Origin of the sequence: Mycobacterium arosiense ATCC BAA-1401 = DSM 45069 (assembly GCF_002086125.1) — a bacterium.
Lineage (GTDB): Bacteria > Actinomycetota > Actinomycetes > Mycobacteriales > Mycobacteriaceae > Mycobacterium > Mycobacterium arosiense.
Genome location: NZ_MVHG01000001.1, coordinates 172,352 through 222,723 on the forward strand (window position 1 = coordinate 172,352; position 50,372 = coordinate 222,723).

The following is a 50,372-nucleotide window of genomic DNA, read 5'->3' on the forward strand; positions in this document are numbered from 1 at the left end:
GCGGACTCCGGACTCCAGATTGGCCTGCAGCCCCTCGACCAGCCGGTAGTCCTCGTCGCGCACGGTGGCGTGCGCATACTCGAAGACGGCCTGGGCCCCGGCGGCCACCGCCTCGTCGGAGAGGTCCTGCGGAGTTGCGTTCTGATGGACGGTGATTGATCTGCCCGGCCGGTCGCCGGGGTAGACGCGGAACAGCTCACCGTTGGCGATGGTCACCGACAGCACGATGTTGGGGAACAGCGCATAGATCACCACCATGTTGTGGAACGGGTTCCACTGATCCTCGGGCATGTTGTCGAGATCCAGGATGGTGTTGAGCGGGAAGATAAGCCGGTGGTGCGGCCCATAGGAGTCGAACAGCGTGCAGTTGCTGCGCGCAATCGTGGCAAAGGTCTGCTGATGGACGGTGGCGAAATGGTAATTCTCGGCGAAGGTGTCGATCGCCAGCTTCCAGTTGATCGGGGCGTCCAGCACTTTCTCGCCCAGCGGCGACCAGCGGCCGATGCCCCAGGAGTCCAGTTCCTCGGCTAGCGGGCCCAGGTGTGCGCCCACATCCAGTGTCGCCCCGGGATCCAGGGCCACCCAAAGGAATCCAGCGAACTCGGTGGCCGGGAGTTCGGTCAGACCATCGAACTTGACCGTCACTTCCGGGAACCCCTCACGTCCCGGAAGTGCCACCAGGCGCCCGGTGTTGTCGTATGTCCAGGCGTGATAGGGGCAGGTGAACCGCTTGGCGATGCCGCATCCCGTCGCCACCTGTGACTGGCGGTGCAGACACACGTTGTCGAACGCCTTGACCGATCCGTCGGAAATTCTGGTGAGCAGGATGGACCGCCCCATCACCGTCTTGGTGCAATACGCCCCGGGGACAGGAAGTTCCGAGACATAGCCGACCAGTTGAGGACTGGCGAGCAGCATGGCGCGATCCCGGTTGTGTCGCTCGATACCCGTGTAGTCCCGTGCGTCGACGGTGTGCTGGCCGGGTGCGAGGTCGGTGGTCTTGTCCCGCGCCAACTTCAACGCGCGCCGCGTCAGGTCGATCAGCTGGCTGTGTTCCATCCGCCCAGTAAAGACCTTGTCACGGTTGTAAGGTCAAGGAGTGGCTGAGCAGCTACTGATCGGCGACGTCACGGCCTTGACCGGCATCGCTTCCGGCCGTATTCGCCATTACGAGAAAATCGGCCTGCTGCGCGCGCAGCACCTGGCCAACGGTTACCGCGTTTTCGGCGTCGAGCAGGTTCTCGACCTGCTGCGCATCGATCTGCTGCGAAGTCTTGGCGTCGGTATCAACGACATCCAGCGCCTGATGGAAGGCGGACACAGCACGCTGGCCGACCTGCTCGACGCGCACCGCACGCTGCTGGTCCAGGAACGTGAGCGGCTCGACCAACTGATCCGGGCCATCGACGAATCCTGCGCCGCCACCGAATATTCCGGCGCGGACCTCAACGAGCACATCCTGCACCGATTGGCGACGACGCACCGCGACAGCATCGGCGTGATCGGGCGGCTCAGCGCCCCGCTGTCGGCGCCCGTCGCCGCGATGTACGCGGACCTGTTCGGCGAGTGGGAGTTACCGGTTCCCCCCTTGTTCGGCCAAATGTTGCTGCCGAGCGCCGCCAGCACGTTGTTGTCGCGGCTGGCCGAGACGCCGGGCCGCGCGGTGCTGTTCGGTCGGTTGCGCAACCTCGCCGCCGACGTGATCGCGCTGGACGAAGACGCTTCGGCGGCGGGAGAGCTGGCCCGCCGTTGGATCGACCAGCAGCTGGCCGACCCGCTGCCCGACGACGTGGTCGGCGTGCTGCGGGGCGTGCAACCGCTGTTGGAGCACGACCCGGTGATGGTGCAGGGATTCCGCGCCTGGGCGGCATCGATCAGTCCGGCGGCCGCGCGCTTCATCCACGAGATCGCCGAGCAGACCGCTCGTCGCGGATTGGAGGCTGTCAGCGTCATCGTGCTGCCCGCGCCGCAACCCGATCAAACGAACGATGCGACACCGTGATGCAGATGTGATCTGTGTGACCAATGAGTCATATGGGGTTTGTGTCGTACCCTGTGGCTTGTGTCATCCGTTTCACGACGCGACCTGCTCAAATTCGCGGCCGCAACCCCGGCCCTACTGGGCCTGGGCGCCGCGGGCGCATCCCTGAGCGCCGCACCGGCGTCGGGCTCGCTCGGCACCCTGCTCGACTACGCGGCCGGCGTCATTCCGGCCAGCCAGATCAGGGCCGCGGGCGCCGTGGGGTCGATCCGGTATGTCTCGGACCGTCGCCCCGGCGGCAACTGGATGCTCGGCAAGCCGATCCAGGTTGCCGAGGCGCGCGACCTCAACAGCAACGGGCTCAAGATCGTGTCCTGCTATCAGTACGGCAAGGGCAGCACCGCGGACTGGCTGGGCGGTGCCAGCGCCGGCCTGCAGCACGCGCAGCGTGGGATGCAGCTGCACGCCGCGGCCGGCGGGCCCGCCGGCGCACCTATTTACGCCTCGATCGACGACGACCCCTCCTACGAGCAGTACAAGGGCCAGGTGGCGCCGTACCTGCGGTCGTGGGAGTCGGTGATCGGTCATCAGCGCACAGGCGTGTACGCCAATTCGAAAACCATCGACTGGGCGCTGCACGATGGATTGGGCTCTTACTTCTGGCAGCACAACTGGGGCTCGCCGAAGGGATACGCCCATCCGGCGGCCGACCTGCACCAGGTTGAAATCGACAAACGCAGCGTCGGGGGGGTCGGCGTGGACGTCAACGAGATCCTCAAGCCTCAATTCGGCCAGTGGGCGTAGGCCCCGATTCCATCGTGCGGCCCGGCCGGGACGCGGACTCTTAAAATTCCAGCAAACACTCGTTCGCTCGTTTTCGCGGCGGGTGCGGGCGGCGATCCGTCGTCCGACGCCGCCGAGGGCGCCGCGACGGCACTCCGCGGCCCAAAATTTTTATATAACGATTCGATAACAAAACTGCCTTGATCTGCGCAGTTATAGCTACTCGACCGTAACCACCTGCATGCAGCGGGTTTGTTGATCGGGTCCGCGCCGCCGGTGGAACCGCGTGTTACCCAGGACACGGTTACCCATGCGTAGAACTCACCAGTAACCGATCAGCACGCGAAACAAGGGCTGATCCTTATGACACTCTTAGTACAGCCGATGCAGCCCGTCGCGCCGCTTCGCACCATTCGGGCGGCCCCGCCGACAACGCACCGGCCAGCCGCTTCCAGGCCGTGATTCGACGCCGAACCACGCCGCATCGACAGAACCCCGCCAGGCGGTGGTGACCGCCGACGACGAGACTCAAAGACGCATACAGGGGAGACAGACAAGGTGACGATCCACGAGCACGACCGGGTGTCCGCTGACCGCGACGGCCGAGGCAAGGACCCACAACCCGGCGACACCCACGCCCTTGTCGACCGCCTGACGGCCGGCGAACCCTACGCCGTGGCATTCGGTGGCCAGGGCAGCGCCTGGCTGGAGACCCTCGAAGAGCTGGTGTCGTCGGCCGGCATCGAGTCCGACCTGGCAACGCTGGTCGGTGAGGTGAACCTGCTCCTCGAGCCGGTGGCCAAGGAACTCGTCGTGGTCCGCCCGATCGGTTTCGAGCCGCTGACCTGGGTGCGTGCGTTGGCGGCCGAGGACCCGGTCCCCTCGGACAAGCATCTGACCTCGGCCGCGGTGTCGATACCGGGCGTGCTGCTCACCCAGATCGCGGCCGTGCGTGCGCTGGCGCGGCAAGGCATGGACCTCAGGGCGACGCCTCCGGTGGCCGTGGCCGGACATTCGCAGGGTGTGCTCGCCGTCGAGGCGCTCAAGGCCGGGGGCGATCGTGACGTCGAACTGCTGGCGTTGGCCCAGCTGATCGGCGCGGCCGGGACGCTGGTGGCCCGTCGCCGCGGCATCTCGGTCCTTGGTGACCGGCCGCCGATGGTGTCGGTCACCAACGCCGATCCCGACCGCATCGGCCGGCTGCTCGACGAGTTCGCACAGGACGTGCGCACCGTGCTGCCGCCCGTCTTGTCCATCCGCAACGGCCGCCGTTCGGTCGTCATCACCGGCACCCCGGAACAGTTGTCCCGCTTCGAGCTCTACTGCCGGCAGATCTCGGAGAAGGAAGAAGCCGACCGGAAGAACAAGCTGCGCGGCGGCGACGTGTTCGCGCCGGTCTTCGACCCGGTGCAGGTCGAGGTGGGCTTTCACACGCCCCGGCTGGCCGACGGCATCGACATCGTCGGCGGCTGGGCCGAGAAGGTGGGCCTGGACGTCGAGCTGGCCCGCCAGCTCACCGAGTCGATCCTGGTGCGCTCGGTCGACTGGGTGGAGGAGATCACCCGGGTCAACGACGCCGGCGCTCGCTGGATTCTTGACCTGGGACCCGGCGACATCCTGACCCGGCTGACCGCGCCGGTGATCCGCGGCCTGGGGGTGGGTATCGTGCCGGCCGCGACCCGCGGCGGTCAGCGCAACCTGTTCACCGTCGGCGCCGTCCCCGAGGTGGCGCGGGCCTGGTCGAGCTACGCCCCGACGCTGGTTCGCCTGCCCGACGGCAGGGTCAAGCTCTCGACGAAATTCACCCGCCTGACCGGCCGTTCGCCGATCCTGCTGGCCGGCATGACCCCGACCACCGTGGACGCCAGGATCGTGGCCGCCGCGGCCAACGCCGGGCACTGGGCCGAGCTGGCCGGCGGCGGGCAGGTCACCGAGGAGATCTTCGCCGACCGCGTCGAGCAGCTGGCCGGGTTGCTCGAGGACGGTCGCACCTACCAGTTCAACGCGCTGTTTTTGGACCCGTACCTGTGGAAGTTGCAGGTCGGCGGCAAGCGGCTGGTGCAGAAGGCGCGTCAGTCGGGCGCGGCCATCGACGGCCTGGTGATCAGCGCCGGCATCCCGGATCTGGAGGAGGCCGTCGAGCTGATCGACGAGCTCGGCGAGGTCGGCATCAGCCACGTCGTCTTCAAGCCCGGCACCGTCGAGCAGATCCGCTCGGTGATCCGCATCGCCACCGAGGTGTCCACCAAGCCGGTGATCGCGCACATCGAGGGCGGGCGCGCCGGTGGCCACCACTCGTGGGAAGACCTCGACGACCTGCTGCTGGCGACTTACTCGGAATTGCGGTCCCGCTCCAACATCACCGTCTGCGTCGGCGGCGGCATCGGCACGCCCGAGCGGGCGGCCGAATACCTGTCTGGGCGCTGGGCGCAGGCGTACGGCTTCCCTCTGATGCCCATCGACGGCATCCTGGTCGGCACCGCGGCGATGGCCACCAAGGAAGCGACCACCTCACCGTCGGTCAAGCGGATGTTGGTCGAGACCCAGGGCACCGACCAGTGGATCGGCGCCGGAAAAGCCTCGGGCGGAATGGCTTCCAGCCGCAGCCAGCTCGGCGCGGACATCCACGAGATCGACAACAGCGCCTCGCGGTGCGGCCGCCTGCTCGACGAGGTCGCCGGTGACGCGGACGCCGTCGCGGAGCGTCGCGACGAGATTATCGCGGCGATGGCCAACACCGCCAAGCCGTACTTCGGCGATGTCGGTGAGATGACCTACCTGCAGTGGCTGCGGCGCTACGTCGAGCTGGCGATCGGCGACGGCGACTCCACCGCCGACACCGCGTCACCGGGCAGCCCGTGGTTGGCCGCCACCTGGCGCGACCGCTTCCAGCAGATGCTGCAGCGCGCCGAGGCGCGGTTAGACCCGCGAGAATTCGGCCCGATCGAGACTCTGTACAACGACGAAGCGCTGCTGGAGAACCCCGAGGCGGCGATCGATGCGCTGCTCGACCGCTACCCCGACGCCGAGACGGTCCAGCTGCACCCGGCCGACGTCCCGTTCTTCGTCACGCTGTGCAAGACGGCGGGCAAGCCGGTCAACTTCGTGCCGGTGATCGACAAGGACGTCCGGCGCTGGTGGCGCAGCGATTCGCTGTGGCAGGCGCACGACGCCCGCTACGACGCCGATCAGGTGTGCATCATCCCGGGCACCGCGGCCGTGGCCGGCATCACCCGGATGGACGAGCCCGTCGGTGAACTGCTGGACCGCTTCGAGCAGGCGGCCATCGACGAGGCGCTCGCCGCCGGAGTGCAGCCCATGGCCGTCGCGTCACGCCGGATGGGCCGCACCGACGTCTCCGGGCCGTTGGCGGTCGTGCTGGACGCCCCCGATGTCCAGTGGGCCGGCCGGACCGCGAGCAACCCGGTGCATCGAATCGCCGATCCCGCCGAGTGGCTGGTGTATGACGGACCCGAGAGCCGCCGCGCCACCCATTCGTCCACCGGGGCGCGGCTGCAGGTCGAAGGCGACCGCGTCGTCCTCAGTGTGCCGGTGTCGGGCACGTGGATCGACATCCCGTTCACGTTGCCGCCCAACACCGTTGACGGTGCCACCCCGGTGGTCTCCACCGAGGATGCCGCCACGGCCATGCGGGCGGTGCTGGCCATTGCGGCCGGGGTCGACGGGCCGGGCTTCTTGCCCGCGGTCACCGACGGCACGGCCACCGTCACGGTGGACTGGGACCCCGAGCGGGTCGCCGACCACACCGGTGTCACGGCCACCTTCGGAGAACCGTTGGCGCCAAGCCTGACTACCGTCCCCGACGCGCTCGTCGGGCCGTGCTGGCCGGCCGTCTTCTCGGCGATCGGCTCGGCCGTCACCGACGCCGGCGTTCCTGTCGTCGAGGGCCTGCTGAGCCTGGTGCACCTGGATCACGCCGCCCACATGGTCGGCAGCCTGCCGAAAATCCAGTTGCAATTGACAATCACCGCAACGGCTTCGGTGGCCATCGACACGGACATGGGGCGCGTCGTCCCCGTCTCGGTGACCATCGCCGACACCGACGGTCAGGCGATCGCCACCCTCGCTGAGCGTTTCGCCATCCTCGGCCGCACCGGCGCTGCCGAACTGACCGATCCGACGCGTGCCGGTGGTGCGGTCTCGCAGAACGCGACCGACACCCCGCGTCGGCGCCGCCGCGACGTCACCATCACCGCCCCGGTTGACATGCGTCCGTTCGCGGTGGTCTCCGGTGACCACAACCCCATCCACACCGACCGGGCCGCCGCGTTGCTGGCCGGCCTGGAATCGCCCATCGTGCACGGCATGTGGCTGTCGGCCGCGGCCCAGCACGCGGTGACCGCCACCGATGGCCAGGCCCGCCCGCCGGCGCGGCTGATCGGCTGGACCGCCCGCTTCCTGGGCATGGTGCGTCCCGGCGACGAGGTCGCGTTCCGCGTCGACCGTGTCGGAATCGACCAGGGCGCAGAGGTTTTGGAGGTCGCCGCCAAGGTCGGATCCGATCTGGTGATGTCGGCGACGGCCCGCCTGGCCGCCCCGCGCACCGTCTATGCGTTCCCCGGCCAGGGCATTCAGCACAAGGGCATGGGCATGGATGTCCGGGCCCGGTCCAAGGCCGCCCGCAAGGTGTGGGACAAGGCCGACAAGTTCACCCGCGACACCCTGGGCTTCTCGGTCCTGCACGTGGTCCGCGACAACCCGACCAGCATCATCGCCAGCGGTGTGCACTACAACCACCCCGAGGGCGTGCTGTACCTGACGCAATTCACCCAGGTCGCGATGGCCACGGTGGCGGCCGCGCAGGTCGCCGAGATGCGCGAGCAAGGCGCCTTCGTCGATGGCGCCATCGCCTGCGGCCATTCCGTCGGCGAGTACACCGCGCTGGCCTGCGTGACGGGCATCTACGAGCTGGAAGCCTTGCTGGAAACGGTGTTTCACCGCGGCTCGAAGATGCACGACATCGTGCCGCGCGACGAGTTGGGCCGGTCCAACTACCGGCTGGCCGCGATTCGGCCGTCGCAGATCGACCTGCCCGACGACGAGGTTCCGGGGTTTGTCGCCGATATTGCGGCGAGAACGGGCGAGTTTCTCGAGATCGTCAACTTCAATCTACGCGGTTCCCAGTACGCGATCGCCGGCACGGTCCGCGGGCTCGAGGCACTGGAAGAAGAGGTGGAGCGGCGGCGCGAGATCACCGGCGGCAAGCGCTCGTTCATCGTGGTGCCGGGCATCGACGTGCCTTTCCACTCGCGCGTGCTGCGGGTCGGTGTGGCGGAGTTCCGGCGGTCGCTGGACCGCGTCATGCCGCGCGATAAGGATCCCGACATCATCATCGGGCGCTACATCCCCAACCTGGTGCCGCGTCCATTCACCCTGGACCGCGACTTCATCCAGGAGATCCGCGACCTGGTGCCGGCCGAGCCGCTCGACCCGATCCTCGCCGACTACGACACCTGGGTTGCCGAACGGCGGATCGAGATGGCCCGCACCGTCCTGATCGAGCTGCTGGCATGGCAATTCGCCAGCCCGGTGCGCTGGATCGAAACCCAAGACCTGCTGTTCACCGAGCAGGCCGCCGGCGGTCTCGGCGTGGAGCGGTTCGTCGAGATCGGTGTGAAGTCCGCACCGACCGTCGCGGGGCTGGCCGCCAACACCCTCAAGCTGCCCGAATATGCCCACAGCACAGTCGAAGTGCTCAACGCCGAGCGCGACGCGGCGGTGCTGTTCGCCACCGACACCGACCCCGAGCCGGAGCCCGAGGAGGGGCCGCGGGATTCCGACGCTGCCGCGTCGGACGGTGCACCCCTAGCTAGTGTCGCGCCGGCCGTCGCTGCGGCTGCCGCCGCAGCTCCCAGCGGCGCTCCGAGGCCGGACGACATCGGGTTCGATGCCGCCGACGCGACGCTGGCGCTGATCGCGCTGTCGGCCAAGATGCGCATCGACCAGATCGAGGAGCTGGACTCCATCGAATCCATCACCGACGGCGCGTCGTCGCGACGCAACCAGTTGCTGGTGGACCTGGGCTCGGAGCTGAATTTGGGCGCCATCGACGGCGCCGCCGAAGCCGACCTAGCCGGGCTGCGCGCGCAGGTGACCAAGCTGGCGCGCACCTACAAACCTTACGGCCCAGTGCTTTCCGACGCGATCAACGATCAGTTGCGCACGGTGCTGGGGCCCTCGGGTAAGCGGCCCGCCGCCATCGCCGAGCGGGTCAAGAAGACCTGGGAGCTCGGCGAGGGCTGGGCCAAGCACGTGACGGTCGAGGTCGCACTGGGAACCCGCGAGGGCACCAGCGTCCGGGGTGGCGCCATGGGGCACCTGCACGAGGGCGCACTGGCCGACGCCGCCTCCGTCGACAAGGTGATCGATGCCGCGGTGGCCTCCGTCGCCGCGCGGCGTGGCATCGCGGTGACGCTGCCGTCGTCGGGCGGGGGCGGCGGCGGTGCGACCATCGACGCCGCCGCGCTGGGCGAATTCACCGAGCAGATCACCGGCCGCGACGGCGTGCTGGCCTCCGCGGCGCGCCTGGTGCTCAACCAGCTGGGCCTCGACGACCCGGTCAGCGTGTCCCCGGCGGCCACCGATGCCGAGCTCATCGACCTGGTGACCACCGAACTCGGCGCCGACTGGCCGCGGCTGGTGGCGCCGGTGTTCGAGCCGAAGAAGGCCGTGCTGTTCGACGACCGGTGGGCCAGCGCGCGCGAAGACCTGGTCAAGCTGTGGCTGGCCGACGAGGGCGACATCGATGCCCGGTGGGTCGAACTGTCCGAAAGGTTCGAGGGCGCAGGCCATGTCGTGGCCACCCAGGCCACCTGGTGGCAGGGCAAGGCCCTGTCCGCGGGTCGGCAGATCCACGCGTCGTTGTACGGCCGCATCGCGGCCGGCGCCGAGAACCCGGATCCGGGCCCGTACAGCAGCGAAGTCGCCGTCGTGACGGGGGCGTCCAGGGGCTCGATCGCCGCGTCGGTGGTCGGGCGGCTGCTCGACGGCGGGGCCACCGTCATCGCCACCACGTCCAAGCTCGACGACGAGCGGCTGGCGTTCTACCGCGGGCTCTACCGCGACCACGCCCGGTACGGCGCGGCGCTGTGGGTGGTGGCCGCCAACATGGCGTCCTACTCCGACATCGATGCGCTGGTCGAATGGCTGGGCACCGAGCAGACCGAAAGCCTTGGGCCGCAGTCGATTCACATCAAGGATGCGCAGACCCCGACGCTGTTGTTCCCGTTTGCAGCGCCGCGGGTCGCGGGTGATCTGTCCGAGGCCGGCTCTCGCTCCGAGATGGAGATGAAGGTCCTGCTGTGGGCGGTGCAGCGGTTGATCGGCGGGCTGTCGAAGATCGGCGCCGAGCGCGACATCGCGTCGCGGCTGCACGTGGTGCTGCCGGGGTCGCCGAACCGCGGCATGTTCGGCGGTGACGGCGCTTACGGTGAGGCCAAGTCGGCGCTGGACGCCTTGGTGAGCCGCTGGCACCCCGAGTCGTCCTGGGCGGCCCGGGTCAGCCTCGCGCACGCGCTGATCGGTTGGACCCGCGGCACCGGGCTGATGGGCCACAACGATGCCATCGTCGACGCGGTCGAGGAGGCCGGCGTCACCACCTACTCGACCGACGAGATGGCGGCAATGTTGCTGTCCCTCTGCGACATCGAGTCCAAGGTGGCCGCGGCGAGTGCGCCGATCAAGGCGGACCTGACCGGCGGCCTGGCAGAGGCGAACCTGGACATGGCCGAGCTGGCCGCCAAGGCCCGCGAGCAAGCCACCTCGGCATCGGGCGACGAGGCCGACGCCTCCGAGGCCGGCGGCACCATCGCCGCGCTGCCGTCCCCGCCGCGCGGCTTCACCCCGGCGCCACCTCCGCAATGGGCGGACCTCGACGTCGACCCGGCCGATCTGGTGGTCATCGTCGGTGGTGCGGAGCTGGGGCCCTACGGCTCGTCGCGGACCCGCTTCGAAATGGAGGTCGACAACGAACTGTCGGCGGCCGGCGTCCTGGAGCTGGCCTGGACCACCGGGCTGATCCGCTGGGAGGACGACCCCCAACCCGGTTGGTACGACACGCAATCCGGTGATCTGGTCGACGAGTCCGAGTTGGTCGAGCGTTATCACGACGCCGTCGTGGAGCGCTGCGGCATCCGTGAATTCGTCGATGACGGCGCGATCGACCCCGATCACGCGTCCCCGCTGCTGGTGTCGGTGTTCCTGGACAAGGACTTCGCGTTCGTGGTGTCCTCGGAGGCCGACGCGCGCGCGTTCGTCGAGTTCGATCCGGAACACACCATCATCCGGCCGGTGCCCGACTCCAGTGACTGGCAGGTGATCCGCAAGGCGGGCACCGAGGTTCGGGTGCCGCGCAAGACGAAGCTGTCGCGGACAGTCGGCGCGCAGATTCCCACCGGGTTCGACCCGACCGTGTTCGGCATCAGCCAGGACATGGCCAGCTCGACCGACCGGGTGGCGCTGTGGAACATCGTCGCGACCGTCGACGCATTCCTGTCTTCGGGATTCACTCCCGCCGAGTTGATGAGGTGGGTGCACCCGGGGCTGGTGGCCAGCACGCAGGGCACCGGCATGGGCGGCATGACGTCGATGCAGACGATGTATCACGGCAACCTGCTCGGCCGGAACAAGCCGAACGACATCTTGCAGGAAGTTCTGCCGAATGTCGTTGCCGCGCATGTTATTCAAAGCTATGTCGGCAGTTACGGCGCGATGATCCACCCGGTGGGCGCCTGCGCGACCGCGGCGGTGTCGGTCGAGGAGGGGGTCGACAAGATCCGCCTCGGCAAGGCCGAGCTGGTGGTCGCCGGTGGATTCGACGACCTGACGCTGGAGGCCATCATCGGCTTCGGTGACATGGCGGCCACCGCCGACACTTCCATGATGCGCGGCCGCGGCATCCGCGACTCGAAGTTCTCCCGGCCCAACGATCGTCGCCGGCTGGGGTTCCTCGAGGCGCAGGGGGGCGGCACCATCCTGCTGGCTCGCGGCGACCTGGCCCTCAAGATGGGGCTGCCGGTGCTGGCCGTGGTGGCCTACGCGCAGTCGTTCGCCGACGGTGTGCACACCTCGATCCCGGCGCCGGGGCTGGGCGCGCTGGGCGCCGCGCGCGGCGGCAAGGATTCGGTGCTGGCGCGGTCGCTGGCCAAGCTCGGCGTGGGCGCCGACGACATCGCCGTGATCTCCAAGCACGACACGTCGACGTTGGCCAACGATCCCAACGAGACCGAACTGCACGAGCGGGTCGCCGATTCGCTCGGCCGCTCCGAGGGTGCTCCGCTGTTCGTGGTGTCGCAGAAGAGCCTCACCGGGCACGCCAAGGGCGGCGCGGCGGTCTTCCAGATGATGGGCCTGTGCCAGATGCTGCGCGACGGGGTGATCCCGCCGAACCGCAGCCTGGATTGCGTCGACGACGAACTGGCCGGCTCGGCCCACTTCGTGTGGGTCCGCGAGACCCTGCGGCTGGGGGAGAAGTTTCCCCTGAAGGCGGGGCTGCTGACCAGCCTTGGCTTCGGCCATGTTTCGGGCTTGGTCGCGCTCGTGCACCCGCAGGCTTTCGTCGCCGCGCTCGACCCGCAGCAGCGTGCTGACTACCAGCGGCGCGCGAACGCACGCCTGCTGGCCGGTCAGCGGCGGCTGGCGTCGGCGATCGCGGGTGGGGCGCCGATGTACGAGCGGCCACCGAACCGCCGCTTCGACGCTGACGTTCCGGAGAAGCGTCAGGAGGCGGCGATGCTGCTGAACCCGGATTCGCGCCTGGGTGACGGCGAGGCCTACCAGGTCGCTGCCGAATGACGGCGATGATCCGTTAGCCTGGCCAGCCATGGGAATTGTCGGTGTGGGGATCGATCTCGTCTCCATCCCTGATTTCGCCGAGCAGGTCGACCAACCGGGGACCGTCTTCTCCGAGACGTTCACCCCGGGCGAGCGCCGCGACGCCTCGGACAAGAGTTCGTCGGCGGCGCGTCACCTGGCGGCCCGCTGGGCGGCGAAGGAGGCGGTGATCAAGGCGTGGTCGGGATCGCGGTTCGCCCAGCGTCCGGTGTTGCCGGAGGACATCCACCGCGACATCGAGGTGGTCACCGACATGTGGGGCCGCCCGCGGGTTCGGCTGAGCGGCGACGTCGCCAAACACCTGGCCGACGTGACCATTCACGTGTCGCTGACGCACGAAGGGGATACCGCCGCCGCGGTGGCAATTTTGGAGACCCCTTGACGTACCTCGGCGAGCGTGCGTGTTTGTACGCGACACGCCGGCGACTGATGGCACTCTGCGCACGCTCGCGCGTCGCGCCGGGCCGCGGCTAGCCTCGATTTCATGAGCGATCTGGTTGAGCGGGTCCGCGAGGTACTGCCGTCGGTGCGGCGCGATCTGGAGGAACTGGTGCGCATCGAATCGGTGTGGGCCGACCCCGGCCGCCGCGACGAGGTGCACCGCAGCGCGCAGGCCGTCGCGGATCTGTTGTCGCAGGCCGGTTTCGGTGACGTGCAGATCGTCAGCGAAGGGGGAGCGCCGGCGGTCATCGCGCGTCACCCCGCGCCGGACGGCGCGCCGACCGTGCTGCTCTACGCACACCACGACGTGCAGCCCGAAGGCGACCGCAGCCAATGGCTCTCGCCGCCCTTCGAGCCCACCGAGCGCGACGGCCGGCTCTACGGCCGTGGCAGCGCCGACGACAAGGCCGGCATCGCAACACATTTGGCGGCATTTCGGGCGCATGGCGGGCGGCCGCCGGTGGGCGTGACCGTCTTCGTCGAGGGCGAAGAGGAATCCGGGTCGCCGTCGTTGGGCCGGCTGCTGGCCGCCCACCGCGACGCGCTGGCCGCCCAGGTGATCGTGATCGCCGACTCGGACAACTGGAGCACCGAAATCCCGGCGCTGACGGTCACGCTGCGCGGCCTGGTCGACTGCGTGGTCGAGGTGGCCACCCTGGACCACGGCCTGCATTCCGGCATCTGGGGCGGTGTGGTGCCCGACGCGCTGAGCGTGCTGGTGCGGCTGCTGGCCAGTTTGCACGATGACGATGGAAACGTGGCCGTCGCCGGTCTGCACGAAAGCACCGCCGCCCCAGTCGATTACCCGCCGGAGCGGGTGCGTGCCGACTCCGGATTGCTGGACGGCGTGTCCGAAATCGGCTCGGGTTCGGCGCCGCAGCGGCTGTGGGCCAAACCCGCCATCACCGTGATCGGCATCGACACCACCGCCATCGAGAAGGCGTCGAACACCCTGATCCCGCGGGCGCGGGCCAAGATCAGCATGCGCGTCGCGCCGGGCGGCGACGCCGCGGCACACTTGGACGCGTTGACCGCGCACCTGCAAGAGCATGCGCCGTGGGGCGCGCACGTCAGCGTCACCCGCGGGGACATCGGCGAGCCCTACGCCATCGAAGCCACCGGCGGCGTCTATGACGCCGCGCGCCAGGCCTTCCGCCAAGCGTGGGGGACCGACCCGATCGACATGGGCATGGGCGGGTCGATCCCGTTCATCGCCGAGTTCGCCGAGGCATTCCCGCAGGCCAAGATCCTGGTAACCGGCGTGGAGGACCCCGCAACGCAGGCCCACAGCATCAACGAGAGCCTGCACCTGGGCGTGCTGGAACGCGCGGCGATCGCCGAGGCGCTGCTGCTGGCCAACCTGGGCTGAGAGGGAACGTCAACCCCTCAAAACGCTTAACGAGACGGACGGTCTCGTCGCATACTGCTTCTAGTCGCAGCCACTCGTCCGCAGGAGACGCCACCGTGAGTACGGAAACCCTGACCGGAGACGCCCGCAAGTCCAACCGTTACCACTTCGATCGCCACACCCCGGAGTACCGCGAACGGTTCACCGCGATCACCGAGGAGATGCAGGCCAGGTGCCCGGTGGCGTGGACCGACACCTACGACGGGCATTGGGTGGCCGCGGGCAACCGGGAGGTGTTCGAGCTCGCGCGCTGCCCGCACGTGTCCAACGACCACGACGTGACCGGCGAAGGCACCGGCTACAAGGGCATCACGATCCCCACGCTGCCGCAGGGCACCGGTGTCCGCGGCGGCATGCTCGAGATGGACGAGCCCGAGCACTCCGCCTACCGCAGCATCCTCAACCCCTACCTGTCGCCGGCGGCCGTCAAGCGCTGGAAGCCGTTCGTCGACGAGATCGTGCGGGCCAGCATCGACGAGAAACTCGAACTCGGGCGGATCGACTTCGTCGACGATCTCGCGAACGTCGTGCCCGCCGTCCTGACCCTGGCGATGATGGGCATTCCGCTGAAGAAGTGGCAGCTGTATTGCGAGCCGGCCCACGCCAATGTCTACACCCCCGCCGACTCCCCGGATGCGCCAAGGGTTTTGGAGCAGACGATGGCGATGGGGGCGGACCTGTTCAACCACCTCCTCGAGATCCGCGACAATCCGCGCCCCGGCATCGTGGACGCCTTGGCGAGGCTGAAGATCGACGGCGAACCCGCCCCCGACGCCGAACTGCTCGGAATGCTGAGCTTGATCATCGGCGGGGGTTTCGACACGACGACGGCGCTGACCGCGCACGCCCTGGAATGGCTGGGCGAAAATCCCGAACAGCGCGAACTGCTGAGGCGGGAATCGGCGACGCTGCTCGACTCGGCGACCGAGGAATTCCTGCGTTACTTCACGCCCGCTCCCGGCGACGGTCGCACGATCGCCGCCGATATCGAAATCGCGGGCACGCGGTTCAAGGAGGGCGATCGCCTGTGGCTGTCCTGGGCGATGGCCAACCGCGACCCCGCGGTGTTCCCCGATCCGAATCGACTAGATCTGGGCCGGAAGAATAACCGGCACTTCAGCTTCGGGCTCGGCATCCACCGTTGCATCGGCTCCAACGTCGCGCGGGTGGTGTTCAAGTCGATGCTCACGGCGGTGCTCGACCGGATGCCCGACTACCGCTGCGACCCCGAGGGCGCCGTGCACTATCCGACGATCGGCGTGATCCAGGGCATGCAGCACCTTCCGGCCACCTTCACGCCCGGCAAGCGGCTCGGACCGGGAATCGACGAGACGCTCGACAAACTGCAGCGGGTCTGCGACGAACAGGGAGTCGCCCGGCCGATCACCGAGTACCACGAGGCCGCCGTCATCGACTAGACCGACAGGTCGCGACGCAGCTTGGCGACGTGGCCGGTCGCCTTCACGTTGTACTGCGCGACAGCAATCCTGCCCTTCTCGTCGACCACGAACGTGGAGCGGATGACGCCGGTGACCGTCTTGCCGTACATCTGCTTCTCGCCGTAGGCGCCGTAGGCCGTCAGGACCTTGCGGTCGGGATCCGACAGCAGCGGGAACGTCAGCTTCTCCGTGTCGCGGAACTTGGCGAGCTTCTCCGGCTTGTCGGGGGAGATGCCGACGACGTCGAGGCCGGCGTCGTTGAGCTCGGCCAGGCTGTCCCGAAAGTCGCACGCCTGCTTGGTGCATCCCGGCGTCGACGCGGCGGGGTAGAAGTACACGACGACGCGGCGGCCCTTGTAGTCGGCCAGCGAAACCTTCTTCCCGTCGGCGTCGGGCAGGCTGAAGGAAGGCGCTTTGTCGCCCGGCGCGAGCCGCGTCGTCTCGGTCAAGGTGCTTCCCCTTTCGGTTCACTAAAGCATCGGCACTAGGGTAGTTCCTCAGGTGCACGAGGCTCAGTTGGAGGACACAGTGGCGGACCGGGACCCCGAAGCCATCAAGCAGGACATCGACGTCGCCCGGGACCAGCTGGCGGCCACCGTCGATTCGCTTGCCGAGCGGGCCAATCCTCGGCGTCTGGCCGACGACCTCAAGGTCCGGGTGATCGGATTTGTACAGAAGCCCGTGGTGCTGGCCTCGCTGGCCGGGGTAGGCGCCCTCGTCGTGGTGGTGGCGGTGCGTCGCGTCAGGAATCGGTGACGCGCCCGGTCTGGACTTGCACCGGGATGTCGTCGGCCCAGGGCTGATTGCTGGCCATGTCGTCGACGTCGCAGTAGCCGCGTTAGAATGCGCCCGTCGCGGCGTCGACCAACCGGTATTGCTGGCGCTGTCGGTGAATGGGCTGGGCGTCGAGGATCACCACCCGCACCTCGCCCGGCTCGAACCCGCACCGTTGCTGCAGCGCCTCGATCAGGCACTCGTTGTGCATGTGCCCGTCGCCGAAGTTCCAGCCCAGCACCATTGAGCACAGGACTTCGCCCTCAGACAGGTTGTAGTCGTCCTCGTCGTAGTCGGCCATCGCGCGGTGCGCCAGGGTGAGCAGCCCGCGGCCGTGGGTATTCATCCCTCGGAATGCCAGCGCCAGGTGCAGCGGGATCAGGGCGTCCTCTTTGCTGCCGTACAAGCGCTCGAGCTGCAGGTGCTGCATGGGCCCGAGGGCCCGCGACCCGACGCGGAACTTCTCGTCGGCCGACGGCCGCACGCACCACAGGGTGGTGTCCCAGTTGCCTGCGTAGTAGCGCATGCCGAGCAGAAACGAGACCTTGCACGGGAGAAGGTTCCCGACGACGACCGTGCCGGCCGTGACCGCGAACAGGACGGCGATCGGCCACGGGTGGGTGATGTCGGACAGGCCGGGACGCGCGTGCGCGACGAACAGCCACAGCACCCCGAAGATCATGAAGACGTTCCTCTCCAGCGGCACCCCCATCGGGAAAGCCAGCAGGATGTTGAGATGGAACACGACCATCACGAACGCCGCGATGGCCGTCGGCCAGCCGCCGTGCGAGAACAGGAGCACCAGCGGTACCAGGCCCTCGACCGCGGTCGAGAAGTGCGCGATGAAGCCCGCCAGCGCGCTGGGCCGCAGGTCGTCCGGGTGGTGCCTGAACATCGACCGCTTGAGCGGCCCCGAGGGGATGAACGGATTGTTCGCCAACATGGTCGAGATCACGAACGGAAAGTGTTTGTTGAGTTTGGAGGTCGCCGCGCCCAGCCAGATCACCATGAACACGACCTTGGCGCCCACGGTGATGTCCGCCCCGGCGAACAGGAACGTCAACGCCAGCGGCGCGTACACCTCGCCGCGTGCGGCCAGAAAGATCACCTTGTCGCGCAAGCTGAGCACGGCCAGGACCGCCAGAATCGCGACGGTCCGCCACCACGTTACGATCGTGGTGCCCAGCGCGTGAATCGGCCCGGCGCCGTCCGACACCATCGCCGTCACGAGCACGCCCCGCCAACGGCCCGAAGCAGCAACCGAGGCCGACGACCTCGAACAGCATCGTGTAGAGCACGGCCTTCTGGAACACGATCGGCTCCGACCACCATTCGCCGACCTGGGCGAAGCCGCCGACGCCGGAGGTCGACCACGCGAAGAGCCAGCCGCCGAGGACGTGCAGCGCGATCTTCACGCCGTACATCACGTGCATCACCAGCGGGGTGCCTCAGCCATGCTCGGCGATGTGGCGTGCCATCGGCGCGATCCGGTCGGCGCGTGAGCGGGTGGTCCACTCGGCCATGTCGACGACGGGCAGGTTGGGCCGGATGAACCCCATTGCGGCTCCTTCGACGCGGCTTGACCCAAGGGGGCCAATCGGCGCCGCCGGCGCCAAATCGGTGCCAGCAAGAAATTACCTGCAAGAGGGGCTTTTGCGATGGAAAATCCGGTGAGCCACCGTGCGACGGTGTCCGGGCTACTCCCAGCCGGGCGGATCGTTCTCGACCATGTAGTCCTCCCAGGCGGCGCGCCGTAGGGTCCGGGTGTGCAGGTCCTGACAGATCGCCTGCGCCTCGGCGGCGGTGCCGGCCCGGCCCAGATCGTGGTGCACGAAGCCGTCGTCGACCCGTTCGGCGCGGAAGCCGCCGGTCGAGACCACGTGGACGCAGTACTCGCTGCGGTCGTCGATGTTGGCATGGAAGTGGCCCTCGAAGGGTTCGACCCACTTCAGCTCAGTTTTCACAAGCGCCCTCTGACACCTCGAGCTGGTGCGCCGTCAGGGTTTCGAACCCCGGACCCGCTGATTAAGAGTCAGCTGCTCTACCAACTGAGCTAACGGCGCTTGTAATACGGCCGAGACCGCGTAGGCGACAATAACAGGCGTCCCGCCGTCCAATGAAATCCCGACCGTTCCCCAGGATAGCCGCTCGGAGAGCGAGTGCGGCGGACCCGCCACCGCGGTCTCATCGTCCACCGCTGGACATGCCACCCGCATGTCTTCGAAAGAGTTCTCGCGCAGGCTGATTGGTGGTCTGAACGGCTGTCAGAAAAGCGTGCCCCCCGCGATAAGGCACCCGCTCGGTGGCGAAGATGGCGTCCAGCGTGCACAGGGCACCCGGCTGTAGTTCCGTGATGCGGTTCGCCCGGTGAAGTTCCGACGGTCGGTGTGCTCCCATGAAAATCGTCCCCAGATCACCGAGGCTTAGCAGGACGTCCGCGGGCCCGTCGTGCGGTGTGCACTGCCCGACACCATCGCGTGTCTGCAGCAGGAATCGTCCCTCGGCGACGCTGAGCGGGTTCGTGACGTCCAAGACGGCGTCGCCATTCTCTCGCGCGGGCGCCCAGCGCTGCGGGCACGTTCATGATTCGCAGCCACAGAAAATCGCTGATGCCTACCGTTTTCGCCGCAAACTGGTCTTTGAGTTTGAGCGGCAGCGGGTCGTCGACGGGGACCTCCATCACGACGTTGTCGAACGTCTTGTTGCCCACCAGAGTTGCCAGCAGCTCGTCGTGGGCCTCGTTGGTGACCGCGCAGAAGTCTTGGACGATCACGTTGCCGAAAGGCCGCCGATAGGCGTGCGGCGACGCTCCCACCACCCGGTAGGTCACGAAACCATCCGGATGAACGATGAAGTTGGGCGACGATCCGTTGTCCCGCTGGGTGATCCTGTCTTCGAGGGTGTCATCCCACCACGCATCATCTCGGCTCAACGCACCCGGAGTGATGGCGCGCCATCGCTCGAAGAGCGGGGGCAGCAGGCGTGCCGCCCGGGAGGCGTCGAGCTCACGAGCGCGATTCCGGTCGGGTTTGTTGCGCAGCTGGGTGAAACGCGGCTCGATGTCGTAGGTCCTGGCATAGCTGGCCACCCCGGCCCCCAGAATCTCGTAAACCGTTGGCTGGGTGGGGACGCCGCAAAGGATGGGATAACCACGCTCCTGCAATATTCCGAAGCCCTGGATGCTGAGCTGTTGCCAGAGTCAGGCCGCGTTTCGGGCCGGGCCGCTGACCGCGTCCATGCCGACGCTGCAGGTGTCGCAGCCCGTTGTCGCGGCGGTGCTGGGCGTCGTCGTGCTCGGCGAGACGCTGAACACCGGCCGCGTGGGCATGATCGCCCTGATGGCGGCGGCGCTGGTGATGGCCGCGGCCATCGTCAAGCTCGCGCGCGTCGAGGCCGTCAGCGCCGGCAACCGAGCTGCACAAAGAGTCCGGCTTGCCGGCGTAAACGGGGCGGCGCGGCGTTGCCCGCAGCCGAAATGACGAATTCATTGCGGTGACGACACCGAACGGTTGGCCCCGGGCTGATGTGGCACTGCAGTGTCGGCGGGTGCCATTAGAATGCCTGCAGCTACCTCGCTGGTCAGCGGTGACCATCTAGAGAATTGAGTGGAAGGTCACTGGATGGCGCATTTGCGGAGACGACGATCATGGCTGGTGGTTGCCATCGTGTCGATTGCTGCGCTCGCCGCCGCCTGCAGTGGCAACCACGCGGCGGCACCGGGGAAGGTCATCTTCGACAAGGGCACCCCGCTGGCCGACCTGCTGGTCCCGAAGGTCACCGCCTCGGTGACCGACGGCGCGGTCGGTGTGACGGTGGATGCGCCGGTCACGGTGAGCGTCGCCGACGGGGTGCTCGCCTCGGTCAGCATGGTCAACGAGAACGGCAGGTCGATCAGTGGGCAGCTGAGCCCCGACGGGCTGCGCTGGTCGACCACCGAGCAGCTCGGCTACAACCGGCGCTACACGCTGACCGTGAAGGCGACCGGCCTGGGCGGCGCGGCCAGCAAGCAGATGTCGTTCGAGACCAGTTCACCCGCCCACCTGACCATGCCCTACGTCAGCCCGGCCGATGGCGAGGTGGTGGGCATCGGCGAGCCGGTGGCGATCCGCTTCGACGAGAACATCGCCAATCGGGCGGCGGCCCAGAAGGCTATCAACATCACCACTAATCCCCCGGTGGAGGGCGCGTTCTATTGGCTGAACAACCGCGAAGTGCGTTGGCGCCCAGAGCATTTCTGGAAGTCGGGGACCACCATCGACGTCGCGGTCAACACCTACGGGGTGGACTTGGGCGACGGGATGTTTGGCGAGGACAACGTCAAGACGCACTTCACCATCGGTGACGAGGTGATCTCGACTGCCGACGACACCACCAAGACGGTGACCGTGCGGGTGAACGGCGATGTCGTCAAGACCATGCCGACGTCGATGGGCAAGGACAGCACCCCAACGGCCAACGGCGTCTACATCATTGGCGCGCGGTTCAAGCACATCATCATGGATTCCTCGACCTATGGGGTTCCGGTCAACTCGCCCAACGGATACCGCACCGAAGTCGACTGGGCCACGCAGATGTCCTACAGCGGCGTCTTCGTCCATTCCGCGCCGTGGTCGGTCGGCGCTCAGGGGCACACCAACACCAGCCACGGATGCCTGAACGTGAGCCCCAGCAACGCCGAGTGGTTCTACGACCACAGCAAGAGCGGTGACATCGTCGAGGTGGTGCACACCGTCGGGCCGACGCTGTCCGGGATCGAGGGGCTGGGCGATTGGAACATCCCCTGGGCGCAGTGGAAAGCGGGCAACGCCAACACCTGACGCAGGCGTCAGTCGATCTTGTGCCAGTTGCCGCAACTTCGGGTCATGAAGGCGGTATCGGTTGGCAAGATTCGGACCACCTGCTGGCCGTCGCCGACGTTGTTGTCGATGATGTCGTTGGTGTCGAAGCTGCGCAGCCTCGCCCAATAGCATCCGGACTTGGCGCCATCGGTGCGATAGGTGCCCGCGACGATGTCCTTGTTGACGATGTAGGTGCCGTTGTTCTCGATCGATGTCTTTGGACCCGGCGGGGGTGGCGGGGCGACGGTCTTGGTGACCGTCTTGGTTTCGGCCGGCAGCGTCGACATGATCGTCGTCGTGGTGTGACTCGACCCGCCACAAGCCGCGACCAGCACCGCCAGCGCTGCAACGGCGGCTTTGATTGCTCGCCTCGTGGGCGAGGCGGGGCGTTGTCTGGTCACTACATTCCGCTCACGGGTGCACGGCATTACTCCGAGTCGCCCAACACCATAAAAGGTCAGGGAGCCGTAATGCTCCCTGACCTGTGGGGTGAGTGACGGGACTCGAACCCGCGACATTCAGGATCACAACCTGACGCTCTACCAACTGAACTACACCCACCACGGCCGCAAGCCGACCCGCGCACGATGTCGGTCAACGAGCGGCGACGTCGATACTAACCGGTTGGCGGCGCGGAGGCCGAATCGCTTGGTCCCGGTGCGTCCTTTCCGCCGTCGAGGGCGGCGACGATCGCCTCGATTTCGCTGGTAGACGGGCCCGGCGGCGAGACGAACGCGGTCTGCCGATAGAACTTCAGCTCGCGGATGGACTCGTGGATGTCGGCCAGTGCGCGGTGGGTCAGACCCTTAACCGGCTGACCGAAGTAAATTCTCGGGTACCAGCGCCGGCAGAGCTCTTTGATCGAACTCACATCGATCATGCGGTAATGCAGGTATGAATCCAGGGCGGGCATGTCGCGCATGATGAACGTGCGGTCGGTGGCGATGGAGTTTCCGGCCAGCGGCGCCATCTTGGGCTGCTTGACGTGTTCGCCGATGTAGTCGAGCACCGCCGCCTCGGCGGTCGCCAGGTCGACGGTCGATGCCCGCACCTCGTCGGTGAGACCGGAGCGCGAGTGCATTTCGGTGACCACGTCGCCCATGGCCGAGAGCGCGGCGTCGTCGGCATGGATCACCACGTCGACCCCGTCGCCGAGGACGTTCAACTCGCTGTCGGTCACCAGCGCCGCGATCTCAATCAGCTTGTCTTTGCCCAGATCAAGCCCGGTCATCTCGCAGTCGATCCATACCAGTTCGTCTCGCACAGCGCTCAGACTAGTGGTGATCGCGAGTGTGGCGGAGCCGGGCGGCGGGGTCAGCCCGCCGGCGCCGGCCCTCGCCCCCGTCTCCGCCGAAGACGTAGGGTGAGCGTTGTCGAACTGCATGCCGAATCACTGGGGAAGAGGGGGCGCAGCACGATGAGCACCGATTCGGCGGCCACGGCCGCGACGCGGATCGCCGACGGGTACGCCGTCGGCGGGCAGGCGCTGGAATTGGGCACGGTCGTCATCGACGGCGCCGCCGATCCCGCGGCGCAGATCCGCATTCCGCTGGCCACCATCAACCGACACGGCCTGGTGGCCGGGGCCACGGGGACCGGCAAGACCAAGACGCTGCAACTGATCGCCGAGCAGCTCAGCGCCGCGGGTGTTCCCGTGCTGATGGCCGACGTGAAGGGTGATTTGTCCGGGCTGGCCCGGCCCGGCGAGGGCAACGACAAGACAGCCGCGCGGGCCAAAGACACCGGCGACAATTGGGAGCCGACCGGGTTTCCGGTCGAGTTCTTGTCGCTGGGCACCGATGGGGTCGGCGTGCCGATCCGGGCCACGGTGGCCAGCTTCGGCCCGGTGCTGTTGTCAAAGGTGCTGGGCCTCAACGCGACTCAGGAGTCGACGCTGGGGCTGATCTTCCATTGGGCCAAGGAGAACAACAGAAACCTGGTCACTCTGAATCAGCTGCGTGATGTCATCACTCACCTGACCAGCGACGCCGGCAAGGAAGACCTGAAATCCCTTGGCGGAGTGTCCTCCACCACGGCCGGGGTCATCCTGCGGGCGCTGGTGAACCTCGAGGGCGAGGGCGGCGACACGTTCTTCGGCGAGCCGAAACTCGACCCGCGGGATCTGCTGCGCGTCGACAGCGGCCGCGGCACCATCTCGCTGCTGGAGTTCGGCGGTCAGTCGTTGCGCCCGGTCATCTTCTCCACCTTCCTGATGTGGCTGCTCGCCGACCTGTTCACGGTTTTGGACGAGGTCGGCGACGTGGATAAGCCGAAGCTGGTCTTCTTCTTCGACGAGGCGCACCTGTTGTTCGCCGACGCGTCCAAAGCCTTTCTCGAGCAGGTCGAGCAGACCGTGAAGCTGATCCGGTCGAAGGGCGTCGGGGTGTTCTTCTGCACCCAGTTGCCCACGGACATTCCCAATGACATCCTCTCCCAGTTGGGTGCGCGCATTCAGCACGCGTTGCGGGCGTTCACGCCCGACGATCAGAAGGCGCTGAGCAAGACCGTCCGCACCTACCCGAAAACCGATGTCTACGACCTGGAATCGGCGTTGACCTCGCTGGGCATCGGCGAGGCGGTGGTGACCGTGCTGTCCGAGAAGGGCGCGCCGACGCCGGTCGCGTGGACCCGCATGCGAGTGCCCCGCTCCTTGATGGCCTCGATCGGCAACGACGAGATCGGTGCGGCGGCGAACAACAGTGCGCTGCAGGCTAAGTACGGCCAGACCGTTCCCCAGCCGGCGCAGCCGCAGGCCGGTCCGTCGGCTCAACCCGCGTCGCGGGCACCGCAAACTCAGTCCGGCTACCCGCCGGTCCCGTCGAATGAGCCGGTCCCGCCGATGCCGGAGCCGGCGGAGCCCAAGGGACCGAAGGGTTCCTCGAGGTGGGAGGAAGTGCTGCAGAACCCGACGGTGAAAAGCGGCATCAACACCGCGATACGGGAAGTGGTGAAAAGCATTTTCGGCGGCGGCCGCCGCCGCAGGTAGCCGTTACCCGCCGCCGAGCTTCTTGTAGAACGCGCCCACGATGGGCGCCACGATGGCGCGCGGGCCGTACCCGCTGGCCACCGACATGGCCTTCGACGTCAGCCCCGGCACGACGCGCATTTTGTTGCGGGCCAACGCATCCAGCGACGCGCGCGCGGTGTGCTCGGTCGAGATCCACAGGAAGTCCGGCACCAGCCGCTCGACGATCGAGGCCTCGGTTTCGTCGGGCAGGTCGGTCCGCACCGGGCCCGGCGCCAGCAGGGTCACGTTGACGCCGGACCCGCGCAGTTCACCGCGCAGCGATTCGCTGAAGGTGTTGGCGAACGCCTTGCTGGCCGCATAGGTGGCGTTGTAGGGGATCGGCGAATTTCCCGCCGCCGAGCCGGAAATCAGGATGCCGCCGGACTTCCGCTCGACCATCCCCGGCAGCACGGCCAAGGTAAGGTCATGCACCCCAAGGACATTCAGCTGCAGCTGCGCCTTCTCGCCGGCGGGATCGAGCGTGGCGACCGGGCCGAAGGTCGCGGTGCCCGCATTGGCGCACAGGATCGAGACGGGGCGGGCGGCCAGTTCGTCGCACAGCTTCGCCCGTTCGCCCGGGTCGGCCAGGTCGGCGGGCCGCACCTCGACGGTGACGCCGTACTTGCCGGTGAGGCGGGCGGCCAGCTGCTTGAGCAAGTCTTCGCGGCGCGCGGTGACGATGAGGTGGTGTCCGCGTGCGGCGAGTTCGGTGGCCAGCGCCTCACCGATGTTCTGCGAAGCTCCGGTGACGACGGCGCGCGCCTCGGCGCTTGGGGCGGGTAACGGCATGCGCCAATCGTAGACAGCGGGCACAACGCGGCCCGCGGGCGATCGCGGGCGCCTATAGAGTTGCCGGTCATGAGCCAGCCGGAGCCGCCCCCCGCCACACCCGCGCGATCGCGCGTGGCGGCGTGGGCGCTCTGGGACTGCGGTTCGACCGGCCTGAATGCGATCGTGGCGACCTTCGTCTTCAGCGTCTACCTGACCAGCAGCGTCGGGGTGGGGATATCCGGTGCCACCACGCCGGCGAGCTGGTTGGGCCGCGCGGCGGCCATTGCCGGGCTGACCGTCGCCGTGCTCGCACCGGCCGTCGGTGTGTGGGTGGAGTCCCCGCATCGCAGGCGGGTGGCGTTGAGTGTGCTGACCGCCACAGCGGTGACGCTGACCTGCGCGATGTTCTTCGTCCACGACCGCCCCGGCTACCTGTGGGTGGGTCTGGTGCTGCTGGGGGCGACGGCCGCCTGCGGTGATTTGGCCAGCGTCCCGTACAACGCCATGCTGCGTCAGCTCTCGACGCCGCAGACGGCCGGGCGGATCTCCGGATTCGGTTGGGCGTCCGGTTATGTCGGCAGCGTGCTGCTGCTGTTGGTGATCTACACCGGGTTCATCTCCGGATCCGGCGGCGGGCCTGATGCGACGCGCGGTCTGCTGCGAGTTCCGTTGCGGGACGGGCTTTATGTCCGCGAGGCGATGGTGGTGGCCGCGATCTGGTTCGCGGTGTTGGCGCTGCCCCTGCTGTTCGTCGCGCACCGGCTCACCGCGTCGTCGGAGGACTATGCGCCGACCAGCATGCTGGGTGGCTATCGCAAATTGTGGACGGAGGTCAGCGCGGAATGGAAGCGCGACCGCAACCTGGTGTACTTCCTGTTCGCCAGCGCGCTCTTCCGGGATGGGCTGGCGGCGATCTTCGCTTTCGGGGCGGTGCTCGGCGTCAACGTGTACGGCATCTCCCAGGCCAACGTGCTGATCTTCGGGGTGGCGGCCAGCGTCGTCGCCGCCGTGGGCGCGGTGCTGGGCGGGTTCGTCGACCACCGCGTCGGATCCAAGCCCGTCATCGTGGCGTCACTGCTCGCGATCATCGTCCTGGGGCTGACCCTGATGGCGCTCTCCGGCCCGGTGGCCTTCTGGGTGTGCGGGCTGCTGTTGTGCATGTTCATCGGCCCGTCGCAGTCATCGTCGCGCGCCTTGCTGCTGCAGATGGCCAAGCATGGCAGGGAAGGCGTCGCGTTCGGCCTCTACACGATGACCGGGCGGGCAGTGGCCTTCGTCGCGCCCTGGCTGTTCTCGGTGTTCGTCGATGTCTTCGGTGCCGTGCGGGCCGGCCTGGGTGGGATTTCGCTGGTGCTGGCCGCCGGACTGATGGCGATGCTGGCGGTCCGGGTCCCACTGCGCGGCGCCGCGGTCACCGAACCCGCGGCCGAGCCGTCGTGGCGGGCGTCCGGGGGTGGTTAGCCGCGGGCGTCGCAGATCGTCAGGCCGCCGCCGACGCGCTTGCTGACCTGCACCCCGTCGACGGTCAGCGTGCACGTGACGCTGTGCCCGATGTTGACGATCGTGACGTTGGCCGGGTGGTTTGCCGACTTCGACAGGCTGACCTCTTTGCGCCAGGGCAGCGCGACGTTGAATTCGGTCTGGATGAGCCCGCCGGTGTCGATGTACATGATGCTGATCGCGCGGCCCTCGCCCGAGACGGTGTAGACGACGTCTTGCATCGTCGCCGGCCCGGTCGTCTCCGGGGGCAGGGTGGGAACGCTGGTCGGCGGTATCGGCGCCGGGATGAGCGACGGTGTCCGGTGCGGCGACGTCGTCGGGGTCTGCGTGCTCGTCTCGGGCATCGCCGGCAACGGTGGGACGGCGGTCTGGGTCTTGATCGCATCGTTGGCGAGCACCAACGCGATCACCAGGGCGACGACCAGCAGTACCGCCGCGGCGGCGCCGATCCACAACCATCGCGACGATTTCGGGCCGCCGGGTGGCGGGGGAGCCATGCCGGTCGGCAACTCGCCCGACGGGTGCAGGTCCTGTTGCCAGTACGCCGGCAGCCGCTTGGTCGTATTCGCCTCGTTCGGGGTGGGCGCCCACGGTGAGGTCGTCCCGCCGTAGCTCTGCGCGTACGGCGTCTGGTCGGCGTACGCGGGATCGGCGGAGGGCGAATACCTCGGCTGCTGCGGCCCCGGCTGCGATGTACTAAACCGCTCGGTGGGACGTGAATCGTTCATGTCCACCTCATGGCTTGCAGGGTACCTGGACTGAAGTGTTAAAGCCCTGGGTCACCTTACGGTGGGGAGCTCAGGGGCACCGATTTCCGGCCGCCAAAGCGGCCACCGTCATCGCCCGCATGATGGTGCGCGACCGCGCCGCGCGGGCGGTCTTGCTGCGCGACGCATCCGAGGGCTTCATGCTGTGCGGAGTCGAATTCAGCAGGCCGAACACGGCGTGCGCGGCCAGTCGGGCGTCGGCCTCGGCCAGCTCGGGATTCAGCTCCCGCAGTACGCCCACCCAGACCTCGACGTATTGACGCTGGGACTTGCGCACCTGCTTTTCGGCCGCCTCGGGCAGGTGGGCAAGGTCGCGATCCTGAATGCGGATCAGGTCGGGTTCGTCGAACACGAAGTCCAGATGAAAGTCGATCAATCCGTCCAGCACGGCGGCGGCATCGGAGTTGTCGGCCCGCACCCGCCGCGCGCCGGCGAGCAACCGGGTGCTGATGCCCACCAGCAACTCGACGAGCAGCGACTCCTTGTTCGGGAAATGCCGGTAGATCGCCGGACCGCTGACGCCGGCCGCGGCGCCGATGTCTTCGAGCCGCACCGCGAGGAACCCGCGCTCGGCGAACAACCGCTCGGCGGCGGACAGCAATTGGAGGCGGCGGTCAGACTTCAACCGGCTCCGGCGATTTGGAGCGTCGGGCGCAGCCGCCTGACCGTCGGAGGCGGACGTTGTCATGACGGACCTCCGGCTGGTGAATCGCCCCTAAGGTAACACGCGTTATTCGCAATTAACTCAGTTGCGGCCAATCGGAACCTCGGCGCGCGGCCTCAGGCGTTATGCCGCAGGTACCCGGACACCTCGGCGACGTCGGCGACGGGGGAGGTCGCGGTCGATCAGCCCCAGCTGGTTCAGCACCGTGGCCTGATCCCAGTAGATCCGCTCGCTTGCCATCAGGCCGCCGCGGAACCTCACGTTCACAAAAGTGGGGATTTCCAGGGGTTTGCCGGTGGGTGCTAATCCCGGCAACAGGTACGGGATCTCTCAGTCGTGGGTCATCCGCATGATGAACTCGTCGATGACGAAGCCGTCACCGACCGACCGGGCGATCGGCTCGCTGGTGGTGTCGGCCGGAATGCCGGGAATGAATGTCTCGGCGTAATAGCGCCGCAGGTGCTCCTTTCCGGCGCCGCCACTCATGGTCGGCAGGTGCATGACGGTCGCGTCGTCAACCATGGTGGAGACCGCAAGGTCGGCGTCGCGGAGCTCGAACTCGTCGGCCACGTGCCGTTCCCACAACTCGACCATTTGATCCCGGTTCACGTGTCCTCCGTTCCCCCGCAACGGCTGGGTTTGACCGACACGTTGCCACGTGCAACGCGGCGCAGCACCGTTTTGATCACGCGGGCGAAGGCGCTCGGCGAGCGAAGTCGTCGCTGGACTCGGCGGTGACCCGGTGGTATTCTCACGCTTTGAGTTAATCGGCATTAACTCAAAGGCGGGACCGCACCACGGCAAGGAGGCTGCTGCGGCGATGGACAATGTGGTGACCTCGCCCGTGAAGGCCGAGGCGTCGTTCGCCGATGCGCACCGCCGGCTGGTCGGTGAGTTGAACGCCAAGCTTGCGGCGGCCGCGCTGGGCGGTAACGAGCGCGCGCGGGAACGCCATGTCAGCCGCGGCAAGTTGTTGCCGCGCGAACGGGTGGACCGCCTACTCGACCCGGGTAGCCCGTTTTTGGAGCTGTCACCGCTGGCCGCGGACGGCATGTACGGCGACGAATCTCCCGGAGCCGGCATCATCACCGGCATCGGCCGCGTATCGGACCGCGAGTGCGTGATCGTCGCCAACGACGCGACGGTCAAGGGCGGCACCTACTACCCGATAACGGTCAAAAAGCATCTGCGCGCCCAAGAGGTGGCGCTGCAGAATCGGCTCCCGTGCATCTACCTGGTGGACTCCGGGGGTGCCTTCTTGCCGCGGCAGGACGAGGTGTTCCCCGACCGCGAGCATTTCGGCCGCATCTTCTACAACCAGGCAACCATGAGCGCCAAGGAGATTCCACAGGTGGCCGCGGTGCTCGGTTCGTGCACGGCCGGCGGCGCCTACGTGCCCGCGATGAGCGACGAAGCCGTCATCGTCCGCGAGCAGGGCACGATCTTCCTGGGGGGTCCGCCCTTGGTCAAGGCGGCGACCGGCGAGATCGTGTCGGCCGAGGAACTCGGCGGGGGCGACCTGCATTCCCGCGTTTCCGGTGTCACCGACCACCTCGCCGACGACGACGAACACGCCCTGCGGATCGTCCGGGCGATCGCGGCCACCTTCGGCCCGCGCGAGCCCAGCCCGTGGGAGGTGCGATCCCCGATCGCGCCCAGGTGCGCGCAGACGGAGCTCTACGACGTGGTGCCGCCCGACCCGCGGGTGCCCTACGATGTGCACGAGGTCATCGTGCGGCTGGTCGACGCCGGCGAATTCGGCGAATTCAAGGCCAATTACGGCAAGACCCTGGTAACCGCGTTCGCCCACATCCACGGCCACCCGGTGGGCATCGTCGCCAACAATGGCGTGCTGTTCAGCGAATCCGCGTTGAAGGGCGCGCATTTCATCGAGCTGTGCGACAAGCGCAAGATTCCGCTGCTGTTCTTGCAGAACATCGCCGGCTTCATGGTCGGCCGCGATTACGAGGCGGGCGGCATCGCCAAGCACGGCGCCAAGATGGTCACCGCCGTCGCCTGCGCCCGGGTGCCCAAGCTGACCGTCGTGATCGGCGGTTCCTATGGGGCGGGCAACTATTCGATGTGCGGCCGGGCCTACTCGCCACGCTTCCTGTGGATGTGGCCCAACGCCCGGATTTCGGTGATGGGCGGGGAACAGGCCGCGTCGGTGCTGGCCACCGTCCGCGGCGAGCAGCTCGCGGGCGCGGGCACGCCGTGGTCGGCCGACGAGGAAGAGGCGTTCAAGACGCCCATTCGCGAACAGTACGAGACTCAGGGCAACCCCTACTACTCGACGGCGCGGCTGTGGGACGATGGGATCATTGACCCCGCAGATACCAGAACCTTTGTCGGGCTAGCCCTTTCGGTGTGCGCCCAGGCGCCGCTGGAACCAGTCTCCTACGGCGTCTTCCGGATGTGAGTGCAGTGTTCGAAACCGTTTTGGTGGCCAACCGCGGCGAGATCGCGGTCCGGGTGATCCGCACCCTGCGCCGACTGGGCATCCGCTCGGTCGCCGTGTACAGCGATCCCGACGACGGCGCGCGCCATGTGCTCGAGGCCGACGAAGCGGTGCGACTCGGTCCCGCCGCGGCGCGCGAGAGCTATCTCAACATCGACAAGGTCGTCGGGGCGGCCGTGCGTACCGGATCTCAGGCGATCCATCCGGGATACGGATTTCTTTCCGAGAACGCCGATTTCGCCGCCTCCTGCGAGCGGGCGGGGGTGGCATTCCTGGGACCGCCGGCCCGGGCGATCCAAATGATGGGCGACAAGATCACCGCCAAGAACGCGGTCGCCGCCTTCGACGTCCCGGTGGTACCCGGGGTCGCCAAACCCGGGTTGAGCGATGACGAGTTGGTCACGGCCGCCGACCAGATCGGATACCCGGTGCTGATCAAACCGTCGGCGGGCGGCGGCGGCAAGGGCATGCGCCTGGTGGACGAACCGGGCAGGCTGCGCGAGGCCTTGGTGGGGGCGCGGCGCGAGGCCGCCTCGTCCTTCGGTGACGACACCCTCTTCCTCGAACGATTCGTCTTGCGGCCCAGGCACATCGAGGTGCAGGTGCTCGCCGATACGCACGGCGGCATCGTGCACCTCGGCGAGCGCGAGTGCAGCCTGCAGCGCCGCCATCAAAAGGTCATCGAGGAGGCGCCGTCGCCGCTGCTTGACGAGGCGACCCGGGCGCGCATCGGGGAGGCCGCCTGCAACACCGCACGCAGCGTCGATTACGTCGGTGCGGGCACCGTCGAATTCATCGTCTCCGCGGCCCGGCCCGACGAGTTCTTCTTCATGGAGATGAACACCCGCCTGCAGGTCGAGCACCCGGTCACCGAAGCGGTCACCGGGCTGGACCTGGTCGAGTGGCAGCTACGGGTGGCCGCCGGCGAGAAGCTGGCGTTCGCTCAGGACGACATCGAATTGCGCGGGCACGCCATCGAGGCCCGGGTGTATGCCGAGGACCCGGCGCGGGGATTCTTGCCGACGGGCGGGCGGGTGCTGCAGGTTTGGGAGCCGTCCGGTGATGGTGTGCGGGTGGACTCCTCGCTGCTGCCGGGCACGCTGGTCGGCAGCGACTACGACCCGATGCTGAGCAAGGTGATCGCCCACGGGGCCGACCGCGACGAGGCGCGAACGAAACTCGACCGGGCACTGAGCCGAACCGCAATCCTGGGCGTGCAGACCAACATCGAATTCCTCCGGTTCCTGCTCGCCGACGAACGCGTGCGTGCCGGTGATCTGGACACCGCGCTGCTCGATGAGCGCCTGGCGGACTTCGCTCCGCTGCCGGCTCCCGATGACGTGCTCGCCGCGGCGGGTGTCTACCGGCAATCGGCGTTGGCGTTGCGGGCTCGCCGCTGCGGGGACACTCCGTGGGCGGTGCCGACGGGCTGGCGCGTCGGTGGTAGCCCGGCGCCGGTTCGCACCGACATGCGCACCCCGCTGCGCAGTGAGACGGTGTCGGTGTGGGGCCCACCCGAGGCCGCCAGCGTTCGGGTGGGTGACGGCGAAACCAGTTCCGCCGCAGCGCAAGTCGAGCGGTCACGAATGAGTGTGACGTTGGACGGGGTGCGCCGGGAATACCGCTGGGCCGAAGCCGGCCGGCACCTGTGGATCGCCGACGAGCGTGGCACCTGGCACGTGCGGGAGGCCGAGGAGACCAAGATCCACCGGGCCGCGGGCGCACAGCGGGCCGAGATCGTCAGCCCGATGCCCGGCAGCGTGATCGCGGTTCAGGCATCCTCGGGCACCGACGTTTCCGAAGGCGACGTGGTGGTCGTCGTCGAGGCGATGAAAATGGAACATTCGCTTGCCGCACCGGTTTCCGGACAGGTGGAGGTGCTGGTATCCGTCGGCGATCAGGTGACGGTGGACCAGGTGTTGGCCCGGCTGGTGCCCGATGAATCCAGCGCGGCGAGCGATTCGAGTAAGGACGCGTCATGACCACATCCATTACCGCGGGGACCCTGCCCAAGGAATACCAGGACCTCCGCGACACGGTCGCCGAGTTCGCGCGCACGGTCGTCGCTCCGGTATCGGCCAAGCACGATGAGGAACACAGCTTCCCGTACGAGGTCGTCGCCAAGATGGGCGAGATGGGCCTGTTCGGGTTGCCATTCCCCGAGGAGTACGGCGGCATGGGCGGCGACTATTTCGCGCTGTCGCTGGCGCTCGAGGAGCTCGGCAAGGTCGACCAGTCGGTGGCGATCACCCTGGAGGCAGGCGCCAGCCTCGGCGCGATGCCCATCTACCGGTTCGGCACCGAAGAGCAGAAGCAGAAGTGGCTGCCGGACTTGACCGCCGGCCGGGCGCTGGCCGGATTCGGGCTCACCGAACCCGGGGCGGGCTCCGACGCGGGAGGCACCCGCACCACCGCCCGGCTCGACAACGGCGAGTGGGTGATCAACGGCAGCAAGCAATTCATCACCAACTCCGGCACCGATATCACCTCGCTGGTCACCGTCACCGCCGTCACCGGGACCAACGCGAACGGCAACAAAGAGATCTCATCGATCATCGTGCCCAGCGGCACACCCGGATTCACCGTCGAACCGGTGTACAGCAAGGTCGGCTGGAACGCGTCGGACACCCACCCACTGAGCTTCGACGACGCCCGCGTCCCGGCGGAGAACTTGCTGGGTGCGCGCGGCACCGGCTACGCGGGCTTCCTGTCGATCCTCGACGAGGGCCGCATCGCGATCGCCGCGCTGGCCACCGGCGCGGCGCAGGGCTGCGTCGACGAAAGCGTCAAGTACGCCAAACAACGGCAGGCCTTCGGCCAGCCTATCGGCGCCTACCAGGCGATCAGCTTCAAGATCGCCCGGATGGAGGCACGTGCCCATGTGGCCCGCACGGCCTACTATGATGCGGCTGCAAAGATGTTGGCGGGCAAGCCCTTCAAGAAGGAGGCGGCAATCGCGAAGATGATCGCTTCGGAGGCCGCGATGGACAACGCCCGCGATGCCACGCAGATTCACGGCGGCTACGGCTTCATGAACGAATACCCGGTCGCCCGCCACTACCGCGACAGCAAGATCCTCGAAATCGGTGAAGGGACTACTGAAGTGCAGCTGATGCTCATCGCGCGGTCGCTGGGGCTGTCATGACGGAAGGTAGATCGGTCGTCCAGCGGGGCCTGTGGTTTGAGGAATTCGAGATCGGCACCACCTACCTGCATCGGCCCGGCCGCACGATCACCGAGGCCGACAACGTCTTGTTCACCACGCTCACCATGAACACCCAGTCGCTGCACCTCGACGCGGCCTGGGCGGCCGAGCAGCCCGGCTTTCGGGGGGAGCGGCTGGTAAATTCCATGTTCACCCTGTCCACCCTGGTGGGGCTTTCGGTGTCGCAACTGACGCTCGGCACCATCGTGGCCAACCTCGGCTTCTCCGAAGTTTCGTTCCCCAAGCCCGTCTTCCACGGCGACACCCTGTACGCCGAGACCGTCTGTACGGCCAAGCGGGAATCCAAAAGCCGGCCCGGTGAAGGCGTCGTCACCCTCGAGCACACCGGACGCAATCAGCAGGGCGAGGTCGTCGCGCGGGCGGTGCGCACCACGCTGGTGCAGAAGCGCCCCGCCGACCAGGAGGCCACGTGAACCTGCAAGCCGCCGGTCCCGGATGGTTGTTCTGCCCGGCCGACCGTCCCGAGCGTTTCGCCAAGGCCGCCGCTGCCGCCGACGTGGTGATCCTCGACCTCGAGGACGGCGTGGCCCAAGCGGATAAACCCGCGGCGCGCAAGGCGTTGCAGGAGACGCCGCTGGACCCCGAGCGCACCGTCGTGCGGGTCAACGCCGCCGACACCGCGGAATACCCGCTGGACCTCGAAGCCCTGGCCGGCACCGCCTACACCACCGTGATGCTGTCCAAGACGGAATCGGCCGCGCAGGTGACGGCGCTGGCGCCGCGCGATGTGATCGCACTGCTGGAGACGCCGCGTGGCGCGGTGTTCGCCACCGAGATCGCGGCGGCGCCGGGCACCGTCGCGCTGATGTGGGGCGCCGAGGATCTGGTCGCCACGCTCGGCGGTAGCTCCAGCCGCAAGGCCGACGGCTCCTACCGCGACGTCGCGCATCACGTGCGGTCGACGGCCCTGCTCACGGCGTCCACCTTCGGTCGGGTCGCGCTCGACGCCGTGCATCTGGACATCCGCGACCTCGATGGCCTGCGGGCCGAGGCCGAGGACGCCGTCGCGTTGGGTTTCGCCGGAACGGTCTGCATCCACCCGAGCCAGATTCCGGTGGTGCGCGCGGCGTACCGCCCCAGCGAGGAACGACTGGACTGGGCGCGGCGGGTGCTGACGGCGGCGCGGTCCGAACGCGGCGTCTTCGCGTTCGAGGGACAGATGGTCGACTCTCCGGTGCTCAAGCACGCACACATGACGTTGCGCAGGGCGGGCGAGACCTTCCCCGACTGACGCCCCAGGGGCATGCGGCGAAGCGCGACACGTTGCGCCGTCTTCGCGATGAACGCGGTCTCTTCTCGTTTGAGAGCATAATGGGGGGTACGTCAGTGTCGCGGCGAGCGAAGCCTTTCGTGTAGCTGGCGATCGACTCCCGCTCGCGGTGGACCCGGCTGATCGTTTGCCGGGACCCGCTGTGGCGCACCGGGCCACCCGGCACGCGGCCAGGGAGGCGGTGGGACGCAAATGTCTTCGGTGCCGATGGTTGTCGACCTGGAGCCGGTGCGACTCGTCGCTCCCGATGGCATACCGACGCCCGAACATCGCTACAGCCGTGAGCTTCCCGCGGAGACGCTGAGCTGGCTTTACGAGATGATGGTAATCACCCGCGAGCTGGACGGCGAATTCGTCAACCTCAAGCGGCAGGGGCAGCTGGGGCTGTTCGCGTCCTGCCGCGGTCAGGAGGCCGCTCAGGTTGGCGCCGCGGCGTGTTTGCGTAAGACGGATTGGATGTTTCCCCAATATCGAGAGCTCGGCGCCTTTTTGGTGCGCGGGATCCCGCCCGGACATGTGGGCGTGGCGTGGCGCGGAACCTGGCATGGCGGCCTCGATTTCACCAAGAAATGCTGTGCCCCGCTGTCGATTCCGATCGGCACCCAGGCCTTGCACGCCGTGGGAGCGGCGATGGCTGCCCAGCGCCTCGGCGAGGATTCGGTCACGGTGGCCTTCCTGGGCGACGGCGCCACCAGCGTGGGAGACGTGCACGAGGCGCTGAACTTCGCGGCCGTGTTCGCCGTGCCCTGCCTGTTCTTCGTGCAGAACAATCAGTGGGCGATCTCGGTGCCGATATCCAGGCAGACCGCCGCACCATCGCTGGCGCACAAGGCAATTGGCTATGGAATGCCCGGGATCCGGGTGGACGGCAACGACGTTTTGGCCTGCTATGCGGTGACGGCGGAGGCCGCCGCGCGGGCCCGGGCCGGCGGCGGGCCGACGTTGATCGAGGCGGTCACCTACCGCCTGGCCCCGCACACCACATCCGACGATCCGAGCCGATACCGGACCCAAGAGGAGGTCGATCGCTGGGCGGCGCTGGAACCGATCGCGCGGTACCGCAGCTACCTACAGGGCCAGGGTCTGTGGTCGGACCGGTTGGAGGAACGTGTTGCGGCCCGGGCGAAACGGATGCGGGCCGAATTGCGAGACGCGGTGTTCGACGCGCCCGACTTCGACATCGACGAGGTGTTCACCTCGGTGTACGCCGAGATCACGCCGGGACTACAGGCGCAGCGGCGGCAGCTGCGGGCCGAACTCGACCAGGCGATCGGGACGCATCCATGACTCAGCTCGCTGATCGCCCGGCCGGCCACGACGAGAAGCTCACCGCGGCACCAGAAGACGTCGCGCTCGGAGCGCAGCCGATGACCATGGTGCGCGCGCTCAACCGCGCCCTGCACGACGCGATGGCCGCCGACGATCGGGTGTTGGTGTTCGGCGAGGACGTATCGGTCGAAGGCGGGGTGTTTCGGGTCACCGAGGGGCTGGCCGCGGCGTTCGGCGAAGCCCGCTGCTTCGACACGCCCCTCGCGGAGTCCGCCATCATCGGGATCGCGGTGGGGCTGGCGTTGCGCGGCTTCGTGCCGGTACCCGAGATCCAGTTCGACGGGTTCTCCTACCCGGCCTTCGATCAGGTGGTCAGCCACCTGGCGAAGTACCGCACCCGCACCCGCGGCGAGATCAACATGCCGGTGACAGTTCGCATCCCCTCCTTCGGGGGAATCGGTGCCGCCGAACATCATTCCGACTCCACGGAGTCATATTGGGCGCACACGGCCGGCTTGAAGGTGGTGGTGCCGTCCAGCCCCGCCGACGCGTATTGGCTGCTGCGGCACGCGATCAGCTGCCCGGACCCGGTCATGTATCTGGAGCCCAAGCGCCGTTACCAGGGGCGCGGCCTGGTCGACCTCACCCGGCCGGAACCACCGATCGGGCGGGCGATGGTGCGCCAGCCGGGCACCGACGTGACCGTCGTGACGTACGGCAGCCTGGTCGGCACGGCCGTCGGTGCTGCCGAAGAGGCTCAGCGACAACGCGGTTGGAGCCTGGATGTCATAGATCTGCGATCGCTGGTGCCGCTGGATTTCGATACCGTCGCCGCGTCGATCCACCGGACCGGACGCTGCGTGGTGATGCACGAGGGCCCGCGCAGCCTGGGCTACGGCGCGGGTCTGGCCGCCCGCATTCAGGAGGAGTTGTTCTACGAGCTGGAGGCTCCGGTGTTGCGCGCGTGCGGCTTTGATACCCCGTATCCGCCGGCGCGGTTGGAGAAGTGGTGGTTGCCCGGACCCGATCGGCTACTGGATTGCGTCCAGCGCGTGCTGGAGCAGCCATGAGCGATGATCGGATCAAGTCGTTCCGGGTCCCCGACCTCGGCGAGGGGCTGGAAGAAGTGACGGTGACGCGGTGGCATGTGGCGGTGGGTGAGGACGTCGAGCTCAACCAGGTGCTGTGCACGGTGGAGACGGCCAAGGCCGAAGTAGAGATCCCCAGCCCGTACGCGGGTCGGATCGTCGAAACCAACGGTGCCGAAGGCGATGTGCTCAACGTCGGGGCGGTGCTCTTGCGGATCGACACTGCGCCGCTGGGCGGTGATTCGCCGGCCGCCCAGACGGCGGAACCCACGCTGGTCGGTTACGGCGCCGACTCCGGCATCGACAGCAGCCGGCGCACCACCCGTCCGCGGGCCGCGCCTCCGGTGCGCAAGCTCGCCAAAGAGCTGATGGTGGATCTCAACTCGGTGCAGCGTGGCGAGGGCGCCATCATCACCCGCGAGGATGTGCTGGCGGCGGCCGGTAAGAACGGGGGTGGCGTCGACGCGCGGCCGGTCCGGGGTGTGCACGCCCGGATGGCGGAGAAAATGACGTTGTCACACAAGGAGATTCCGCCGGCGAAGGTCGGTGTCGAAGTCGACTGCGCCGAGCTGCTGCGGCTGTCCGACCGGTTCCGTGCTGATCAGGAGACCATAACGCCCTTCGTTCTCACGTTGCGATTGCTGGTCATCGCGTTGCGGCACAATGAGCTGTTGAATGCGACGTGGCTCGACTCGCCGCAGGGACCGCAGGTGCGCGTCGAGCACCGTGTGCACCTGGGCATCGCCGCGGCCACCGAGCGTGGCTTGCTCGTTCCGGTAATCTTCGATGCCCACACCCAGACGACCCGCGAACTGGCAAGCAAGGCGGCCGAATTGATTGCCGGTGCGCGTGCCGGCAAGCTGGGGCCGGGGGAGTTGCGCGGCTCGACGTTCACGGTGACGAACTTCGGGACGCTGGGCGTGGACGACGGAGTGCCGGTGATCAACCATCCCGAAGCCGCGATCCTGGGCGTGGGAGCGATCAAGCCGCGCCCGGTTGTCCGGGGCGGCGAAATCGTGGTGCGCCCGACGATGTCGTTGACTTGTGTGTTCGACCACCGCATCGCCGACGGTGCACAAGTCGCCCGATTCGTCTGCGAGCTGAGGGATCTGATTGAGGCGCCGGAAACGGCGTTACTCGATTTGTGAGTTTCGGGTCAGCAGGCCAAAAGGCCTACCGGCGTTGCGCGGCGGCCAATCGCTGCGCGAATTCCGGTGATTGGATGGAAGTGGACTGCGGACCGAGCTCGGCGCGCATGGCCAGCTGGTGTTGCTCGCTGTCCAGCGACCCCGGGCTGACGGTGGCGCGCATCGTGGCCTTGGTTGCCAGCACCACTTCCCGCGGAGCCGCCGCCGGACCGGCCGCCAGCTTCAGCGCCGCAGCGACCGGATCGTCGGCGACGCTCAGCGCCAGGCCGTGCCGTACGGCGGCGTCGGCGTCGAAGCGCATCCCGAACAGCAACGCCGCCCGCGCCACCTGCGGGCCGACCGCTCGCTGCAACATCCACGTCGCGCCCCCGCCGGGATGTAGCCCAAGCTTCTGGAAGCGCGCATCGAACACGGCGGCGGGTCCGGCGATGCGCACATCGGCAGCCAGGGCCAGATTCAGGCCCGCGCCCACAGCGGCGCCGTTGACGGCGGCAATGGTGGGCAGCCGGCAACTGCCGACGGCCATGAAGCCGTCGTAAAGCTGCTGCAGGCCCATCTCGGCCGCTCCGCCGCCCGCAGCGCCCAGGGCACTGAGGTCGGCGCCCGCGCAGAACGCCTTGCCGGCCCCGGTGACCACCACAGCATGCACCTCGGGATCGGCTTCGGCCCGCTGGACGGCCTCGCGCAGCAGGCCCGACGACTCGGCGGTGACCGCGTTGCGCCGATCGGGATCGTTGACGGTGATGAGCGCGACGCGGTTGGTGACGTTGAACAGGATCGGTTCGGACTGGGCCATCGGGCACCTCCGGCTTCGGGTCTTGGCGGCGGATCCGCCTGGGCACACCGGTTCATCGGCGGCAGCGTCACGGGCGAGGTAAGACTACTTCGCGCCGTGGGCATCAAGTCGGCCCGGTATGAGCGTGAATAGCGAGAACCGTCAGGGAAGAGGCGAGCATTCGGCATTGGCGGGCTGCCACATTGGCCCGGCCCGACAGTGCACGCCATTAGCGGTGGGTGCGAGTCACTTTGGACGGCGCTGCGCAAAGGCGAAAATCTTTGCGGGGCGCGCAGCGGATATCGGAATCTACAAGCAATGCTGTATTTATCAAAACGTTATCTGTCGCTTTTCGCCTCGTCGGTCAACCCCCGATTCTTCCTGGCGAAACATGCGGTGGCGCGGCGACTCACGGGCCGGGTCTGAGCGCCGGGCGTCGGCCTTGCTGCGCCGCGAACGTTGCGCGCGGTGCTACAGCTCGGGTTTCGCTAACTTTTTCGCCAGCTCATCGAGTTCGGCCTGACGCTCCCGCACCGCACACCCGCGCCGCTCCATGCGCGCTCCCCGCATTGCGGCCACCGGCAGCGCATCGCTGCGCAGCTTGGTGTTGGCGTAATGTATTGCGGCATCGATCATTTCGATGTATCGCTCAGCGTCGTCCTCGGCGCACGAGCCCTCGATGCGCTGGATTTCGTCCCAACAGGGATAGGAAGAGTACCGGGCATCAAGTTGTTGCTGCGAGACCTGCGCTCCGAAGTAACAGCGCCAGTCGCGGCTCAACCAACCCCGCGTCTTGACTTCAACTTTGATCCGATTGCCAACGCCGGCTATGAACTTCGGCGTTCCGACGCGCACCACCGGCTGCCAGTCATCCGACACCATATTCGCCAACCCCTCGAAGAGAAGACGCTGTAAGTAATGATCTCCCCGTAAGCGCCATCTGCTCGTTCTGACACGCTGTTCCCAGTTCGATTAAACCGCAATCTTTTGACACCGACTTTAAGACTTGGGGGTTCGCCGGGCGCTTTCGGGACTCACCCGAATGCCATTACCGGCGGTTCCGTGAAAGTGATTGTCGCTCTGAACACGACCGCCGAAATACGCCAATGACCTGCGTCGCCGTGACCAATCGCCCTTGATGCCACTTGGGCTCGCGGCGGGCCGCAACCTGCACTTCGATCGTGCGGTCCGCCGGTCGCCATGATGGCCGGCCGCGAAAGTGGCCGCCTGAGCGGGCATTGCGGACCCCCAGAAATCTGGACGACGGGTTTCCGAAAAGGGCCAGGGCGGCGACATAGCCGGCCTCGTCGGCCGTCAATATCTGAGGGATCCAGCCCGCGATCGGCGCCTGGGCGATGGTGACGAGATCCACCACCAGGGCGCCCTGCGAATAGCCGCCGAGTACCAGTTTGGTGTTGGGGCAGTTGGCCACCGTGGATCGGACGTGAGCGTGCGCGTCGCCGGCGCCCGCGGACGCCGACGGCGGGAAAATTTCATCCGCGGGATAGTTGACGGGATACACCCCGAGCGATCGGCCCGCGACCCGGGAACGCAATGAGTCGACAAACGCTTGGCCAACCGCGCCGCCACCGGGCGGCTCGGCGTGCCGCGGGCGAACGTCACCTCGACGTCGGGGCAGGGCGCGGCGAAAGCGGAGATCGGTGGGCAAAGCGGTGACGCGCAAGCCGTCGCCACCGCCACGGCCCATACACGCGCTGACCCGCGTGCGTTCACGCTTCAATGCTGCATATCGGGGCCGGAAAGGCGCCGTCGATTCCGGCTCAGCTAACGCCGGATATGAGTCGGACCCGTCCCTCCGCGTCAATGGCCTCGGGCGGTCGGGGCCAATCGGTGCCGTCGTCCAGGCAATTCCCCGCTATCGCCGACCGGACTCGAACGTGTGGCCCAGCAAAGGGTCGCAAGCGTCCCATTTGGTTGTGAGCGCTCATCGATTGCTCTGTGGCGCAACGGTTCTCAACCCGCATTGGCGGCGATCGCCGCAATCGTCACGGCGGTCGGATAGCGGTCTCAGCGGTCAAGGTGTGTATGCCGGCCGCCCAGCGGAGCCGGCCCCGAGTCCGACCGGCTCATTTCTCCGCTAATGTCGGTATTGCGCCTTTCCCTTTGCAACGGGCGCAATATTCCTCATCCTGATTCTGCGTTTCGTGTATTGAATTGCATTCAGGACACTCTTGAATGAATTTGTGATTCGGATTCATGCAAGCGGACATTAGCCTTTGTTTTTGCCTGAATACGCTTGCTGAACTTTTATTGATACTAGACAACATTCTAGATAATTTCCCTGCTCAACGGCGCGAATGGCCGACTGCTACGGTCAGCCACCCACGTTTGCCACTATCGATCACTGTTCCCAGACGCGGCCGGTTGAAACCTTCGACCGAGGGCGCAGCCCGCCAAAACTTCTTGGGAGGAGATGGGGCACCGTCGGCACTCCCTTGCGCGCACACCGTGGAAATGGAGTAGCCGCCTACTCTAGACGGCTCACTTCGCCGCGCCGGAGACTATTAGCGTTCTCTTCTCCTCTGGCGAAAGGTTCAGCCATGACCATCATCGCTACTACGATCGTCCATCCGAACCCTGGGGTTACCTGGGACGACATCCAGAAGCAGCTGAAGCGAGCGACCGGACTTGTCCGCAAACATGGCGCGGAGAACGTCACCGCGCTGGTCAACATGATCGGAGGCCAGGGCACCAATGCGATCGGTCTGCTGATGACCGCCCAGGACTGGGCCACCTATGGCCAGATCCAGCAGAGCCTGAGTACCGACCCCGATTACCAGGGCCTTCTCATCGACGCGGGCCAAATTGCCACGTGGGAGAACTACGTGAGCCAGACGATCGAGGTCTAGCAACACGGCCAAGTAATCAGGTGATCCGTCGGTGGGGCGTTCGGTGCCGTCGATCGTCGGCCCGCCCGCCAATCGCGTAGGTAGTCAGCAAGACTGATTACCTAGCGATTAGGCGCCCGGTCTTGGGCTGGACGTCGCCGGCCCACCGGCGGGGCGCGGGGTGCCGCGGAGCCTCCGGGCTCTGCGGGCCCCGCATCGATCATCAGCCGACGTCATACACGAATCTCGGTGCCCCCGGCACGACTCGAACGTGCGACCTAGGGATTAGAAGGCCCTTGCTCTATCCACCTGAGCTACGGAGGCAATGCGCAGGTCAGTCTATCCAACCGCGGTCAGGTGACCCGATTCCCGTCCGCCACGCGCACGAAAACCCTTCCCGCGCCGCGTTTATCGGTTATCGTGAGGACTCTCGACACACGTGCGACATCGGCCGGTCATGGGCCGTTAACCGCAACGAGGCGTGTGCATAACGTTCCAGAGGTGACGTTGCAATGAGCGCGGCCAGTAAGCAAGCCTCCCCCTGTTCGTGGGCGGGTGCCCAGATGGCACGGCTGGCGGCCGAAGCCCGGGACGTCTGCCAACTCGGCAACTTGGTGCTGCGCGGCGGGCCTTTCGCGCTGGGCTGCTTCGCCGGCTGGCTTTCCACGGAGTTTCCCCCGCTCGTGGTGACCGGGCACGCGCTCTCGCGCGTCTCGCACCCGTCCGTCGGTCGGGTCGGCATGTCGCTGGCCGCCCAGCGGGCGGATCGAACCCTGACCGCCGCGCTCGAGGAGGCTTTGGGCCCCGAGTATCGCGAACAGGTTTGTCATCCCGCCGCCGTCGGCGCCCTGTGCGCCCCGCGCGGTCGACTGTTGGGCAGGCCGGGGCCGCATCGTCGGTATGCGGCCCAGACTTCCGACATCTCCTACGGTCCGATCCCGCGCGACAACCTGCTGGACGTCTGGCGGCGCGACGATTTGACACCCGGTTGCCGGGCGCCCGTGCTGATCCAGGTGCCGGGCGGGGCATGGGCGCTCAACGGCCGGCGTCCGCAGGCCTACACGCTGATGAGCCGAATGGTCCAACTCGGCTGGATCTGCGTCTCTATCGACTACAGCAAAAGCCCGCGCGCCACCTTCCCCGCGCACCTCATCGACGTCAAAAGGGCGATCGCGTGGGTCCGCGAGAACATCGCCGATTACGGCGGCGACCCCGACTTCATCGCGATCACCGGCGGCTCGGCGGGCGGCCACCTGGCCTCCCTGGCCGCGTTGACCCCGAATGACCCGACGTTCCAGCCCGGCTTTGAAGACGCCGACACCACCGTGCAAGCGGTAGCGCCCTACTACGGCGTCTACGACTTCACCGACTTCGAGAACATGCACCCACTGATGCTGCCGTTCCTCGAACAGTTCGTGATGAAGGCCCGCTACGCCGACGAGCCCGAGCGCTTCACGGCGGCGTCGCCGGTTTCCTACGTGCACGCCGACGCGCCGCCCTTCTTCGTGCTGCACGGCCGGAAGGACGAATTGGTGCCCAGCGGCCAGGCTCGCGCTTTCTGCGCGGCGTTGCGCACGGCCGGCGCCGCCACGGTGGGGCACGCCGAACTCGGCAATGCCCACCACGCTTTCGACATCACGCCGACCGTCCGATCGCGGCTGGCCGCCGATGCGGTCGCCGATTTCCTCGGTGTCGTGTACGGGCGGCGCGTCAGCTCTCTGCTCGATTCGCTGCCCCTGTCGGCCACCTCCGCCGGTTGAGGGCCGGCTGAGTCCGCGGACCCGTACTCGCCGCTCCTTTCACCAGCGTGGTAACCCGACTAGCGTTGTGTAGACCATTGGGGTTGGTGGTTTAAGGCGGGAGGCTTGAGCGACGGTGACAACGTTGGCGCGTCGAGCTGATGACCATGACTGAATCCGTCGAGGCGGCCAAGTTGTCCGACGAGCTCGGGCCGGTCGACTACCTACTGCACAGGGGCGAGGCAAACCCCCGCACCCGGTCGGGAATCATGGCCCTGGAGCTGCTGGACACCACGCCGGAATGGGAACACTTCCGGAACCGATTCGAAAACGCTTCCCGACGGGTGCTGCGGTTGCGGCAAAAGGTCGTCGTGCCCACGCTGCCGACGGCGTCGCCGCGCTGGGTGGTCGATCCCGATTTCAACTTGGATTTTCATGTGCGCCGGGTGCGTGTGTCCGAACCCGGCACGCTGCGTGAGGTATTCGATCTGGCCGAGCTCATCCTGCAGTCGCCGATGGACATTTCGCGACCGCTGTGGACGGCCACCCTCGTCGAGGGCCTGGCCGACGGAAAGGCCGCGACGCTGCTGCATGTGAGCCACGCCGTCACCGACGGCGTGGGCGGGGTGCAGATGTTCGCCGAGATCTATGACCTCGAGCGCAATCCGCCGGCCAAGCCGGCGCCGCCGCTGCCCGTGCCGCAGGACCTGACGTCCAACGACCTGATGCGCCAGGGCATTAACCAGTTGCCCTTCGCCGTGGTCGGCGGCGTCGTGAGCGCGCTGTCCGGGGCGGTATCGGCGGCCGGGCGGGCCATCCTGGAGCCGACGGCCACCGTCTCGGGGATCGTCGGGTACGCTATGTCGGGCATGCGGGTGCTCAACCGGGCCGCCGAGCCGTCGCCGCTGCTGCGGCGACGCAGCCTGGCCACCCGCAGCGAGGCGATTGACATCCCACTCGCCGATCTGCACAAGGCCGCGAAAGCCGGTGGCGGGTCGATCAACGACGCCTACCTCGCCGGACTGTGTGGCACCCTGCGCCGTTACCACGAGGCGTTCGGCGTGCCGATCAGCACGCTGCCGATGGCGGTCCCGGTCAACCTGCGGGCGGAGGCGGATACGGCCGGCGGCAACCGGTTCACCGGCGTCAACCTGGCGGCGCCGATCGGCACCGTGGACCCCGTCTCCCGGATGAAGAAGATTCGCGCCCAGATGACACAGCGCCGCGACGAGCCCGCCATGAACATCATCGGGTCGGTGGCGCCGGTGCTCAGCGTCCTGCCGACCGCGGTGCTGGAAGGCATCACCGGGTCGGTGATCGGCTCCGACGTGCAGGCCAGCAACGTCCCGGTCTATCCGGGCGACACCTACATTGCCGGGGCAAAAGTGTTGCGGCAGTACGGCATCGGTCCGCTGCCCGGCGTGGCGATGATGGTGGTGCTGATCTCGCGGGGCGGGTGGTGCACCATCACCATGCGCTACGACCGGGCCGCTGTGCGAAACGAGGCGTTGTTCGCCCAATCCCTGCTGGAGGGTTTCGACGAGATCCTGGCGCTGGCCGGTGACCCGCCACCGCAGGCGGTGCCCGCCTCGTTCATCGAGTCCGCCGTGTCCACTCGATCGGTGGCGGGGTCATGAGCGCCCCGAAGCAGAAGGGGGGCAAGGGCGAAACCGCTGGAGCGGACCCGCGGTTGCCCGGCTCGGTGGCCGAGATCATGGCCAGCCCCGAAGGATCGAAGATCGGTGCGTTTTTCGACCTGGATGGCACGCTGGTCGCCGGGTTCACCGCGATCATCCTGACCCAGGAGCGGCTGCTGCGCCGCGACATGGGCGTCGGGGAGCTGCTCGGCATGGTGCAGGCCGGCCTGAGTCACACCCTCGGGCGGCTCGAGTTCGAGGACCTCATCGGCAAGGCCGCCGCCGCGCTGACCGGGCGACTGCTCGACGACCTGGAAGAGGTCGGCGAGCGAATGTTCGTCCAGCGCATCGAGTCCCGGATCTACCCGGAGATGCGCGAGCTGGTGCGCGCTCACATGGCCCGCGGCCACACCGTGGTGCTCAGCTCGTCGGCGCTGACCATCCAGGTCAATCCGGTCGCGCGGTTCCTCGGCATCCCCAACATGCTCACCAACAAGTTCGAGACCACCGAGGACGGCATGCTCACCGGTGGCGTCGAAAAGCCGATCCTGTGGGGCCCGGGCAAAGCCGCTGCGGTACAACGCTTTGCCGCCGAGCATGACATCGATCTCAAGGACAGTTACTTCTACGCCGACGGTGACGAGGACGTCGCCCTGATGTATCTGGTCGGCAATCCCAGGCCGACGAATCCCGAAGGGAAGATGGCCGCGGTGGCCAACCGCCGTGGTTGGCCGATCCTGAGATTCAGCAGCCGCGGTCCGGTGGGTCTGCGGCGCCAGCTGCGCACGCTCGCCGGCTTCGGCTCGATGTTCCCGGTTGCCGCCGGCGCGGTGGGCATCGGGGTGCTGACCCGCAACCGGCGGCGCGGCGTCAACTTTTTCACCTCCAACTTCTCGCAATTGGCGCTCGCGATCGCGGGCGTGCAGCTTAATGTCATCGGTAAGGAAAATCTGACCGCGCAACGCCCCGCGGTCTTCATCTTCAATCACCGCAACCAGGTTGACCCCGTCATCACCGGCGCCCTGGTGCGCGACAACTGGGTGGGTGTGGGCAAAAAGGAGCTGCAGAAGGACCCCGTCATGGGCACGCTCGGCAGGCTGGTCGACGGCGTGTTCATCGACCGCGACGATAAGGCCGCCGCGGTGGAGATGCTGCACGAGGTCGAAGACCGTGCGCGCAAGGGTCTTTCGATCGTGATCGCTCCGGAGGGCACCCGCGTCGACACCACCGAGGTCGGCCCATTCAAGAAGGGGCCTTTCCGGATTGCGATGGCCGCGGGCATCCCGATCGTTCCGATCGTGATCCGCAACGCCGAACTCGTTGCCGCCCGGAACTCGACGGTCATCAACCCGGGCACCGTCGACGTCGCGGTGTTTCCGCCGATCTCGGTGCAGGACTGGACGCTTGACACGCTGCCGGACCGCATTGCCGAAGTGCGCCAGCTGTACCTGGATACGCTGGCCAACTGGCCCGTCGGCGAACTGCCCGAGGTCGACCTGTACGCCGAGAAGAAGGCGGCCGACAAGGCGCGAAGCCGGACCGCCGAAGCGCCCGCCAAGAAGCCGGCCGCGAAGAAGGCGCCCGCGAAGAAGGCTTCGGCCAAGAAGGCCGCGTCGAAAGCCAAGGCGTCCCAGGCAACTCCGCCGCACCGAGGGCATCCGTGAACCGGCCGCGGATACCAGCGCCATCCTCGCCGGGACGGACTCGCCGATATTGGCCTCGATGACCACGCCGGTCGAGATGGACCTGATGATCGTTGAGCGGCGTCATGACCAGGTGCCGCGTAGGGCTATTTGTGGGTTGCCTCCTGGATCAAGGTGGCGGCCGTGCGCTTGAGGACGTCGCGCTGTCTGGTCACATCGGCTATCGCCTTGCGCAGCTGGTTGAGCTCGTCGCGCTCGCTGGTCAGGTCGTCGTCAGGCTCGGTCGGTTCGATCCACCGGCCGGCGGGGTCGTCGTGCATCCCCGACTCTCCGGCGACTGCCGGAATCATCTTGTGGCGTGCACCTGCCCGCAGCCGGCCCTGGTCGCCGCGCGGCGCATTGACGACGCCGGCGACCGGGCCCATCGTCGGCATACCGCCATAGAAAGCCTCCGTCCGCGGCAGCGCTTCCAGCCCGGCGCTGGAAGATTCGGACGCAGCCAACCGAATCGGGGTGGACGTGTCCCACGTTTGCGGCACCGACAGCCCGCCGACCGACGCCGACCGGCCCAGACCGGCAGATACCCCGTTGCCCAGGCCCGCCGCGGCGGGGCCGCCCACTCCGGTGCTGGACGCAAGCGCCGAGCCCGGCACGTCAGATGCCGCCGACGCGGCGTCCGCCGGCGCCGAGAGTGCACTGATCAACGGATTCCAGGCCGCGGCGACCGGGGGGTCGAGGGTCAGCATGGCCCCGGACGCATCGAAGTTCAAGCCTTCCGAAAGTATTTGGTAGCCAACGGTATTCGCACTAAAGTTGTTGAACAAGTCCAAGAGCGAGGTGGGCGCCGACGATGTTTGCGACGATCCGGACGAGGCCCCCGCCGACGCGCTCTGCAGCATGCTGGGCACATTCGACAGTGCTGATTGCGTACCCGGGCCCGCGGCCGAGGCGGCGGCCTTGCCCACGGCGGTACCCTGATTGCTGGTCCCATCCGGATTCGTGGTCTGCGGCGGCGCACTGAACGGGGTCAGCCTCGTCGCCGCCGCCGACGCCTCCGCATAACCCTGCATCATCGACACATCCTGAGCCCACATCTGCCCATACTGCGCCTCAGTCGCCGCGATTGCCGGAGTGTTCTGCCCGAAAACGTTGGTAGCCACCAACGATGCCAGCAACGCTCGATTCAGCTCGATCTCCGCCGGCGGCACCGTCGCCGCAAAAGCCGCCTCATAAGCCGCCGCCGCGATCCCGACCTGACTAGCCGTACGCCCCGCCAACTCCGCAGTACTATTCATCCACGACACATACGGAGCCACCGCGGCCACCATCGACAACGACGACGGACCCAACCACGGCCCACCCGCCAACTCCGACACCACCGCCCGATACGACGACGCCACAGAACTCAACGTCTGCGCCAACGCATCCCACGCAGCAGCCGCCCCCACCAACGGACCCGACCCCGCACCCGCATACATCCGACCCGAATTCACCTCGGGCGGTAGGACCGCAAAATCCACTGAACACCTCCGTAACAGTCACCGCGACGCCGAACGAAACGGCCCCGATTCAAGTCGATGGCGCGGCAGTGTGGTTGTACGCGTTGGCTTTTGGGCTACCGTGCGCTGCCACACGCGAATCGGTAAACAGCCGCCTCGCCCCCCGTGTCGACGTTTGAGCGACGGCCGCGCACTGCACCGACCGACAGCCCCAAGCTGCCGTACCGGCCCCTGACTCACGTTGACTCACGTTGACTCACGTTGCCGGACTGCGTGTTTCGACAATGCCTCCTACTATTCCTATCGGTTGATAGGAATAGTAGGAGGCATTTGGATCAGGCTTATGAGCATCGTGTTTCGACCGCGTTTCAAAAACCCCGCGCGCGTGCGGCACCAAAGGTGCGCAGCCACAGCGGCATTGGGCGATGAGCCAGGGTGGCGCAATCGAAACTTCGGACCTCGGCGGCAAATCGATCAGGCGCCGCAATGCCCGCCATACATCCAGCGTGACGGCGCGACCTCTGGTTCAAAACCGGTCTGCCGCAAACTTGGCCTGCGCTACCCGGCCATGTCGAGCGCCAGCTGGTCGCGGATGCGGTGGGCCTTCACCTTCAAAGCGGCCGTACATCCCGCGGTGAGCGCACGAAGGCAGGAGTCGGCGATGCCTGTGGCGATGGCACCGGGTCCGGCCTCGGCCACCCACTCGGGGCTATCCGCGCGGATCTGGATCGAGGTCTCGACGAAGTGGAACGGCAACTCCGTCACGACGGTCATTTCGATCTTGTGCTTGTTCTTCCACAGATTCGAGTCGGCGCACGTCTGCCGCGCGAGCGTGCGGTAGCACTCGCGCAGGTATTCGCGGCGAGATTCGAAATGGGGGAATTTGGTACCGCGGATCTCCGGAAGTTGGAACAGCGCACCGAGATTCCATCGGCCCGCCAGCAACTGATGCGAGTCGTACCAGACCATGACATAGAGGCGACTCGCCGGGGAGCTGGGGTAGTCGGACAGTCGCTGTGCCAGCCTTGCCGAGGCGTCGACGGTGCGGACCAGCAAGTTGTCGAGAATGTCGTCCTTTGTCTGGAAGTGGTGATAGATGCTGCTTTGCCGGATGCCCACGGCATCGGCAATCGCCCGTGTCGATGTTGCGGTGTACCCGTACGCGGTAAACAGCTCGGCGGCGGCGTCGAGGATTTCCTCTCGTGGGGTCTCACCAGGCCTGCGCTGATCGATGATCCTGGGACGTCCGCGTCGGACTGCTGTCATCCACAAGAGGATGCCACCAACTCGCCGCGAACCGCTCGGTGAGCTGGGGACGCTAGGGCGTGTCTGGCAAAGATTTTGGATGTTGTGCCCGAGGCTTGAGTCATGTCGCGGTTTCAGTTGCTCACCGATGCTCAGTGGTCGTTGATTGAAGATTTGCTTCCGACTCGGACGGGCAAGCGGGGCAGGCCCTTTCAGGATGCCCGCTCGATGGTCGAGGGCATTATTTATCGGTACCGGTGTGGGATCGCCTGGCGAGACGTGCCCGGGGCGTTCGGGCCGT

At 67.3% G+C, this 50,372-nt stretch carries 36 protein-coding genes, 3 tRNA genes and 4 pseudogenes (1 of these 43 cut by a window edge); 24 read left to right on the top strand and 19 right to left on the bottom strand.

The window, feature by feature from the left end; translation table 11 throughout:
• Nucleotides 1-1,059, bottom strand: the 5' portion of a protein-coding gene (locus tag BST14_RS00810) for an aromatic ring-hydroxylating oxygenase subunit alpha (protein WP_083062694.1). Its footprint begins 93 nt before the window's first position; only the first 1,059 of its 1,152 coding nucleotides appear in the window; its start codon is at nt 1,057-1,059; the stop codon falls past the left edge of the window.
• A gap of 40 nt (nt 1,060-1,099) precedes the next feature.
• Between BST14_RS00810 and BST14_RS00815 the strand changes: the two genes are divergently transcribed.
• From BST14_RS00815 to BST14_RS00850, 6 genes are all read left to right on the top strand, one after another.
• A complete protein-coding gene (locus BST14_RS00815) occupies nt 1,100-2,002 on the top strand; it encodes a MerR family transcriptional regulator (RefSeq protein ID WP_083062695.1) in 903 nt (300 codons plus the stop codon).
• Nucleotides 2,003-2,062: 60 nt separating this feature from the next.
• The gene (locus tag BST14_RS00820; RefSeq protein WP_083062696.1) at nt 2,063-2,785 is read left to right on the top strand and encodes a DUF1906 domain-containing protein; all 723 of its coding nucleotides are present in this window, start codon (nt 2,063-2,065) and stop codon (nt 2,783-2,785) included.
• Between the two features lie 537 nt (nt 2,786-3,322).
• Complete coding sequence (locus BST14_RS00835) at nt 3,323-12,577, top strand: type I polyketide synthase (protein WP_083062698.1); 9,255 nt, start codon at nt 3,323-3,325, stop codon at nt 12,575-12,577.
• Nucleotides 12,578-12,605: 28 nt separating this feature from the next.
• Nucleotides 12,606-12,998 (top strand): holo-ACP synthase AcpS, encoded by a 393-nt coding sequence (acpS, locus tag BST14_RS00840; protein WP_083062699.1) that lies wholly within the window; start codon nt 12,606-12,608, stop codon nt 12,996-12,998.
• Between the two features lie 102 nt (nt 12,999-13,100).
• Nucleotides 13,101-14,426: a dipeptidase gene (locus BST14_RS00845; protein WP_083062700.1), complete on the top strand. Its 1,326-nt coding sequence runs from the start codon at nt 13,101-13,103 to the stop codon at nt 14,424-14,426.
• Nucleotides 14,427-14,521: 95 nt separating this feature from the next.
• Nucleotides 14,522-15,883, top strand: a complete 1,362-nt coding sequence (locus tag BST14_RS00850) for a cytochrome P450 (protein WP_083062701.1) — start codon at nt 14,522-14,524, stop codon at nt 15,881-15,883.
• Here the strand turns inward: BST14_RS00850 and bcp are convergent.
• Nucleotides 15,880-16,353, bottom strand: coding sequence for a thioredoxin-dependent thiol peroxidase (gene bcp / locus BST14_RS00855; RefSeq protein WP_083062702.1), 474 nt, complete (start codon nt 16,351-16,353; stop codon nt 15,880-15,882). The two genes, BST14_RS00850 and bcp, sit on opposite strands and share 4 nt — an antisense overlap.
• Nucleotides 16,354-16,432: 79 nt before the next feature.
• Here bcp and BST14_RS00860 point away from each other — a divergent pair, with 79 nt between their 5' ends.
• Complete coding sequence (locus BST14_RS00860) at nt 16,433-16,660, top strand: DUF3618 domain-containing protein (protein WP_007774063.1); 228 nt, start codon at nt 16,433-16,435, stop codon at nt 16,658-16,660.
• On the opposite strand, the pseudogene BST14_RS00865 reads toward BST14_RS00860, so the two are convergent.
• From BST14_RS00865 to BST14_RS00880, 4 genes and pseudogenes are all read right to left on the bottom strand, one after another.
• Nucleotides 16,647-18,237, bottom strand: a pseudogene (locus BST14_RS00865) (DUF3556 domain-containing protein). The gene BST14_RS00860 and the pseudogene BST14_RS00865 sit on opposite strands and share 14 nt — an antisense overlap.
• 138 nt (nt 18,238-18,375) lie before the next feature.
• Nucleotides 18,376-18,642 (bottom strand): hypothetical protein, encoded by a 267-nt coding sequence (locus BST14_RS00870; protein ID WP_083062703.1) that lies wholly within the window; start codon nt 18,640-18,642, stop codon nt 18,376-18,378.
• A gap of 23 nt (nt 18,643-18,665) precedes the next feature.
• Nucleotides 18,666-18,741: transfer RNA gene (locus BST14_RS00875), tRNA-Lys, on the bottom strand.
• A gap of 217 nt (nt 18,742-18,958) precedes the next feature.
• Nucleotides 18,959-19,877: pseudogene (locus BST14_RS00880) on the bottom strand (sterol carrier protein domain-containing protein); the annotation flags it as partial.
• Here BST14_RS00880 and BST14_RS29300 point away from each other — a divergent pair.
• Together BST14_RS29300 and BST14_RS00885 are read left to right on the top strand one after the other, a co-directional pair.
• Nucleotides 19,876-20,157: pseudogene (locus tag BST14_RS29300) on the top strand (DMT family transporter); the annotation flags it as partial. The pseudogenes BST14_RS00880 and BST14_RS29300 overlap by 2 nt on opposite strands.
• A 141-nt stretch (nt 20,158-20,298) precedes the next feature.
• Nucleotides 20,299-21,495, top strand: a complete 1,197-nt coding sequence (locus tag BST14_RS00885) for a L,D-transpeptidase (RefSeq protein WP_083062704.1) — start codon at nt 20,299-20,301, stop codon at nt 21,493-21,495.
• A gap of 8 nt (nt 21,496-21,503) precedes the next feature.
• On the opposite strand, the gene BST14_RS00890 is transcribed toward BST14_RS00885, so the two are convergent.
• The 3 genes from BST14_RS00890 to orn all read right to left on the bottom strand — a co-directional run bounded on the left by BST14_RS00890 (nt 21,504) and on the right by orn (nt 22,780).
• On the bottom strand, nt 21,504-21,917 hold the full coding sequence (locus BST14_RS00890; RefSeq protein ID WP_211280627.1) for an Rv1352/Rv1906c domain-containing protein: 414 nt from the start codon (nt 21,915-21,917) through the stop codon (nt 21,504-21,506).
• An 84-nt stretch (nt 21,918-22,001) separates the two neighbouring features.
• Nucleotides 22,002-22,077 (bottom strand) — tRNA-His (locus tag BST14_RS00895).
• A 55-nt stretch (nt 22,078-22,132) separates the two neighbouring features.
• Nucleotides 22,133-22,780: an oligoribonuclease gene (gene orn / locus BST14_RS00900; protein ID WP_083062746.1), complete on the bottom strand. Its 648-nt coding sequence runs from the start codon at nt 22,778-22,780 to the stop codon at nt 22,133-22,135.
• A 153-nt stretch (nt 22,781-22,933) separates the two neighbouring features.
• Between orn and BST14_RS00905 the strand changes: the two genes are divergently transcribed.
• Entirely contained in the window at nt 22,934-24,502 is a 1,569-nt protein-coding gene (locus BST14_RS00905; protein ID WP_083062705.1) for a helicase HerA-like domain-containing protein, read from the top strand.
• A gap of 3 nt (nt 24,503-24,505) precedes the next feature.
• Here BST14_RS00905 and cmrA read toward each other — a convergent pair whose 3' ends face one another.
• Entirely contained in the window at nt 24,506-25,312 is an 807-nt protein-coding gene (gene cmrA, locus BST14_RS00910; protein WP_083062747.1) for a mycolate reductase, read from the bottom strand.
• Between the two features lie 69 nt (nt 25,313-25,381).
• Here cmrA and BST14_RS00915 point away from each other — a divergent pair, with 69 nt between their 5' ends.
• On the top strand, nt 25,382-26,755 hold the full coding sequence (locus BST14_RS00915) for an MFS transporter (protein ID WP_083062706.1): 1,374 nt from the start codon (nt 25,382-25,384) through the stop codon (nt 26,753-26,755).
• On the opposite strand, the gene BST14_RS00920 is transcribed toward BST14_RS00915, so the two are convergent.
• From BST14_RS00920 to BST14_RS00930, 3 genes are all read right to left on the bottom strand, one after another.
• Nucleotides 26,752-27,528: an MmpS family transport accessory protein gene (locus BST14_RS00920; RefSeq protein WP_083062707.1), complete on the bottom strand. Its 777-nt coding sequence runs from the start codon at nt 27,526-27,528 to the stop codon at nt 26,752-26,754. The genes BST14_RS00915 and BST14_RS00920 overlap by 4 nt on opposite strands.
• A 64-nt stretch (nt 27,529-27,592) precedes the next feature.
• Complete coding sequence (locus BST14_RS00925; protein WP_083062708.1) at nt 27,593-28,249, bottom strand: SACE_7040 family transcriptional regulator; 657 nt, start codon at nt 28,247-28,249, stop codon at nt 27,593-27,595.
• A gap of 306 nt (nt 28,250-28,555) precedes the next feature.
• Nucleotides 28,556-28,834: a hypothetical protein gene (locus tag BST14_RS00930; RefSeq protein ID WP_083062709.1), complete on the bottom strand. Its 279-nt coding sequence runs from the start codon at nt 28,832-28,834 to the stop codon at nt 28,556-28,558.
• Between the two features lie 211 nt (nt 28,835-29,045).
• Here BST14_RS00930 and BST14_RS00935 point away from each other — a divergent pair, with 211 nt between their 5' ends.
• The 8 genes from BST14_RS00935 (at nt 29,046) to BST14_RS00970 (ending at nt 38,684) form a co-directional block, all read left to right on the top strand.
• The gene (locus BST14_RS00935; protein ID WP_083062710.1) at nt 29,046-30,644 is read left to right on the top strand and encodes a carboxyl transferase domain-containing protein; all 1,599 of its coding nucleotides are present in this window, start codon (nt 29,046-29,048) and stop codon (nt 30,642-30,644) included.
• A gap of 5 nt (nt 30,645-30,649) precedes the next feature.
• On the top strand, nt 30,650-32,665 hold the full coding sequence (locus BST14_RS00940) for an acetyl/propionyl/methylcrotonyl-CoA carboxylase subunit alpha (RefSeq protein ID WP_083062711.1): 2,016 nt from the start codon (nt 30,650-30,652) through the stop codon (nt 32,663-32,665).
• On the top strand, nt 32,662-33,828 hold the full coding sequence (locus tag BST14_RS00945; RefSeq protein ID WP_083062712.1) for an acyl-CoA dehydrogenase family protein: 1,167 nt from the start codon (nt 32,662-32,664) through the stop codon (nt 33,826-33,828). The genes BST14_RS00940 and BST14_RS00945 overlap by 4 nt, the downstream gene beginning before the upstream one ends.
• Nucleotides 33,825-34,322: a MaoC family dehydratase gene (locus tag BST14_RS00950; RefSeq protein ID WP_083062713.1), complete on the top strand. Its 498-nt coding sequence runs from the start codon at nt 33,825-33,827 to the stop codon at nt 34,320-34,322. Before BST14_RS00945 ends, BST14_RS00950 begins: the two co-directional genes overlap by 4 nt.
• Nucleotides 34,319-35,140: an HpcH/HpaI aldolase/citrate lyase family protein gene (locus BST14_RS00955; RefSeq protein ID WP_083062714.1), complete on the top strand. Its 822-nt coding sequence runs from the start codon at nt 34,319-34,321 to the stop codon at nt 35,138-35,140. The genes BST14_RS00950 and BST14_RS00955 overlap by 4 nt, the downstream gene beginning before the upstream one ends.
• 231 nt (nt 35,141-35,371) lie before the next feature.
• Nucleotides 35,372-36,466 (top strand): pyruvate dehydrogenase (acetyl-transferring) E1 component subunit alpha, encoded by a 1,095-nt coding sequence (gene pdhA, locus BST14_RS00960; protein WP_245845255.1) that lies wholly within the window; start codon nt 35,372-35,374, stop codon nt 36,464-36,466.
• The gene (gene bkdB / locus BST14_RS00965; RefSeq protein WP_083062716.1) at nt 36,463-37,518 is read left to right on the top strand and encodes a 3-methyl-2-oxobutanoate dehydrogenase subunit beta; all 1,056 of its coding nucleotides are present in this window, start codon (nt 36,463-36,465) and stop codon (nt 37,516-37,518) included. The genes pdhA and bkdB overlap by 4 nt, the downstream gene beginning before the upstream one ends.
• Entirely contained in the window at nt 37,515-38,684 is a 1,170-nt protein-coding gene (locus BST14_RS00970; RefSeq protein ID WP_083062717.1) for a dihydrolipoamide acetyltransferase family protein, read from the top strand. The genes bkdB and BST14_RS00970 overlap by 4 nt, the downstream gene beginning before the upstream one ends.
• A gap of 25 nt (nt 38,685-38,709) precedes the next feature.
• Here the strand turns inward: BST14_RS00970 and BST14_RS00975 are convergent, their stop codons facing one another.
• The 3 genes from BST14_RS00975 to BST14_RS30665 all read right to left on the bottom strand — a co-directional run bounded on the left by BST14_RS00975 (nt 38,710) and on the right by BST14_RS30665 (nt 41,167).
• Nucleotides 38,710-39,480 carry an enoyl-CoA hydratase gene (locus BST14_RS00975; protein WP_083062718.1) on the bottom strand — a complete coding sequence of 257 codons (771 nt, stop codon included), beginning with the start codon at nt 39,478-39,480 and terminating at the stop codon, nt 38,710-38,712.
• Between the two features lie 450 nt (nt 39,481-39,930).
• Entirely contained in the window at nt 39,931-40,341 is a 411-nt protein-coding gene (locus BST14_RS00980; RefSeq protein ID WP_083062719.1) for a hypothetical protein, read from the bottom strand.
• A 166-nt stretch (nt 40,342-40,507) separates the two neighbouring features.
• Complete coding sequence (locus BST14_RS30665) at nt 40,508-41,167, bottom strand: cutinase family protein (RefSeq protein WP_438502116.1); 660 nt, start codon at nt 41,165-41,167, stop codon at nt 40,508-40,510.
• A gap of 853 nt (nt 41,168-42,020) precedes the next feature.
• Between BST14_RS30665 and BST14_RS00990 the strand changes: the two genes are divergently transcribed.
• Nucleotides 42,021-42,329: a hypothetical protein gene (locus BST14_RS00990; protein ID WP_083062720.1), complete on the top strand. Its 309-nt coding sequence runs from the start codon at nt 42,021-42,023 to the stop codon at nt 42,327-42,329.
• 229 nt (nt 42,330-42,558) lie between these two features.
• Here the strand turns inward: BST14_RS00990 and BST14_RS00995 are convergent.
• A tRNA-Arg gene (locus BST14_RS00995) sits at nt 42,559-42,632 on the bottom strand.
• Nucleotides 42,633-42,820: 188 nt separating this feature from the next.
• On the opposite strand from BST14_RS00995, the gene lipQ reads away from it, so the two are divergent.
• The 3 genes and pseudogenes from lipQ to BST14_RS01010 all read left to right on the top strand — a co-directional run.
• Complete coding sequence (gene lipQ / locus BST14_RS01000; RefSeq protein WP_083062721.1) at nt 42,821-44,068, top strand: esterase LipQ; 1,248 nt, start codon at nt 42,821-42,823, stop codon at nt 44,066-44,068.
• A 146-nt stretch (nt 44,069-44,214) separates the two neighbouring features.
• Complete coding sequence (locus BST14_RS01005) at nt 44,215-45,684, top strand: WS/DGAT/MGAT family O-acyltransferase (RefSeq protein ID WP_142279207.1); 1,470 nt, start codon at nt 44,215-44,217, stop codon at nt 45,682-45,684.
• Nucleotides 45,681-47,327 (top strand): annotated as a pseudogene (locus BST14_RS01010) (HAD-IB family hydrolase); the annotation flags it as partial. The gene BST14_RS01005 and the pseudogene BST14_RS01010, both read left to right, overlap by 4 nt.
• A gap of 146 nt (nt 47,328-47,473) precedes the next feature.
• Here BST14_RS01010 and BST14_RS01015 read toward each other — a convergent pair.
• Nucleotides 47,474-48,847, bottom strand: coding sequence for a PPE family protein (locus BST14_RS01015; RefSeq protein WP_245845256.1), 1,374 nt, complete (start codon nt 48,845-48,847; stop codon nt 47,474-47,476).
• Between the two features lie 537 nt (nt 48,848-49,384).
• Nucleotides 49,385-50,092: a TetR/AcrR family transcriptional regulator gene (locus tag BST14_RS01020; RefSeq protein WP_083062723.1), complete on the bottom strand. Its 708-nt coding sequence runs from the start codon at nt 50,090-50,092 to the stop codon at nt 49,385-49,387.
• Between the two features lie 102 nt (nt 50,093-50,194).
• Here BST14_RS01020 and BST14_RS31625 point away from each other — a divergent pair.
• Nucleotides 50,195-50,372: transposase (locus tag BST14_RS31625; protein ID WP_142279208.1), on the top strand; the 178-nt coding region annotated here is incomplete at its 3' end.

Bases quoted from the DNA above. Each gene is read 5' to 3' on its own strand.
- BST14_RS00915 (WP_083062706.1), top strand. From the start codon at position 25,382: ATGAGCCAGCCGGAGCCGCCCCCCGCCACACCCGCGCGATCGCGCGTG.
- BST14_RS00980 (WP_083062719.1), bottom strand. From the start codon at position 40,341: ATGGTGTCGGATGACTGGCAGCCGGTGGTGCGCGTCGGAACGCCGAAG.
- BST14_RS00925 (WP_083062708.1), bottom strand. From the start codon at position 28,249: ATGACAACGTCCGCCTCCGACGGTCAGGCGGCTGCGCCCGACGCTCCA.
- BST14_RS00885 (WP_083062704.1), top strand. From the start codon at position 20,299: ATGGCGCATTTGCGGAGACGACGATCATGGCTGGTGGTTGCCATCGTG.
- BST14_RS00845 (WP_083062700.1), top strand. From the start codon at position 13,101: ATGAGCGATCTGGTTGAGCGGGTCCGCGAGGTACTGCCGTCGGTGCGG.
- lipQ (WP_083062721.1), top strand. From the start codon at position 42,821: ATGAGCGCGGCCAGTAAGCAAGCCTCCCCCTGTTCGTGGGCGGGTGCC.
- BST14_RS30665 (WP_438502116.1), bottom strand. From the start codon at position 41,167: ATGGGCCGTGGCGGTGGCGACGGCTTGCGCGTCACCGCTTTGCCCACC.
- BST14_RS00975 (WP_083062718.1), bottom strand. From the start codon at position 39,480: ATGGCCCAGTCCGAACCGATCCTGTTCAACGTCACCAACCGCGTCGCG.
- BST14_RS00970 (WP_083062717.1), top strand. From the start codon at position 37,515: ATGAGCGATGATCGGATCAAGTCGTTCCGGGTCCCCGACCTCGGCGAG.
- BST14_RS00945 (WP_083062712.1), top strand. From the start codon at position 32,662: ATGACCACATCCATTACCGCGGGGACCCTGCCCAAGGAATACCAGGAC.
- BST14_RS00950 (WP_083062713.1), top strand. From the start codon at position 33,825: ATGACGGAAGGTAGATCGGTCGTCCAGCGGGGCCTGTGGTTTGAGGAA.
- BST14_RS00935 (WP_083062710.1), top strand. From the start codon at position 29,046: ATGGACAATGTGGTGACCTCGCCCGTGAAGGCCGAGGCGTCGTTCGCC.
- BST14_RS00990 (WP_083062720.1), top strand. From the start codon at position 42,021: ATGACCATCATCGCTACTACGATCGTCCATCCGAACCCTGGGGTTACC.
- cmrA (WP_083062747.1), bottom strand. From the start codon at position 25,312: ATGCCGTTACCCGCCCCAAGCGCCGAGGCGCGCGCCGTCGTCACCGGA.
- BST14_RS01005 (WP_142279207.1), top strand. From the start codon at position 44,215: ATGACTGAATCCGTCGAGGCGGCCAAGTTGTCCGACGAGCTCGGGCCG.
- bkdB (WP_083062716.1), top strand. From the start codon at position 36,463: ATGACTCAGCTCGCTGATCGCCCGGCCGGCCACGACGAGAAGCTCACC.
- pdhA (WP_245845255.1), top strand. From the start codon at position 35,372: ATGTCTTCGGTGCCGATGGTTGTCGACCTGGAGCCGGTGCGACTCGTC.
- BST14_RS00905 (WP_083062705.1), top strand. From the start codon at position 22,934: ATGAGCACCGATTCGGCGGCCACGGCCGCGACGCGGATCGCCGACGGG.
- acpS (WP_083062699.1), top strand. From the start codon at position 12,606: ATGGGAATTGTCGGTGTGGGGATCGATCTCGTCTCCATCCCTGATTTC.
- BST14_RS01020 (WP_083062723.1), bottom strand. From the start codon at position 50,092: ATGACAGCAGTCCGACGCGGACGTCCCAGGATCATCGATCAGCGCAGG.